This window comes from Lentzea sp. HUAS TT2, from assembly GCF_051853195.1.
In the GTDB taxonomy this organism is placed as follows: domain Bacteria; phylum Actinomycetota; class Actinomycetes; order Mycobacteriales; family Pseudonocardiaceae; genus Lentzea.
The window spans coordinates 6150156-6207826 of record NZ_CP196667.1 but is presented as its reverse complement, the minus strand read 5'-3'; the positions used below and the strand labels follow the sequence as shown (position 1 = coordinate 6207826).

The 57671-nt window shown below is 70.2% G+C and carries 47 protein-coding genes, 1 tRNA gene and 1 pseudogene (2 of these 49 cut by a window edge); 27 read left to right on the top strand and 22 right to left on the bottom strand.

Annotated elements, in window-relative coordinates; translation table 11 throughout:
- Nucleotides 1-1040: the 5' portion of an MFS transporter gene (locus ACSHWB_RS30230; protein ID WP_439656667.1), read on the bottom strand. The gene continues 151 nt to the left of window position 1, outside the view; the window shows 1040 of its 1191 coding nt (coding positions 1-1040); its start codon is at nucleotides 1038-1040; its stop codon lies beyond the left edge, outside the window.
- A gap of 74 nt (nucleotides 1041-1114) precedes the next feature.
- Here ACSHWB_RS30230 and ACSHWB_RS30225 point away from each other — a divergent pair, with 74 nt between their 5' ends.
- Entirely contained in the window at nucleotides 1115-1552 is a 438-nt protein-coding gene (locus ACSHWB_RS30225) for a helix-turn-helix domain-containing protein (protein ID WP_439656666.1), read from the top strand.
- On the opposite strand, the gene ACSHWB_RS30220 is transcribed toward ACSHWB_RS30225, so the two are convergent.
- Genes ACSHWB_RS30220 through ACSHWB_RS30210 form a run of 3 tightly spaced genes read right to left on the bottom strand, consistent with a single transcriptional unit; the run spans nucleotide 1553 to nucleotide 3171 of the window.
- The gene (locus tag ACSHWB_RS30220) at nucleotides 1553-2218 is read right to left on the bottom strand and encodes a DUF1345 domain-containing protein (protein WP_439656665.1); all 666 of its coding nucleotides are present in this window, start codon (nucleotides 2216-2218) and stop codon (nucleotides 1553-1555) included.
- Nucleotides 2211-2552: an STAS domain-containing protein gene (locus ACSHWB_RS30215; RefSeq protein ID WP_439656664.1), complete on the bottom strand. Its 342-nt coding sequence runs from the start codon at nucleotides 2550-2552 to the stop codon at nucleotides 2211-2213. Before ACSHWB_RS30215 ends, ACSHWB_RS30220 begins: the two co-directional genes overlap by 8 nt.
- A gap of 1 nt (nucleotide 2553) precedes the next feature.
- Nucleotides 2554-3171 carry a DsbA family oxidoreductase gene (locus ACSHWB_RS30210; RefSeq protein WP_439656663.1) on the bottom strand — a complete coding sequence of 206 codons (618 nt, stop codon included), beginning with the start codon at nucleotides 3169-3171 and terminating at the stop codon, nucleotides 2554-2556.
- 73 nt (nucleotides 3172-3244) lie between these two features.
- On the opposite strand from ACSHWB_RS30210, the gene ACSHWB_RS30205 reads away from it, so the two are divergent.
- Nucleotides 3245-4258 (top strand): GTP-binding protein, encoded by a 1014-nt coding sequence (locus ACSHWB_RS30205; protein ID WP_439656662.1) that lies wholly within the window; start codon nucleotides 3245-3247, stop codon nucleotides 4256-4258.
- Entirely contained in the window at nucleotides 4258-5328 is a 1071-nt protein-coding gene (locus ACSHWB_RS30200; protein WP_439656661.1) for a GTP-binding protein, read from the top strand. Before ACSHWB_RS30205 ends, ACSHWB_RS30200 begins: the two co-directional genes overlap by 1 nt.
- On the opposite strand, the gene ACSHWB_RS30195 is transcribed toward ACSHWB_RS30200, so the two are convergent.
- From ACSHWB_RS30195 to mptB, 4 genes are read right to left on the bottom strand one after another with little or no spacing between them, the layout of a single operon-like run.
- The gene (locus ACSHWB_RS30195) at nucleotides 5322-6212 is read right to left on the bottom strand and encodes a hypothetical protein (RefSeq protein ID WP_439656660.1); all 891 of its coding nucleotides are present in this window, start codon (nucleotides 6210-6212) and stop codon (nucleotides 5322-5324) included. The genes ACSHWB_RS30200 and ACSHWB_RS30195 overlap by 7 nt on opposite strands.
- A 36-nt stretch (nucleotides 6213-6248) precedes the next feature.
- Complete coding sequence (locus tag ACSHWB_RS30190) at nucleotides 6249-7529, bottom strand: glycosyltransferase 87 family protein (RefSeq protein WP_439656659.1); 1281 nt, start codon at nucleotides 7527-7529, stop codon at nucleotides 6249-6251.
- Entirely contained in the window at nucleotides 7519-8682 is a 1164-nt protein-coding gene (locus ACSHWB_RS30185; RefSeq protein ID WP_439656658.1) for a glycosyltransferase 87 family protein, read from the bottom strand. Before ACSHWB_RS30185 ends, ACSHWB_RS30190 begins: the two co-directional genes overlap by 11 nt.
- A complete protein-coding gene (mptB, locus tag ACSHWB_RS30180; RefSeq protein ID WP_439656657.1) occupies nucleotides 8675-10171 on the bottom strand; it encodes a polyprenol phosphomannose-dependent alpha 1,6 mannosyltransferase MptB in 1497 nt (498 codons plus the stop codon). The genes ACSHWB_RS30185 and mptB overlap by 8 nt, the downstream gene beginning before the upstream one ends.
- A gap of 150 nt (nucleotides 10172-10321) precedes the next feature.
- Here mptB and ACSHWB_RS30175 point away from each other — a divergent pair, with 150 nt between their 5' ends.
- The gene (locus ACSHWB_RS30175; protein ID WP_439656656.1) at nucleotides 10322-11209 is read left to right on the top strand and encodes a trypsin-like serine peptidase; all 888 of its coding nucleotides are present in this window, start codon (nucleotides 10322-10324) and stop codon (nucleotides 11207-11209) included.
- A gap of 20 nt (nucleotides 11210-11229) precedes the next feature.
- A complete protein-coding gene (locus ACSHWB_RS30170) occupies nucleotides 11230-11754 on the top strand; it encodes a DUF4232 domain-containing protein (protein ID WP_439656655.1) in 525 nt (174 codons plus the stop codon).
- Here the strand turns inward: ACSHWB_RS30170 and ACSHWB_RS30165 are convergent.
- Nucleotides 11681-12796, bottom strand: coding sequence for a glycosyltransferase 87 family protein (locus tag ACSHWB_RS30165; RefSeq protein WP_439656654.1), 1116 nt, complete (start codon nucleotides 12794-12796; stop codon nucleotides 11681-11683). The genes ACSHWB_RS30170 and ACSHWB_RS30165 overlap by 74 nt on opposite strands.
- 149 nt (nucleotides 12797-12945) lie before the next feature.
- Between ACSHWB_RS30165 and ACSHWB_RS30160 the strand changes: the two genes are divergently transcribed.
- Nucleotides 12946-15279, top strand: a complete 2334-nt coding sequence (locus tag ACSHWB_RS30160) for an ATP-binding protein (RefSeq protein WP_439656653.1) — start codon at nucleotides 12946-12948, stop codon at nucleotides 15277-15279.
- Nucleotides 15280-15319: 40 nt separating this feature from the next.
- On the opposite strand, the gene ACSHWB_RS30155 is transcribed toward ACSHWB_RS30160, so the two are convergent.
- The gene (locus ACSHWB_RS30155) at nucleotides 15320-16522 is read right to left on the bottom strand and encodes a peptidoglycan DD-metalloendopeptidase family protein (RefSeq protein WP_439656652.1); all 1203 of its coding nucleotides are present in this window, start codon (nucleotides 16520-16522) and stop codon (nucleotides 15320-15322) included.
- A 226-nt stretch (nucleotides 16523-16748) separates the two neighbouring features.
- Here ACSHWB_RS30155 and ACSHWB_RS30150 point away from each other — a divergent pair, with 226 nt between their 5' ends.
- Complete coding sequence (locus ACSHWB_RS30150) at nucleotides 16749-17690, top strand: hypothetical protein (protein ID WP_439656651.1); 942 nt, start codon at nucleotides 16749-16751, stop codon at nucleotides 17688-17690.
- On the opposite strand, the gene ACSHWB_RS30145 is transcribed toward ACSHWB_RS30150, so the two are convergent.
- The 3 genes from ACSHWB_RS30145 to ACSHWB_RS30135 all read right to left on the bottom strand — a co-directional run bounded on the left by ACSHWB_RS30145 (nucleotide 17687) and on the right by ACSHWB_RS30135 (nucleotide 20265).
- Nucleotides 17687-18313, bottom strand: a complete 627-nt coding sequence (locus tag ACSHWB_RS30145) for a DUF998 domain-containing protein (RefSeq protein ID WP_439656650.1) — start codon at nucleotides 18311-18313, stop codon at nucleotides 17687-17689. The genes ACSHWB_RS30150 and ACSHWB_RS30145 overlap by 4 nt on opposite strands.
- Nucleotides 18314-18371: 58 nt before the next feature.
- A complete protein-coding gene (locus ACSHWB_RS30140; protein ID WP_439656649.1) occupies nucleotides 18372-19262 on the bottom strand; it encodes an alpha/beta fold hydrolase in 891 nt (296 codons plus the stop codon).
- Between the two features lie 88 nt (nucleotides 19263-19350).
- Complete coding sequence (locus tag ACSHWB_RS30135) at nucleotides 19351-20265, bottom strand: RNA polymerase sigma factor (RefSeq protein WP_439656648.1); 915 nt, start codon at nucleotides 20263-20265, stop codon at nucleotides 19351-19353.
- 97 nt (nucleotides 20266-20362) lie between these two features.
- Here ACSHWB_RS30135 and ACSHWB_RS30130 point away from each other — a divergent pair, with 97 nt between their 5' ends.
- Together ACSHWB_RS30130 and ACSHWB_RS30125 are read left to right on the top strand one after the other, a co-directional pair.
- Nucleotides 20363-22372 carry an ATP-dependent Clp protease ATP-binding subunit gene (locus ACSHWB_RS30130; RefSeq protein WP_439656647.1) on the top strand — a complete coding sequence of 670 codons (2010 nt, stop codon included), beginning with the start codon at nucleotides 20363-20365 and terminating at the stop codon, nucleotides 22370-22372.
- 92 nt (nucleotides 22373-22464) lie between these two features.
- Entirely contained in the window at nucleotides 22465-23790 is a 1326-nt protein-coding gene (locus tag ACSHWB_RS30125; RefSeq protein WP_439656646.1) for a hypothetical protein, read from the top strand.
- A 9-nt stretch (nucleotides 23791-23799) separates the two neighbouring features.
- Here ACSHWB_RS30125 and ACSHWB_RS30120 read toward each other — a convergent pair whose 3' ends face one another.
- The gene (locus tag ACSHWB_RS30120) at nucleotides 23800-24300 is read right to left on the bottom strand and encodes a methylated-DNA--[protein]-cysteine S-methyltransferase (RefSeq protein ID WP_439656645.1); all 501 of its coding nucleotides are present in this window, start codon (nucleotides 24298-24300) and stop codon (nucleotides 23800-23802) included.
- A 125-nt stretch (nucleotides 24301-24425) separates the two neighbouring features.
- Between ACSHWB_RS30120 and ACSHWB_RS30115 the strand changes: the two genes are divergently transcribed.
- The 3 genes from ACSHWB_RS30115 to ACSHWB_RS30105 are packed head-to-tail and all read left to right on the top strand — an operon-like array spanning nucleotide 24426 to nucleotide 26696.
- Nucleotides 24426-24815, top strand: coding sequence for a YciI family protein (locus ACSHWB_RS30115; RefSeq protein ID WP_439656644.1), 390 nt, complete (start codon nucleotides 24426-24428; stop codon nucleotides 24813-24815).
- Nucleotides 24815-26056: an RNA polymerase sigma factor gene (locus ACSHWB_RS30110; protein WP_439656643.1), complete on the top strand. Its 1242-nt coding sequence runs from the start codon at nucleotides 24815-24817 to the stop codon at nucleotides 26054-26056. Before ACSHWB_RS30115 ends, ACSHWB_RS30110 begins: the two co-directional genes overlap by 1 nt.
- A 40-nt stretch (nucleotides 26057-26096) precedes the next feature.
- The gene (locus tag ACSHWB_RS30105) at nucleotides 26097-26696 is read left to right on the top strand and encodes a uridine kinase (RefSeq protein ID WP_439656642.1); all 600 of its coding nucleotides are present in this window, start codon (nucleotides 26097-26099) and stop codon (nucleotides 26694-26696) included.
- Here ACSHWB_RS30105 and ACSHWB_RS30100 read toward each other — a convergent pair.
- The gene (locus ACSHWB_RS30100) at nucleotides 26689-26811 is read right to left on the bottom strand and encodes a hypothetical protein (RefSeq protein ID WP_439656641.1); all 123 of its coding nucleotides are present in this window, start codon (nucleotides 26809-26811) and stop codon (nucleotides 26689-26691) included. The genes ACSHWB_RS30105 and ACSHWB_RS30100 overlap by 8 nt on opposite strands.
- A gap of 248 nt (nucleotides 26812-27059) precedes the next feature.
- Here ACSHWB_RS30100 and ACSHWB_RS30095 point away from each other — a divergent pair, with 248 nt between their 5' ends.
- The 3 genes and pseudogenes from ACSHWB_RS30095 to ACSHWB_RS30085 all read left to right on the top strand — a co-directional run.
- Entirely contained in the window at nucleotides 27060-28100 is a 1041-nt protein-coding gene (locus ACSHWB_RS30095) for a DUF1996 domain-containing protein (protein ID WP_439656640.1), read from the top strand.
- The gene (locus ACSHWB_RS30090) at nucleotides 28100-28612 is read left to right on the top strand and encodes a DUF305 domain-containing protein (RefSeq protein ID WP_439656639.1); all 513 of its coding nucleotides are present in this window, start codon (nucleotides 28100-28102) and stop codon (nucleotides 28610-28612) included. Before ACSHWB_RS30095 ends, ACSHWB_RS30090 begins: the two co-directional genes overlap by 1 nt.
- A 24-nt stretch (nucleotides 28613-28636) precedes the next feature.
- Nucleotides 28637-29088: pseudogene (locus ACSHWB_RS30085) on the top strand (DUF6596 domain-containing protein); the annotation flags it as partial.
- A 5-nt stretch (nucleotides 29089-29093) separates the two neighbouring features.
- Here ACSHWB_RS30085 and ACSHWB_RS30080 read toward each other — a convergent pair.
- Nucleotides 29094-29390, bottom strand: coding sequence for a YiaA/YiaB family inner membrane protein (locus ACSHWB_RS30080; protein WP_439656638.1), 297 nt, complete (start codon nucleotides 29388-29390; stop codon nucleotides 29094-29096).
- A gap of 452 nt (nucleotides 29391-29842) precedes the next feature.
- Between ACSHWB_RS30080 and ACSHWB_RS30075 the strand changes: the two genes are divergently transcribed.
- Together ACSHWB_RS30075 and ACSHWB_RS30070 are read left to right on the top strand one after the other, a co-directional pair.
- A complete protein-coding gene (locus ACSHWB_RS30075; RefSeq protein WP_439656637.1) occupies nucleotides 29843-31297 on the top strand; it encodes a sigma-70 family RNA polymerase sigma factor in 1455 nt (484 codons plus the stop codon).
- Between the two features lie 46 nt (nucleotides 31298-31343).
- Nucleotides 31344-31820 carry a hypothetical protein gene (locus tag ACSHWB_RS30070; protein ID WP_439656636.1) on the top strand — a complete coding sequence of 159 codons (477 nt, stop codon included), beginning with the start codon at nucleotides 31344-31346 and terminating at the stop codon, nucleotides 31818-31820.
- Here the strand turns inward: ACSHWB_RS30070 and ACSHWB_RS30065 are convergent.
- Entirely contained in the window at nucleotides 31803-34478 is a 2676-nt protein-coding gene (locus ACSHWB_RS30065) for a BTAD domain-containing putative transcriptional regulator (RefSeq protein ID WP_439656635.1), read from the bottom strand. The genes ACSHWB_RS30070 and ACSHWB_RS30065 overlap by 18 nt on opposite strands.
- Nucleotides 34479-34678: 200 nt before the next feature.
- On the opposite strand from ACSHWB_RS30065, the gene ACSHWB_RS30060 reads away from it, so the two are divergent.
- Together ACSHWB_RS30060 and ACSHWB_RS30055 are read left to right on the top strand one after the other, a co-directional pair.
- Nucleotides 34679-35695, top strand: coding sequence for a LacI family DNA-binding transcriptional regulator (locus tag ACSHWB_RS30060; RefSeq protein ID WP_439656634.1), 1017 nt, complete (start codon nucleotides 34679-34681; stop codon nucleotides 35693-35695).
- A 360-nt stretch (nucleotides 35696-36055) separates the two neighbouring features.
- A complete protein-coding gene (locus tag ACSHWB_RS30055; RefSeq protein WP_439656633.1) occupies nucleotides 36056-36934 on the top strand; it encodes a hypothetical protein in 879 nt (292 codons plus the stop codon).
- A 341-nt stretch (nucleotides 36935-37275) separates the two neighbouring features.
- Here the strand turns inward: ACSHWB_RS30055 and ACSHWB_RS30050 are convergent, their stop codons facing one another.
- Together ACSHWB_RS30050 and ACSHWB_RS30045 are read right to left on the bottom strand one after the other, a co-directional pair.
- Nucleotides 37276-38016: a DUF1684 domain-containing protein gene (locus tag ACSHWB_RS30050; RefSeq protein ID WP_439656632.1), complete on the bottom strand. Its 741-nt coding sequence runs from the start codon at nucleotides 38014-38016 to the stop codon at nucleotides 37276-37278.
- Between the two features lie 206 nt (nucleotides 38017-38222).
- A tRNA-Gln gene (locus ACSHWB_RS30045) sits at nucleotides 38223-38295 on the bottom strand.
- Nucleotides 38296-38595: 300 nt separating this feature from the next.
- Between ACSHWB_RS30045 and ACSHWB_RS30040 the strand changes: the two genes are divergently transcribed.
- The 7 genes from ACSHWB_RS30040 (at nucleotide 38596) to ACSHWB_RS30010 (ending at nucleotide 53813) form a co-directional block, all read left to right on the top strand.
- The gene (locus tag ACSHWB_RS30040; protein ID WP_439664693.1) at nucleotides 38596-40137 is read left to right on the top strand and encodes a glycoside hydrolase family 13 protein; all 1542 of its coding nucleotides are present in this window, start codon (nucleotides 38596-38598) and stop codon (nucleotides 40135-40137) included.
- A gap of 182 nt (nucleotides 40138-40319) precedes the next feature.
- Nucleotides 40320-43910, top strand: coding sequence for a WGR and DUF4132 domain-containing protein (locus ACSHWB_RS30035; protein ID WP_439656631.1), 3591 nt, complete (start codon nucleotides 40320-40322; stop codon nucleotides 43908-43910).
- Nucleotides 43911-44025: 115 nt separating this feature from the next.
- The gene (locus ACSHWB_RS30030) at nucleotides 44026-47643 is read left to right on the top strand and encodes a DUF4132 domain-containing protein (protein WP_439656630.1); all 3618 of its coding nucleotides are present in this window, start codon (nucleotides 44026-44028) and stop codon (nucleotides 47641-47643) included.
- Nucleotides 47640-48710, top strand: a complete 1071-nt coding sequence (locus tag ACSHWB_RS30025; RefSeq protein ID WP_439656629.1) for an ATP-binding protein — start codon at nucleotides 47640-47642, stop codon at nucleotides 48708-48710. The genes ACSHWB_RS30030 and ACSHWB_RS30025 overlap by 4 nt, the downstream gene beginning before the upstream one ends.
- Nucleotides 48668-50911, top strand: coding sequence for a DUF5682 family protein (locus ACSHWB_RS30020; protein ID WP_439656628.1), 2244 nt, complete (start codon nucleotides 48668-48670; stop codon nucleotides 50909-50911). Before ACSHWB_RS30025 ends, ACSHWB_RS30020 begins: the two co-directional genes overlap by 43 nt.
- Nucleotides 50908-52011: a VWA domain-containing protein gene (locus ACSHWB_RS30015; RefSeq protein ID WP_439656627.1), complete on the top strand. Its 1104-nt coding sequence runs from the start codon at nucleotides 50908-50910 to the stop codon at nucleotides 52009-52011. The genes ACSHWB_RS30020 and ACSHWB_RS30015 overlap by 4 nt, the downstream gene beginning before the upstream one ends.
- Before the next feature lie 62 nt (nucleotides 52012-52073).
- On the top strand, nucleotides 52074-53813 hold the full coding sequence (locus ACSHWB_RS30010) for an SWIM zinc finger family protein (RefSeq protein WP_439656626.1): 1740 nt from the start codon (nucleotides 52074-52076) through the stop codon (nucleotides 53811-53813).
- A gap of 150 nt (nucleotides 53814-53963) precedes the next feature.
- Here ACSHWB_RS30010 and ACSHWB_RS30005 read toward each other — a convergent pair whose 3' ends face one another.
- The 3 genes from ACSHWB_RS30005 to ACSHWB_RS29995 all read right to left on the bottom strand — a co-directional run bounded on the left by ACSHWB_RS30005 (nucleotide 53964) and on the right by ACSHWB_RS29995 (nucleotide 56849).
- The gene (locus tag ACSHWB_RS30005; protein ID WP_439656625.1) at nucleotides 53964-55199 is read right to left on the bottom strand and encodes a BTAD domain-containing putative transcriptional regulator; all 1236 of its coding nucleotides are present in this window, start codon (nucleotides 55197-55199) and stop codon (nucleotides 53964-53966) included.
- A 79-nt stretch (nucleotides 55200-55278) separates the two neighbouring features.
- A complete protein-coding gene (locus ACSHWB_RS30000; RefSeq protein ID WP_439656624.1) occupies nucleotides 55279-56199 on the bottom strand; it encodes an ArsR/SmtB family transcription factor in 921 nt (306 codons plus the stop codon).
- A 95-nt stretch (nucleotides 56200-56294) separates the two neighbouring features.
- On the bottom strand, nucleotides 56295-56849 hold the full coding sequence (locus ACSHWB_RS29995; protein ID WP_439656623.1) for a TetR/AcrR family transcriptional regulator: 555 nt from the start codon (nucleotides 56847-56849) through the stop codon (nucleotides 56295-56297).
- 82 nt (nucleotides 56850-56931) lie between these two features.
- Between ACSHWB_RS29995 and ACSHWB_RS29990 the strand changes: the two genes are divergently transcribed.
- Nucleotides 56932-57671 carry the 5' portion of an MFS transporter gene (locus ACSHWB_RS29990; RefSeq protein WP_439656622.1) on the top strand. The gene runs 631 nt beyond the window's last position, so 740 of the gene's 1371 nt are visible here — the first part of the coding sequence; the start codon lies at nucleotides 56932-56934; its stop codon lies beyond the right edge, outside the window.

The window sequence follows — 57671 nt, the reverse complement described above, 5'->3', positions numbered from 1 at the left end:
GCCAGCGCCTCCGCGGACAGGAACACCGCGCTGATCCGGCCGAGCGCCTCGTTCGGCACCGCCCGTTGCAGCGCCGTTTGCGGTGTCACGAGCGTCATCGAGCCGAACACGCCGATCGCGACGCCGGCGGGCAACGCCACCACCAGTGACGTCGAGCTGAAGAGCACGAAGAACGCCACCGCGGTCGCCAGCTGGGTCGCCGCGAGCAGGTGGCGCGGCCGCACCCGGTCGACCAGCCGACGGATCGCCACCGCACCAAGGAGAAACCCGACTCCCAGTGCGGACACCACGAGCCCGATCTGTTCGCTGCCACCGAGTTGGCGGATCCCGAACGGCACGAGCAAGGCGCTGAGCGCCGCGTTGGCCGCCAGGAACACCGCCGTCAACGGCAGCAGCGCCACCGCGATCGGCAGGCCCCGCAACACCTTCCACCCGCCTGCGAGGTCGACGGACGCCCGCTCCACCCGTCCTGCGGACCGTGCAGTCAACGCGATCGCGGCAGCCGAGACCAGGTAGCTCGCGGCGTCGATCCAGATGAGCGTCTGGAAGCCGGCGAACGTCAGGATCGCCGCGCCGAGCGGGGGCGCGACGAGCCGGACCGTGCCGTCGGTGAACGCGTTGAGCGAGTTCGCGCTGCTCAGCCCACTGCCGGTACCGACGACGAACGGGATGTGCGCCTGCGCGGCCGGTCGGAACAACACGGCGCCGGTGCTCTCGGCGATCAGCGCGGCGTAGACCAGCCACAGCGAGTGCCCGGCCGTCGCGAACACCATCAGGGTCACCGCCGCCGCCCGGAACAGGTCCGCGGCGATCATCACCCGCCTGCGGTCCCACCGGTCGGTCAGCACACCGGCGAACGGGCCGAACAGCAGTGGCGGCAGGTACTCGGCGGCGAGCGTGAGGCCGGTCGCGAGCAGGGAACCGGTCAGCGCGTAGACGTGTGCCGGGATCGCGATCACCAGCAGCCACGAGCCCAGCAGGCTCACCACGCGGCCGGCCCACAACAGCCGGAAATCGCGAATCCTCAGTGCTTCGATCACTGCCCACCCCCAGGTAGTATTCTTGAGAGAATAAGAGCGCCGCCGAGAGTGTTCTGTCAAGATAGGAGCCCCGAGTGCCGAACGAGCCCATCGGGCCGAGACTGCGCGCGCTGCGGCAGGCATCGGGCCGCACCGTCGCCTCGGTCGCCGCCGACGCCGGGCTGTCCGTTCCCTACATCGCGAACCTGGAGAACGGGCGCGGGAACCCGACGACGAACGCGCTCGCCAGGCTCGCCGCCGCGCTCGGCACCGAGCTGTCGATCGAGTTCGGATCGGTCGCGCCGACGACCGGCCCGGCGCCGCAGAGCGTGGTGAAGCTGAGCAGAAGCAGGCGTTTCCGGGCGACGGCCGCCGCGCTCGCCGAGCGGTCCGGTCAGGATCCGCAGGACGTGGCCGCGCGGCTGATCAGCGCGTGCGTCCTGCTCACGGGGGCGCTCGGGCACGAGGCGAGCGAGCACGACTGGTGGCGGGTGCTCGACGCGCTGGTGCTCATGGCGGAGCACCCGGCCTGATCACTGGCTGCTGATGCTCGCGACCAGGTTGATCGTCGTGGCGAGCACGCCGGTGCCGAACAGGTACGACAGCAGGGCGTGCTTCAGGGCAGTGCGGCGCATCTCGCGGCCGGACAGGCTCGTGTCGGACACCTGGAACGTCATGCCGATGCTGAACGCGACGTACGCGAAGTCGCCGTAGTCCGGCGGTTCGTCCTGGTTGAAGTCGATGCCGCCGTCCGCGCCGTAGTAGTAGAGGCGCGCATAGCGCAAGGTGAAGATCGTGTGCACGACTGTCCACGACAGCACCACGGACAGCACGCCGAGCCCGACGCGCAGCAGTTCGGACCCTCCGCTCGTGTGTGCCGCACGGGCCAGTACGAAGCCCACGGACACAAGGCTCGCCAAGGCCGCCACGAGCAGCAGCACCTCGGCGACTCGGCGGGTGGGGTCGTTGCGGACGGCGTGCTGCGCGGTCTCCTCGGCGCCCATCGGCCAGATGACCATCCACGCGCGCACCAGGTACACGAGGGTCGCCACGTCCCAGCCGACCAGCAGGCCGAACTCGCCGTGGCCGGTCAGCGTGATGACGAGGCCGCAGACGAGGCCCGCCGCGATCGCGACCACGACCTTGGTGCGGTCGAGCACAAAACCGTCCGGCATCGGGCGGGACGGCAGATCAGCCATGCAGCGCCGCGTCCAGGTCGAGGTACATCTCCAGCGTCTCGTTCAGCGTCGTGGCCTTCAACGCCCGCAGCACGCTTCCCCTGGGCGACACCAGGCGCAACGGCGTGCCGCGCTCCTCGCCACGCAGGTGGAACTCCACGAGGACGGACAGCCCCACGGACGCGAAGAACTCGACGGCACTGAGGTCCAGCACCACGGGCAGACCGGCCTCGAACGCCTCGGACAGCTTGGCGCGCAACAGGTCCGCGGAGTACGAGTCGACCTCGCCCTCGGCACGCAGCACGACGGCGTGGGAGAGCTTCTCCGAGTCGACCGTCAACGGCGTCTCTTCCATCTCACGCCTCCCAGGCTTGGGTCAGCGCCCGTCCGAACAACTCGGTGGGCTGTGCACCGGCGACGGCCAGACGTCCGCCGACGACCACAAACGGCACCCCCGAGACACCGATGTCCCGTGCGCGCTGCTCGTCGGCGCGCACCTCCTCGGCGTACGCGGCGGGGTCTTCCAGCACGGTCTTCACGTCGGCGGCGTCGAGCCCGGCCTCGGTGGCGATCTCCGTCAGCGACTCGGGGGTGAACAGCGAGCGCGCCTGCCCGAAGTTGGCGTGCAGCACGGCGGTGAGGACGTCCTGCCCGATGCCCTTCTCCCCCGCCAGGTGCAGCAGCCGGTGCACGTCGAACGTGTTGCCGACCTCGCGGTCGAGCCGGTACTCGAGGCCCTCGTCGCGCGCGAGCTGGGCGACCGACTCCTCCATCTCGGCGGCGCGCGGGCCGAACTTGGTGGCGAGCATGTCCTGCACGGACTGGACGCCGGCTGTCGTGGGGTCCAGCTCGAACGCGCGGTGCACCACGGTGACCTCGGAGCGGTGCTCGAACCCGGCCAGCGCCTTCTCGAAGCGCGCCTTGCCGATGTAGCACCACGGACAGATGACGTCAGCCCAGAACTCGACCTGCATCGTTCGATCATGTCATGCCAGGCTAGCGACGTCCGTTCAGAAACGATAATCGTTGTCATGTAGGCTGCCGGTCATGGCAGCACGTGTCGTATTGGTAGCCGGGTTCACCCACCACGACGTGGCCGACGAGCTCTGGCGGGCGTCACCGGAGTCGTCGCTGGTCAGGCACGACCTCAGCGGGTTGGCCGAGGGGGTCGTGCGGCGCTGGGCGGACGGCCGGCTCACGGTGCTGGAGCTCGCGCACGGGTGCGTGTCGTGCACGTTGCGGCTGGACCTCGTCCCGTTGCTGGAAGGGCTCGACGGGCGCGTGATCGTGCAGCTGGACCCGATGCTCGAACCGGAGGCCGTCTGCTTCGCGCTGAGCGGGACCGAGGTGGAGGTCGAGGCCGTCGTCACGGTGGTCGACAGCGCCACCTGGCTCGACGACGCGACCGGCGCCGACTCGCTCGCCGACCGGGGCATGCGCGCGGCGGAGGGAGACGAGCGGACCGTCGCGCAGGTCGTGGTCGGGCAGGCGGAGTTCGCGGACGCGCTGGTGCTGACCGGTCCCGCCGACCCGGTGCTCACCGCCGTGCTCGACCGGCTCACGCCCCACGCACCCCGTCAGCAGCTGTCCGAACTGGACGTCGTCGCGTTGCTCGACGCGATCCCCGTTGACGCGAGGCGCGGCGAGATCGACGACGGCTTCGGCTCGCTGCTGTTCGGGTGCCCGTCGCTGGAGCCGGCGCACGGCGTGTCCGTCGTCCACTTCACCGACCGCCGCCCGTTCCACCCGATGCGCCTGCACAACTGCATCGACGTGCTGCTCGACGGCGTGGTGCGGGTGCGCGGCCGGGTGTGGGTGGCGAGCCAGCCCGGCGCGGCGCTGTGGCTGGAGTCCGCGGGCGCCGGTCTGCGCGTGGGCAACCTCGGCCCGTGGGAGGGCGCACCCGACCAGGAGGTCGTGGTGATCACCAGGTCCGCCGACGCCGCCGAGATCGCCGCGGCGCTGCGTTCGGCCCTGGTCACCGACGAGGAACTGGGCCTGATCGCCGAGCTCGACTTCGCCGACCCGTTCGCCGACTGGCACGAGGAGATGGAACTCTGATGCGCACCCCCGTGACCGTGCTGTCCGGCTTCCTGGGCGCCGGCAAGACGACACTGCTCAACCACGTGCTCGCGAACCGCGCGGGCCGGCGGGTCGCCGTGATCGTGAACGACATGAGCGAGGTCAACATCGACGCCGCGCTCATCGACCGCTCGACGGAACGCCTCGTCGAGCTCACCAACGGCTGCATCTGCTGCACGTTGCGCGAGGACCTGCTCGACAGCGTCGGCGACCTGGCGCGCTCGGGCCGGTTCGACACGATCCTGGTCGAGTCGACGGGCATCTCCGAGCCGATGCCGGTGGCGGCGACGTTCGACTGGACCTTCGCCGACGGCACGAGCCTGTCCGACCACGCCCGGCTCGACACGATGGTCACGCTGGTCGACGCCTCGGGTTTCCTGCGCGAACTGGCTGCGGGCGACGTCTCGGACCTGCTCGTGGACCAGGTGGAGTTCGCGAACGTGCTGGTGGTGAACAAGACCGACCTCGTGGATCTTGATGAGCTCGCCAAGCTCGACGCGTTGCTGCGACGCCTGAACCCGTCGGCACGGCTGCTGCACACGCGCCGGGGAGTCGTGGACCTGGCGGACGTGCTCGACACCGGGCTCTACGACCCGGTCCTCGCCGCGCAGGCACCGGGCTGGGCCGCCGAGCTCGCGGGCGGGCACACCCCGGAGACCGAGGAGTACGGGATCCGGTCGGTCACCTACCGCGCGTCACGCCCGTTCCACCCGGCACGGCTGGCCTCGGCGTTGAGCGACTGGGAAGGGGTGTTGCGCAGCAAGGGTTTCTGCCACATCGCTTCCCGCCCGGACGTGCTGGCCGTGTGGTCGCAGGCGGGACCGAACCTGGTGATCGAGCCCGGTGAGCTGCTCGACGCGCCCCTCGGCCGGCAGGAGCTGGTGTTCATCGGGGTGGGGCTCGACGTGACCGAGCCCGCTCAGCGCCTGGATCCCGCGCTGCTCACCGACTCGGAGCTGGCGGCGGGGCCGGAGGCGTGGCTCGCTTTCGAGGACCCGTTGCCGGAGTGGGACTTCAGCGAGCTGCACGACCACGAGCACGTCTACTGATTCTTCGGAACGACGCGATGGACCGTGGAAAGCGACGCCTCGATCGACTCCCCGCCGGCTGCCGCTTCGACGACGAGCGTGAACTCGCAGTCACATCGCGAAGTCTCAAAGCCCACGTGAAATACTTCGGACTCACCTTTCAGCACTTTGTACGGGAAAGATTTGCGCGGGACTCCCGTTGTCGGCAGCTGCATTGAGACGTTGCCATCCGTCTCGACGCGTTCCGCGGAAACGGCACGTGGACGTTCGGTGTCGAGGTTGAACACCAGTTCCCGCACGGGCATGTCCGTCCAGAACCTGCACCCGCCCGGCGCAGGGGCGAGCTCACCGGCCGAGGACATCTGCCGCCGAGAGACATCGGCCCGCAGACCGGTCAGAACGATCTCGGTGTCGCTCGGGTTCTGCACCACGATCTCGTACACGAGCCCTGGCGTGTAGGCGACCGGCCCGCCCTCACGGGTCCGCTGGTCGTCCGCCTGCCTGTTCGCGCACGCGTTGACCAGCTTTTCCTTCGCCACCTGCAACTGCGGTGATCGTGGCCGCGCGGGTTGGGGTTGCGGTTTCTGTGACCACGGTGCGAGTTGCTGCGTCGTGCGGGGCTGCGAGGGCAGAGACGACGGAGCCGGTGACTCGATCACCTGGGACCGGGCCGGCGGCGACTGCTGGGACTGCGACATCAGTGGAATCGGCCCCGCACCCGGCCCGCCGAGGGCCACCTCGACCACGAACACGATCGCGAGAATGCGATACCAGAGCGCGGGCTCCGGCTCCGGTTGCGGAGAAGGAGAAGCGGCATGGAAGTTCAGGTCACCGCGAATTTCCCCGGTCTGGACCAGGTTTCCCTGGACATCCCCGTGGCTTGTATTCCGCGATTCTTCTCCCACCGGCTGGATGCTATCCGACCACCGGACGAACCCGCCTCATGACGACAATGACGTGGAATGCATTCCCGCTGGCCTCGAATTCTCATGACCATCGGAGAGTTCCCTCGCAAAGCGCACAGCGGAGTTCGGCCTCGCCACCGTGACCGCGATGACCGCCAGCGTGACCAGCGCGAACGCCGGGTAGGCCCAGCCGATCACCGACAACCACCCCGGCCGGCTGATCGTCCAGATCGTCGGCTGCCGGTCCAGCTGGAACGCGATCACGTCCAGGAACATCACCGGCACCCACAGCACCAGCAGCGTGACCCGCGCCCAGGGCACGACCTTCTCGTACACCAACCAGATCAGCAGCGGCGCCACCCAAACCCAGTGGTGGTCCCAGGAGATCGGCGACAGCAACAACCCCAGGAACTGCACGGACAACACGCCGATCAACGCATCCCCGGCCCGTACAGCCGACCGCAACGCGAACAAGGCGAGAACCGTCGAGACCAGCGCGGCCACGATCCACGGCCACGACATGCCCACGTCGTACCCGAAAGTCCGCGACAACGCCCCGCGCAACGACTGGTTGTGCGCGGTGGCGATCGGCCCCACCCTGTCCGGATCACCGAACAGCACGAACCAGTACTGCCGCGCCTGCTCGAAGTTCACCAGGAACCCGAGCCCGGCGCTGCCCAGAAACGCCGCCACCGACCACAAAGCGGCCTTCCACCGCCGCGTGGCCAGGAAGTAGAGCCCCGAGATCGCGGGCACGAGCTTCACCCCGGCGGTCAGGCCGATCCCGGCCCCCGCGACCCGCGAGTCCCGTGCCACCAACGAGGCCAGCACCACACCGGCCAGCACCAGGTTGATCTGCCCGAACTCGAAGGTGTGGAAGACGGGCATCATCCACAGCAGCACCGCGGTCCACAGGATCGCGCGCTGCCGCCACACCTTCGAGTCGCTCCACGACTCCCCCGCCACGAGCCGCAACGCCACCCGCACGACCCAGTACAGGCACAGCACCGTCAGCAGCCGGAAGCTCCACTGCGCCGCGCCCCAGAACAGCCACGTCATCGGCAGGAACACCAGCGCGCCGAACGGCGGGTAGGTGAACGGCAGCGGGAAGTCCGGCGGCGAGTGCGGCGAGAACACCCGGTACAGGTCGCCTTCCAGCACGTGCGGTGCCAGCGACCAGTACACGTGCAGGTCGATCGACTCGTTGCCGAACCCGGTGACGATGACCCACGTGCGGGCGAGCATCGAGACCACCAGCAGCCACGGGGCGAACCCGAGCAACCGCCGTTCGAGCTGGGCGAGGGGCTTAAGTCGCAACACGTTCTGCCTTCGGGATCGGGTCGAGCAGTGTCGGCGTCACCACGAGGGTGAGCAGGGCGAGCGCCGGGTACACCCAGCCGAGCGCGGCGAGCGGCCACGGTCTCGGGATCTCCCAGATGGACGGCTGCAGGTCGATCAGGATCGTGATGACGTCCGAGCAGACGGCGACCACCCACACCGCCGCCAGAAGCAGGTTCCGCCGCCCGTAGACCAGCCACAGGACCAGCGGGATCACCCACAGCCAGTGGTGGCTCCACGAGATCGGCGAGACCAGCAGCCCGAACACCTGCACGGTGATCACGGCGGACAACGTGTCGCCGGCGCGCACGGCCGCCCGCAGCGCGAACCAGGTCAGCGCGGCGGACACGGCGACGGCGAGCAGCCACGGCCAGGACATCTCGACGTCGTAACCCAGGGAACGCGACAGGGCACCGCGCAGCGACTGGTTGATCACCGAGCCCACCGGGCCGACGCGGTCCGCGGCGCCGAGCAGTTCGAACCAGTAGCGCCACGAGTCCCCCGCCGACACGAGGAAACCCAGTGCCACGGTGACCGCGAAGCCCGCGATCGACCACAGCGCTGCCTTCCACCGGCGCGTGACGAGGAAGTACAGCCCGGAGATCGCCGGCGTCAGCTTCATCCCGGCGGCGACGCCGACGCCGAGGCCCGCGACCGTCTGCCGGACCGCGACCATCGCCGCGAACACCCCGGCGACCAGCACCAGGTTGATCTGTCCGAAGTCGAGGGTCTTGCGCACCGGCTCGAACCACAGCGCGACCGCCGTCCACAACAGAGCGCGGCGCCCGTCGTACGGCTGCTCGGCCTTCGCGGCCAGCAGCTTCAGCGCCGTGCGCACCAGCCACCACAGGCAGACCAGCGACAGCACCTGCCAGACGACCTGTGCGGCGACCCACGGCAGTGCCGACAGCGGGAGGAACACCGCCGCCGCGAACGGTGGATAGGTGAACGGCAGCGGGAAGTCCGCGGTGAACGGCATGTCGATCGTGTAGAGCTGGTCGCGCAGCACGTTGGGCGCGAGGCTCCAGTAGACCTTGAGGTCGATCATCCCCCAGTTCGCCGTCGCGGCGTAGACGCCGAGCGACAGCAGCAGCACCAGCGGCGCGAACCTCAGGACACGCTGTTCAATCACCGGTTCCTCCAGCAACCTCGGCGGGCTGACGCACAGGTTGCAGCAGCGCTCGACCGACCCACACTCCCGTCAAGACTGTCGCGGCCAGGTACGGCCACCACACCCAGGGGTTCATCGAGTCGTACGTCCAGCGCGCGACGATCGTTCCGTCGGGCAGCGTGACGAGCACCATCCACACCGAAACGCCTGCCACCACGGCGATCCAGCGGTCCTTCCACGCGAAGGCCGCCGCGAGGGCCAGCGCCCAGGTGAAGTACCAGGGCAGCACCGAGGGGGCGAGCAGCGACGCCGCGAGCAACGCGATCGTGGCCCGCCGGACCGCCTCGACGCCGCCTTCCCGCGCGAGCCACCACTGCCGCACCAGCACGTACGCCAGCACGACCACGCCCGCCGTGCGGAAGACCGAGAGGAAACCGAGGTAGGTGAAGCCCGGCACGTGGTTGCCGACCGAGTGGAACAACAGCTCGGCCACCGCGCACGGCAGCGACATCCACGTCAGCAACGGCCCCTGCGACCGCAGCACGCCGATCCAGCCGAGGTCGACACCGGCGATCACCGTCGCCGCCGCGAACGTCACGGCGAACACCGCCCCGCCCGCCGCGACCGCGGTGAGGAAGCGCTGCCGGGCGGGCCCCTCCAGCCGAGCCGCCCACACCCACACGAGGAACGGCAGGACCAGCAGCGCCGTCGCCTTGACCGCCGTGGCCAGGGCGATCAGCGCGAACCCCCTGAGGTGCCTGCGGTCCAGCACCATCAGCACACCGGCCGCCATCAGCCCGACCATCAGCACGTCGTTGTGCGCGCCGCCGATGCCCAGCGCCACCACCAGCGGGTTCGCGACCGTGAGCCACAGCGCCGTCGAGCTGCGCCCGCCCAGGTGCCGGGTGAGGCCCGGGATCGCCCACGCCAGCAGCACCAGCCCCGCCAGCACGCCGACGCGCATGACGATCGCGCCGAGGATGACGTTGTCGCCGGTCAGCCACACCGTCGCCTTGCCCAGCAACAGGAACAACGGCCCGTACGGCGACGGGGTCTCCTGCCACAGCCCGGCCACGTTGCCCCGCAACGGCAGGTCGAGCACGGCGGCGCCACGCGAGTAGGGGTCGAAGCCGCGCAGCGCCACCGCACCCTGCGCCAGGTAGCTGTAGACGTCACGGCTGTAGAGCGGCGGCGCGACGATCAACGGCGCGGTCCACGCCGCCGCGGCCGCGGCCACGACCCGGCCGCCTGCCTGCCCGCCGAGCACCAGCCGTCCCAGCCGCACCCAGGACAGGACCATCAGCGCTAGTCCCGCGAACAACACCAGGAACGCCAGGTCGTGACCGTGGCCGTACCTGACGGCGTTGAGGGGCGTGCCGCTCAGCAGCGGGTCCCTGCGGACGATCGCGCCCGCTCCCAGCCCGCCCACGGCGAGCATGACGGCGCCGAACACACCGGGCCACAGGACGTTGCGCGGAACTCGGCGGAACAGCTGCACGGCCGAATCCACGGGATGAGGCAATCGCACCGGCGGCGCAGGGACCAGGAGGAAGCACCGGAACCCCTGCTTTCGCCGGTGTTCCTCCGGCGGAATCTCATACCAAATGCTGGTTTGACGGGTTCCGCGCAACTCCCGTCCTCTGTGGAACGTCCCCCGATCATGACCTGGAAAGCGCTCGGCACGACCGGAGTGATCCTCGCCGCGGCCCTGGTGGCGGCTCCGGCACAGGCGGAAACCGGTCAGGTGGTGACGAAGGTGCCGCAACCGGACCGCGCCGCCGCACTGGCCCACTGGACGCCGGAACGGATGAAGGCGGTCGGCGACGGTGATCTCCCGCCCGCCGAGCAGATCTCGAAGCCGTACGAGGGCGTTGCACCGGGCGTCGGCAGGGTGTTCCTGTCGAACTCGAAGGGCGAGGACCACTCCTGCACGGCGACGGTGGTGCCGAGCGCGACCAAGGACGTGGTGCTGACGGCCGGGCACTGCGTCAACGGTGGCCTGGACCGCTGGGACAACCCGATCAAGATCGTCAACGTGGTGTTCGTCCCCGGCTACGACCGCGGCGCGCGCCCGCACGGGGTGTTCGCGGCACGTGCCTTCGCCTGGTCCGACACGTACAGCGGGCCCAGCAGCGGACTGGACGACGACGCGGTGATCGCGCTCGACCCCGTGGACGGCGGGCACGTCGAGGACGTGGCCGGCTCGCAGGCCGTGTCGTTCGACACAGTTGTATCGCCGGTTGATACAACCGCGCTGGGGTATCCGGTCTCGCAGCTGGCCCGCGGTGAGGCGCTGCTGTCGTGCGAGCGACCGGCGACGTTGAAGGTCAACTCGGTCCTGTCGGCGTGGGAGACGGACTGCGATCTCGCCGGTGGTTCCAGCGGCGGGCCGTGGCTGCGCGGGTTCGACCCGGCCACGGGCAAGGGCACGATCTTCTCGGTCACGAGCCGGGGAACCATGAACGCCGACCTGGTCACGACAGACCTGAGCGGTGCGGCGTTCTCCGAGGCCGTGCGGGCGCTCTACGTGAGCGCGAACGACCTCTGATCAACAGGGAGGGTGTCGAAGTGAACAGCAAGCACAGGACGGTCGCGGGGCTGGGTGCCGCCGCTTTGTTCGCCGCCACCGCGCTGCCGCTGGTGGCCGGTACCGCGTCCGCCAACCCGTCCGACCAGCCGTGCGACGTCTCGGACCTCACCGTCTCGGTGACGCAGGACCCGTACTCGTCGGCGGGCCAGCAGGCGTTCGTCCTGCACTACACGGCGGCCGGGGACCACACGAACTGCAAGCTGCAGGGCGCGCCGACGGCCGTCACGTTCACCAAGGGCAGTGGGCACAGCGAGGGTGACGACAGCGGGATCACCGTCGTGCTGGACGACCCCAACGGCTCCCCCGCGCCGGTGAACGTCCAGCCCGGCAAGGGCGCCGAGTCGCGGATTCTCATGTCCTCGCAGGCCCCGGTGTCGTTCCAGCCCGACGTCGTGAACCTGAACCTGCCGGTCGACGGCGGCCACACGGTCACCGTGCCGTGGCCCGCGGGAGAGGCACTGCGGGGATCGTCGGTGGAGCTGACGTCCGTGTCGCCTGCCTGAAGGCCAGCAGCCCCAACGCCATGACGGCCAGCCACACGTAGGTGTCGAACTCGTGCAGCCGCGTGACGAACACCAGGAACACGGCGGCGAAGGGGACCCAGTGGCCCCGCACGGCGAGGAACACCAGCACCGGCACGCACCACACCCAGTGGTGCACCCAGGAGACCGGTGAGGCCAGCAGCCCGGCACCCGCGATGACGAACAGTGCGACGAGGTCGTCGCGGGTGCGCCGGGCCACCACGGCCGCGGTGGCGACCACGGCGGCGGCGAGCACGACCCACAGCAGCGTTTCCACTCCGGGTGCGAGGCCGAAGCCGCGCAGCAGGCCGCGGATCGACTGGTTCGTGGACAACGACATGTCGCCGATGCGGTCGGGGTTGAGCAGCGAGTGCGTCCAGTACTGCAGCGAGTCCTTCGGTGCGAGCAGGAATCCCGTGACCGCCAGTCCGGCGAACGTGGCCATCGACGTGATCGCCGCCCGCCAGTCGCGCCGAACGAGGAAGTACAGCACGAAGATCGCGGGCGTGAGCTTGATCGCCGCGGCGACGCCGATCAGCACGCCACGCCAGCGCTTGTCCTTCACCACCAGCACGTCCGTCACGACCAGCGCCATCAGGTACAGGTTGATCTGGCCGTAGCCGTAGGTCATCCACACCGGGTCGAGCGCCAGCGCGCCGATCGCGGCCAGCGGCCCGACCGTCCACTTGAGACGTGGCTGCACCTTCCCCGCCACGGCGACGCACACCGCGGTGAGCGCGACGAAGCCGGACGCGACCACCAGCAGGGTGTGCGACCCGTCCGGCAGGAGGTTCAGCCCGCTGAACAGCACCGCCGCGATCGGCGGGTACGTGAAGGGCAGCTGCGGGTCGAGCGGCGGCCCGGTGAACCCGACGTAGAGGGGGCTGCCCTCGAGCCAGGCGAGCCCGCCGAGCCGGTACACGTCGAGGTCGATCGGGTAGTGACCGGACCAGGTGATCAGCAGCCACACCAGGACGGCCAGCCAGAGGGCAGCCGTGAGCCGCACTGGAGAAGCGATGGACACGTTCTCGAAGCTAGTTATGGGCGGATCCGTTCACCTTGCTGAACAACCAGCAGAAACACCGGAAGAAGTGAGGTTCGCAAGCAGCGTCACCCCGGTGTCAGGCGTCTACCGATCAGCAAGACGCACTGAACACATCTGGGGGTAGCGCAGTGAGCACTACTGCGTTCGGGGATTTTCTTCGCTTTTACCGATCGCGCGTTCCGCTGACGCAGGAGGAGCTGGCGGAACGCACGGGCCTGAGCACCCGCGCGATCAGCGACATGGAACGCGGCCGCACGCTCAGTCCGCAGTTCCGCACCGTCCAGCTGCTGGTGGGGGGCCTGGGGCTGGCGCGAGAGGAGGCGGCGGAGTTCGCCGCGCTCGCGCGTGCCAGCCGGGTCGCCGGGGTGGAGGAACGGCCGGACGCGCAGGTCGTCGCGCCGTCCTGCTCGCTGCCGCCGGTGCTGATCGAGCTCACCGGCCGGGAGGACGAGCGGGACCTGCTGGAGGGTTTCGCCGCGGACGCCACGTCGTCGTTCCGGCTGCAGATCGCGGTGGTCCACGGCACACCCGGTGCCGGCAAGACCGCGTTGGCCGTCGACGCGGGTCATCGCCTGGGCGCCCGGTTCCCCGACGGCTGCGTCTTCCTCGACCTGCGCGGCACCGACCCCGAGCCGCTGACCCCGGACAAGGCCGCGCACCGGCTGCTGCGCTCGTTCGGGGTGGACGAACGCCAGATCCCCGCCGACCCGGACGACAAGCTCTCGCTCTACCGCTCGCAGCTGCGGGACCGGACGGTGTTGCTGGTGCTCGACAACGCGGCGAACGAGGCGCAGGTCCGCCCGCTGCTCGGGTCAAGCCCCGGCACGCTCGTGCTGCTGACCAGCCGCCGCACCCTGACCGGCCTGGACGCCCGGCACCGCCTCGCGCTGGAGCTGCTGCCGCTCGACCGGTCCGTCGAACTGCTCAGGGCCGTGACGGGCTCCTCCCGGCTGGACGTCGAGCCAGAAGCAGCGCAGCGGGTGGCGGAGCTGTGCGGGGGCCTGCCGCTCGCGTTGCTCATCGCGGGCAACCGCCTGACCAGCAGACCGCAGTGGACGATCAGCCACCTCGCCGAGCAGCTGGAGGACGAGGAACGCCGCCTCTCCGTGCTGCGCGCGGGCGACCTGCAGGTGCGCGCGGCGTTCGAGATCTCCTACCACCAGCTCAGTCCGGGCGCCGCCACCCTGTTCCGCAGACTGGCCCTGCTCCCGACCCGCGACACCAGCACCGCGCTGGCCGCCGTGCTCACCGACGACGCCGAGGAGGCGCTGGAGGAACTGGCCGACGCGAGCCTGCTCGGCATCAGCGAGACCCCCGGCCGCTACACCCGGCACGACCTCCTGCACGTCTTCGCCGCCGAACGCCTCGAGCTCGACGACGACCCGGCCGCGGTCGAGCAGGCCCGCACGCGCCTGCGCCACTGGCTGCTCGACACCGCCACCAGGGCCGCCCTGTTCTTCGACCACGACGTGCCGGCCGGGCGCGTGGGGCCGGTGCACGACAAGGACTCCGCGTCCCGCTGGCTCGACCTCGAACTGGAGAACTGGCGCACCGCACTGAGATCCGCCGCCGAACGGGCCGAGCACGAACGCGTTCTCTCGCTGGCACAGGCGATGCACTGGTACTCGGACATGCACGGCGTGGGCGAGCTGTGGCACGAGGTCTTCTCGGCGGGAGCCCACTCTGCCCGCGAACTGGGCAACGCCCGCGACGCCGTCGAACAGCTGAACTACCTCTCCTGGGCCCTCTACGCGCTGTGCGGCCGGCCGCACGACGCACTGGCCGTCCACGAACAGGCCGCCGCGGTCCCGCTCGACGACACCGTCACCGAGGCGTGGACCTGCTACTACGGCTCGGCTATCCGGCGGCGGGTCGGCGAACCGGAGGAGGCGGTGCGGCTGGGCCGCCGCGCCGTGGAGCTGTTCCGGCAGGCCGGTTACCTCATCGGGGAGAACCTCGCGCTCTCGCTGCTCGGCCTCGTCCTGCACACCGCCGGCGACCTCACCGAGGCGGCCGAGGTGCAGCAACGCAGTGTGGACCAGCACCGCAAGGCCGACGGCGACGACGAACTGCTGTCGATGCTGCTGATCCGCCTGGCGTCGACCCTGGCGGCCGCGGGCATGGTGATCGCGGCGATGGACCTGCTCGACGAGGCGGAGTCGTTGTTCCGCAGGCACTCCAACACCGCGGGAACGGCTCGGGTGCAGCACAACCGCGGCGTGGTGCTGATGGACGCGGGACGGTTCGGCGAGGCCCGCGAACAGCTGCTGGCGGCACTCGGTGAGGAGCGTCTGTCCGACCACCGCGTCGAGATCCTGGCCCGGCTCGCCGAACTCGCCGACACCGCAGGGGATTCGGCGCAGGCCCGCGAACTGCGGGTGCGGGCGCTGGCCGAGTGCGACCGCTACGACACGCCGGCGGTGCGCGTCACGGCGGCGGAACTGGTGGCCGCACTGAGATGACGACCGGTGCCGATCCCCGGGCGGGATCGGCACCGTCAGGTCAGCAGGCCCCGGCCACCGGTTCGTTCGAGCCGGTGTCGACGAAACCGTCGCTGATCCACTTGCCGTCCTCGAGCCGGTTCCACAGGTCCGTGCGGCCCCAGACCCCGTCGACTGCCTCGCCGCGGCTGGTGCACGCGATGGACACCACCGCACCGTCCGCGACCGTGCCCGCCACCGAGTAGCTCAGGCCGGGGCCGGAACGCAGGTTCACCGTGGTGTTCGGGCCCGCGTCGACCGTGCCGGTGGGCAGGGTCGTGCTGCCACCGCCGTAGTTCGTGACCTTGCCGCCGACGTTCACGCGCGTGCTGCCGCGCTGCGCGTAGCCGCCGTACGCCTGCGAGCCCTCGTAGAAGGTCCAGCCGCCGATCGTCATGCCGTTGACGCTGACGTGGGTGTTGCCGCGCAGCAACGAGAAGTGCACGTGCGCCCCGGTGCTCGAACCGCCGCACGGCAGCTCGTTGCCGATGTTGCCGAGGTACGTGCCGGTGCGCACGGCGCTGCCGTCGGCGAGTGTCGTCAGGTTGTACATGTGGTAGTAGGTGGTGCTGTAACCGTTGTCGTGCACGACTTTCACCACCGCGCTGCGGCCCACGACGCAGCTCTTGTAGACGCGGCCGTTGCCCGCGGACAGGACGCGGCCGTCACCGCCGTTGAAGTCGATGGAGCTGAACGGGCGGCTGTTGCCGCTGTTGCCGTGCGGACCACCGCCCATCCACCACGCCACGTTCACCGGCCACGGCAGGCCGAGACCCGTGGGCGCGAGCGCTTGGTTGCTCTGGTTGGCCGCGAACGTCCGCTTCTCGCCGTCGCTGAGCACAGCGGACGGCGCCTGTGCGGCCAGAGCGGCGAACCCGGCGGTGCCGTCGAGCTCGACCCGCCACGCGGAGCGTTCCTTGCGGGCCAGGAACAACGCCATGTGTGGCGCACCGTGCTCCTGACCGCGAGCCAAGGGAATCGTGGTGCTGCCGAACACCCACGCACCAGACGTGCGAGTCGGCTCGAACAGCGGTTCACGCAACGTCTGCGTGTCCCACTGACGTTTCAACGCGTCGCCGTGCTGCTGGAGCATGGTGGCGCGAACGGTCGTGGCGAGATCGGGCTCGGGTGCGGCCGTCGCGGACGACGTGGCCAGCACCGCGGCACCGGCCACGAGTGCGGAGAACAACGCGGCGAGTCGCCGCGCGGACAACGGACGGGACATGTGCCCTCCAGGGGGAAATCGGCACAGGGCAGGGATTCGGCGGCTTCTGCAGGGGCCGCCGCGCCGATGACATACCGGTGCTCCGATGCGGTCAAGGTCGCCTCAGGCAGACGACCCACCACTGTGGAACGCCGTTCAAAACTGTGGAGGGATACCTACGTTTGTAGGTCATATCGGGCGTGATCGGGCTTCTAAACTGTTTTCTCCACAGTCGAGGGGGTGTGCGGTGGCCGTTCCTCCCGACGTCGGCGACGAGGTCGACGTGTTGCTGCGCGCCGGTCCGTTCCACGCCGCGTTGCAGGCCGCCGTCGCGCGCAGCGGCCTCACCCTGGAACGCCTGCGCGACCGTCTCGACCGCCGGGGCATCCACGTCAGCCTGTCCACGCTGAGCTACTGGAGACTGGGCCGCAGCCGTCCCGAACGCGCCGACTCGTTGCGCGCGGTCCAGGCCATCGAGGCCATCCTCGGCCTGCCCAGGCACTCCCTCGAAGCCCTGCTCGGGCCGCCGCGCCCGCGTGGCCGCTGGGCGTCGAAGCAGCAGCAGACCCGCGACTACGGACGGATGCTGGAGCCCGCGCAGTCGCTCGCGGAGACCGTGCAGGCCTTGGTCGGACCGTCCGACGCCGACCTGCGCCTGTGGTCGCAAGACGATTCGGCCACAGTGGACGAACGCGGCGCGCTCCGCACGATCCACACCAGACAGGTGCTGCGCGCGATCGCCGGAAACCCCGACCGTTATGTAGCCGTGTACTGCGCGGACGTCGGCACGCCACCAGAGGCGTTGGACGTGGAGGCCGTGCGGGACTGCCGGCTGGGACGCGTGCGACGGCATCCCGGTGCACCGGTGATCGCCGTGGAGCTGCTGTTCGACCAAAGCCTGCGCGCGGGCCAGACGCACCTGCTGGAGTACCGCTTCACCATCGCGGAGACGGGCGCGCGGTCACACGACTACCGGCGCGCGTTCCGTTACCCCGTGGGCACCTACGTGGCGAGCGTGCAGTTCACCGAACCGTGCCTGCCGGTCCGTTGCTACGCCCTCGCACAGCCCGGCGTGGACGCGACGCAGGTGCACGGCGACGAACTCGCGCTCACGCCGGGGCGAGTGCTGCACGTGACGGCGAAGGACGTGCGACCGGGCGTGCTGGGCATGGGCTGGGACTGGTCCTAGTTCCGGGCCGGCAGCGCCACACCGCAGGCCACGGCCCACAGCAGCACAGGGAACGCCGCGATGCGTTCCCACAGACCGAACAGCGCCGGACCGCCGACCTGGGCCACCATCAGCGCAAGCGCCACCGCCGCCACGACCGCGGCGCTGGCACCGATCCGGCCCAGAAGGCGCCACCGGTCGGTGCGCGCCAGGGCGAGCCCGGTCAGCAGCATCGCGACCTCTCCCACCGGGATGGCGACGACCGCACCGGCGATGTGCAGCGACCGGCTGGTGTCCTCGGGGTTCAGGCCGACGACGGTCAGGGCCAGGCCGGTGACGACGAGGAGCACCAGACCGACGCGGGCCGTCCGCACGTCCGGGAACAGCGGCCGGACCAGCACGGCTCCCGCGGCCAGGCACAGCCCCGCGAGCGTCCAGGACACCCCGGAGACGACGTGCCACGGCGAACACACCCAGCGCTCGACCTGCTCGGACTGGAAGCAGGTGGCCGCGCCCAGGTCGCTGATCGCGTTGCTCAGCCAGCTGTACGGGACCTCCCAGCGCCACTCCACCACGAACAACAGCACGAAGTACTGCGCGACCAGCACCCACAACACCGCGCCCAGCCGCGTTCGCCCGTCCACGCGGCAGAGTGGAACATAGATCATTTGGCCGCGCTGGACGGGCGTCCGCGGTGCGGGGCTACCGCTCGCCGACGAAGGCGAGGACCGCCTGCGCGAAGGCGTCGGGTTCCTCGACGTGGCCGAGGTGCCCGCTGTTCTCCAGGACGACGAGCCTGGAGTCCGGGATCAGCTTGTCGAGCTCCTCCGCCCAGCGGACACCGCACACGACGTCGTGCCGGCCGACGATCACCAGGGCCGGCACCGCGATGGAGCCCAGCACCTGCCGGTCGTCGATGACGTCGGGCACGAGGTGCTCGTCGAGGCTGGAGATGTGCGAACCGCTGATGGCCGCCCGGAGTGGGGCGAACTCCGTTTCCCTGCCCCAGTAATCAGCGAGGTAGGCAGGCAGCAGTCCACGGAGGACCTCGGTCATCTCCTCGTCGCCGGAGATGCCGCCGGTCGCCTGCAGCGCCGCGAGCACCGCGGGCAGTTCGGGGTTGTCCGCGTTCCTGTGCGCGAAGATCTCCACCTGGGCCATCGCCTCGGCGACGTGTTCGGGGCCGGTCAGTGGAGCGCTCTCGTAGAGGACGACGCCGGTGAAGCGGTCGGGGTGCCGCAGGGCGCTGCGTTGCGCGACGAACCCTCCGTGGGAGTGGCCGAGCAGGTACGCCGCCGGCAGTCCGAGGTGGTCGAGCAGCCCGATGACGGCCTCGGTGTAGCGGTCGCGGGTGTAGCCGTGGGGATGCGAGCCGAGGCGGCCGGATCCACCGGTGCCGAGCGGCTCCAGGTAGACCATCGTGAGGTGGTCTTCCAGGGCGGGCGTGCGCAGGTACTCCCAGAACACTCCCGGGCCGCCGGGGTGCGCGAGGCAGACCGGGCCCTCGCCGTGCACGTGGTAGCGCTGGAGCACCCCGCCGATCTCGGCGGTGTGGGTGCCGGTGGCCAGCGGGTCGCGTGCTTGGGGATTCACGGTGTTTCTCCGATCAGGTGGTGTCAACGACACCGGCAAGACCAGGAGAGCGGGCGAAAGTTCGATCCGTCGGGTGTGACAGCCGCCACTACTGGGAGGCGGCGGGGTGGAACAGGCGCAACTGGCTCACCCGTCCGTCCTCCAGGGACATCACCCAGGTCACGGCGGGCGGGCAGTGCCGGGGGTTGTCGGCGGGGTTGAGGATGTCCATCTCCCAGATCGTGATGTCGCGGCCGACGACCGTGTCGACGAAGCGCTGGCGGACCCCTGCCTCCAGGTCACCGGCCGCACCGCGCACCAGGAAGTCACGCCCTCCCACGGGGTCGCGGCCGTCGAACAACATCGCCTCGGGTGCCCACCGTTCGGACATCAGCCTGCCGAGCTCTCCCCTGTGCATCGCGTCCAGGGTCTCCAGCCCCTCCGCGCGGCTCGCCACGGCCAGTGCCGTGACGTCGTCGTGCGCATTCGCCGCGGTCGCCGCCAGCGCCGCCCCGAGCTTGGTCCTGGCCTGGCTCAGACGGCTGCGCACGGTGCCCACGGGCACGCCGCAGACGGCCGCGATCTGCTCGTAGGTGCTCGCCCTGCTGAAGTGCCGCAACAGCACGGTCATGCGCAACGCCGGCGCGAGGTCGCCGATCGCGTGCCAGAGCCAGTCCCGCATGGCGTGCTGCTCGACGATCCGCTCGGGGCTCTCGTCGCTGACCAGCTCCAGGTCGGCCACGGGGCGCGCGAGACCGGCCGACCGCAGCCTCGTGCGGCACGCGTTGCGCACGATCATCCGCAGCCACGCACCGACCGCCGCCGGTTCCCTGACGTCGCCGATGCGGCTGAGCGCGACCAGCATCGCGTCCTGGACGGCGTCCTCGGCGTCCGGACCGTGCCCGGCGACGCTCAGCGCCACCGCCCGCATCCCGGCCTCGTGCCGCGCGAGCAGCACACCCAGCGCGGCGACGTCACCGGCCTGAGCTGCGCGGGTGAGCTCTTCGTCCGAAGTCGGCCGCACCGCCAACCTGCTCCTCCTGACATCACTTCTGTGTTCTGGGGCCACGAGGCGCAGGATTGTAGGCGCAGGCCCCTCGAACGAGCGGAGTTGGCGGCCGATGGCAGACGACTGGGTGTTCGGATTCGGGTCCTACTCCTGGGAGGACCTGGTCGGAAAGCTGTTCGGCGGGCCGGAGGAACCGCGGTCCGCGACGCGGCGCACCGACCGGTTCGGACGCGACCTCACCGCCGCGGCACGGGACGGCCTGCTCGACCCGGTGATCGGCCGGGAGGACGTGATCGACGAGGTGCTCGAGGTGCTGTCGCGGCGCACCAAGAACAACCCCGTCCTGATCGGCGACCCCGGCGTGGGCAAGACCGCCGTCGTCGAGGGCATCGCGGCCCGGATCGCGAGCGGCGACGTGCCCGCCACGCTGAGCGGCAGGCGGCTGATCTCCCTGGACATGGCGGGCATGGTCGCCGGGGCGAAGTACCGCGGCGAGTTCGAGGAACGGCTGCAGGGCGTCATCGACGAGGTGTCCGCGACGGACAGGACGGTGGTCCTGTTCATCGACGAGCTGCACGTCGTGGTGGGCGCGGGCAGCGCGGAAGGCGCCCCGATGGACGCCGCGACCATGCTCAAACCCGTCCTCACGACCGGACGGGTGCAGGTCATCGGCGCCACCACGGCCGAGGACTACCAGCGCTACATCGCGAGGGACGCCGCGCTGGAACGCCGCTTCCAGCCGATCCAGGTGGCCGAACCGTCGGCTGCCGAGGCGATCGCGATCCTGCGCGGCCTGCGCAGCCGTTACGAGATGCACCACGGCGTACGCATCACCGACGAGGCGCTCGTGTCCGCCGTGGAACTGTCGGCCCGCTACGTCACCGACCGATTCCTGCCGGACAAGGCCGTGGACCTGGTCGACCGCGCGGGCGCGCGCGTCCGGTTACGCGAGAAGTCCCCGATGCCACCAGACCCAGTACGGCTGGAACAACGGGTGCGCCAACTGGAACGGGAGAGGGACGCCGCCCAGGGCGAGGACACGGCGTTCCTCACCGACGAGCTCGACCGCGCCGTAGCCGACCTGGAGGCCGCTCACGCCGCGCTGGCCGACGCCCCCGAGGTGGTGGCGAACGACGTGGCCGAGGTCGTGTCCCGCAGCACGGGCATCCCGGTGGCTCAGCTCACCGAGGCCGAACGGCACCGGTTGCTGCACCTCGAAGACCACCTGCACCAACGGATCGTCGGCCAGGACGAGGCCGTGGAGGCGGTGGCGGACGCGGTCCGCCAGGGCCGAGCGGGCCTCAAACACCCGAACCGCCCCGTCGGCTCGTTCCTTTTCCTGGGCCCGACCGGCGTGGGCAAGACCGAGGTGGCCCGAGCGCTGGCCGAAGCGCTGTTCGGCTCGGAGGACCGGCTGATCCGGTTCGACATGAGCGAGTTCTCCCAACCGCACGCGGTCACGCGCCTGATCGGCGTGCCACCGGGCTACGCGGGCCACGAGGACGCCGGCCAGCTCACCGGCGCGGTCCGCCGCGCCCCGTACTCGGTACTGCTGCTGGACGAGATCGAGAAGGCACACGGCGACGTCTTCAACACCCTGCTGCAGGTGCTCGACGCGGGCAGACTCACCGACGCAGGCGGACGCACCGCCGACTTCACCAACACCGTCATCATCATGACCAGCAACATCGGCGCCGACCAGCTCCTCGCCGCGGCCACCTCAGGCGTACCGGCCGAGCAGCTCCGGGAACCGTTGACGGCGGCGGTGCGCCGCAGTTTCCGCCCGGAGTTCCTCAACCGCCTCGACGAGATCATCCTGTTCCGCGGCCTGAACGCCGCCCAGCTGCGGCAGATCACCGCCCTGCTGCTCGAACGCACCCGCGAACGGCTGCGCGAGCAGAACATCACGCTGGACGTGGACGAGCAGGCCGTCGACTGGCTCGCCGCCCGCGGTTACGTACCCGAGTACGGCGCACGGCCGTTGCGCCGCACCATCGGCAGGGAGCTCGACCGGCGGCTGTCCCGTGCGCTGCTGGCGGGGGAACTGCGGGGTGGGCAGCACGTCGTCGTGACGGTCACCGATTCCGACCTGACGCTGAGCATCAGCGACGCCCCGGACTGAGCGCGCCCGAACATCCACGAACACCCCTCTGACCAGCACACCCCTCTGGCAAAATCCGCCGCACCAAGCGAAACACCAGGGGGAGTTGCGCCATGCACAGTCGAACCCGAAGAACGAGAACCGCCGCCCTCGGCGTCCTGTTGACCGCAGGCCTGATCGCATCGGTGACCACCTCCGCGGCCGCCGCCGCACTGCCGACCAGCATCAGCGTCGGCAGCAACCCGATCTCGGTCGAGATCAGCCCCAACGGGGCTCTCGCGTACGTGACGAACGCGGCCGACCGCACGGTGTCCGCCATCGACACCGCGACCAGGACGGTCACCGGCACGATCGGCGTCGGCACGCAGCCGGAGGGCATCGGCTTCAGCCCGGACAGCCGCACCGCCTACATCGCGAACGGCGACCTCACCGCCGAGAGCGGCACGGTCTCGGTGATCGACACCGCGACCCGCACCGTGGTCAGGACCGTTTCGGTCGCCCCGATGAGGGCTCCGGAGGCGGTCGTCGTGTCCCCGGACGGCAAGAAGGCGTACGTCTCCGGGTACAACTACCTCGCGGTGATCGACACGGCCACCGGTGTGCCCCACGTGATCAGCGTCGGTAACAACTACGGGGCGGACATCGCGATCTCCCCGGACGGCTCCCGCGTCTACATCGCGGACTTCTACACCTCGAAGATCTGGGTGGTCAGCACCGAGAACGAGCGCCCGATCGGCGCGGTGCAGCTGCCCACCGCGCCCAGCAGACTCGCCATCACCCCCGACGGCCTGCGCCTGTACGTCACCAGCTACCAGGCGAACAAGGTCTACATGATCTCCACGGCCGCCAACGCCGTGCACGCCACGTTGAACGTGCCCGGCGGACCTTCGGGGGTTGCCGCCGCACCGAACGGACGCCGGATCTTCGTCACCGGCCGTGAGGGGCACACCCTCGTGACGGTGAACGTGGAGAACAACGCGATCGTCCAGACGAGGCCGATCGGTCGTTACCCGAACTCGGTGGCCGTCACGCCGAACGGCTTGGAGGCCTGGGCGCTCCAGGACTCCTACGTCACGGTCTTCGACGCCACCACCGGGGGCGAGCCCGGTCCCGACCGGTTGACGCGCAACGAGACCCTCAACGCCGGCCAGTCCAGGATCTCGGCGGACGGCCGGTACAAGCTGCTCATGCAGGCCGACGGCAACCTGGTGCTGTACGTCGTGGCGACCAACCAGGCGTTGTGGGCCAGCAACACCTACAACTCCGGCGCCATCCGCGCGACGCTGCAGCTCGACGGCAACTTCGTCGTCTACGCCCCCAACAACGTGCCGAAGTGGAGCACCCACACCTGGGGCACCGCGGCCGACCGGCTGATCGTGCAGAACGACGGCAACCTCGTGCTCGACGGCCCCGGCTCCACCCGCTTCTGGGCCCGCTGACGGCCGGACTCAGAACAGGCGGCCGTCCTCTTCGGGGGACGGCCCCTCGAGCTCCAGCAGGAACCGCTTGCGTTCGAGACCGCCCGCGTAGCCGGTGAGACGCCCCTGCGAACCCACGACCCGGTGGCACGGAACGATGATGCTGATCGGGTTCCACCCGTTGGCGTTGCCGACCGCCTGGGCGGCCCCGGGGTCGCCGAGTTCCGCGGCCAGCTGCCCGTACGTGCGGGTCTCGCCGTAGGGAATCGACATCAGCAGCGCCCACACGCTCTTCTCGAACGCCGAACCGCGCGGCGCCAGTTCGACCTCGAAAGCGCGCCGCTTCCCGGCGAAGTACTCGTCGAGCTGGTGACGCACCTCGTCGAAGCCCTCGCTGGTGCGCGGGCCGAGGTCGCTCAGGCGCGGGGTGCGCAGGTGGCCGTCGAAGTAGAGGCCGAGCAACGCCGTGCCCTCGCCGACCAGGGTCAGCTCGCCGAGCGGTGAGTCGACGACGGTGTGGTGAACGTGCATGCGGAGAAGTTCACACCAGGCGCGCCGGACTGATCCGCCGGGGCATGTAGACCTGGCGGGCGCGGCTCCGACGTCTCGGGTGAGGATGGGTCATCGGGACGCGTCCGCGACACCAGGAGCCGATCGTGAAGTACGTGATCATGATTCACTCGAACCCGCAGCCGTGGGGGCACCCGACCCCGGAGTACCTGCCCGACTACCAGGACATGCCGCGGGAGCAGCGGGATCGGATCAACTCCGAGTTCGAGCAGCTGCTCGGCGAGCTGCACGCGAGCGGCGAGCTGCTCTCGGGTGAGGCGCTGGGGGCGCCCGAGTCGTCGCGGCTCTACCGGTGGAGCGACGGCAAGCCGCTGGTGACGGACGGCCCCTACTCGGAGGCCAAGGAGCACCTCGCCGGGTTCTTCCTGATCGACGTGGACAGCCAGGCCCGCGCCGAGGAGATCACCGCGCGCTTCGCCGGTCCCGGCGAGACCGTCGAGCTGCGGCCGGCCATGTGGCCCGGCGGTGAGGACTGATGGACTCGCGGGTGGTGGAGGACGTGTGGCGGCGCGAGTCGTCGCACGTCCTCGCCGCCCTGCTGCGCCGTTACGGCGATCTGGGTGACTGCGAGGACGCGGCGCAGGAGGCGGCCGAGGCGGCGGCGACGCAGTGGGAACGCGATGGTGTGCCGGACAATCCCCGCGGCTGGCTCATCCGGGTCGCCTCGCGGCGGATGATCGACCGGGTGCGTGCCGACAGCGCTCGGGCGGGGCGGGAACAGGCCGTGGCCGCGGCACGGCCCGGTGACGCCGACCTCGCGCCGCCGGCCGACCACGCGCAGCACGGTGATGACACGTTGCAGTTGTTCCTCCTGTGCTGCCACCCCGAACTCAGCCGTTCGTCGCAGGTCGCCCTGACGCTGCACGCCGTCGCCGGCCTGAGCACGGCTCAGATCGCCGCCGCCTACCTGGTGCCGGAGCGCACGATGACGCAGCGCCTGACCAGGGCGCGGGCCACGTTGCGGGCGGCGGGTGCGGTGTTCGGGCTGCCGGCCGAGGCGGAGCTGCCCGCGCGGATCGCCGCGGTGCTCGACGTCTGCCACCTCATGTTCACCGAGGGGCACACCCGTTCCACCGGGGACGCGCTGGTGGACTCGACGCTGGCGGAGGAGGCCATCCGCCTCACCCGGCACCTGCACGCGGCGATCCCCGAGCACGACGAGGTCGCGGGCGCCTTGGCACTGATGCTGCTCACCCACGCCCGCGCGACCGCACGGACCTCCGGCGGTGACCTGGTGCCGCTGGCCGAGCAGGACCGTGCGCGGTGGGACCAGCCGCTCATCAAGGAAGGGGTGAGCATCCTGGAACGCGTGCTGCCGCGCGGGCACGTCGGCAGGTTCCAGCTGCAGGCCGCGGTCGCCGCCGTGCACGCGGAGGCCACCGCCTGGGAGAGCACCGACTGGCGGCAGATCAGCGTGCTCTACGGGATGCTCACCAGGGTGGCCCCCAGCCCGATCGTGACGCTCAACCAGGCGGTCGCGGTCGGGATGGCGTTCGGCCCCGAGGACGGCCTTGCCCTCGTCGACCCGCTGCTCGGCGATGCGGCGATGCGACGGCACCACCGCACCCACGCCGTGCGCGCTCATCTGCTGGAATTGACCGGTGATCTCGAGGGAGCGCTCGACAGCTACCGGCAGGCCGCCCGGCTCACCACGAGCCTGCCCGAGCAGCGGTACCTCAACACCCGCATCCGCCGCCTCTCACCACCAGTCGCCTGACCGGGTCCGCCTGCTCGGCCAGGTCGCCGACGCCATCCCGGTGCCCACCCCGCCCACGACGCTGCGGGTGGCCGTCGACGGGGTGGACGGGTCCGGCAAGACGGTGTTCGCCGACGAGCTCGCGCACGTGCTCAGCGGGCGCGGGCACGAGGTCGTCCGCGCGTCGGTGGACGACTTCCACCAGGTGCGCGCGCTGCGGTACGTGCGGGGCAGCACGTCGGCGGAGGGTTTCTGGCTCGACTCCTACGACTACGACCGGTTCCGGGCGGAGCTGCTCGAACCGTTCGGCAAAGGCCCGGGTCATCGCTTCCGCCGCGGGATCCATGTAGTCGAAACCGACGAACTGGTCGATGCGCCGCTCGAGAACGTGACCTCGGGCTCGATCCTGCTCGTCGACGGGATCTTCCTGCACCGCGACGAGATCGCGCACCACTGGGACTTCTCGATCTTCCTGTCCGTCGGCTTCGAGGTCTCCGTGGCGCGCATGGCGGTCAGGGACGGCGCGTCGCCGGACGTGGAGGACGAACGCAACCGGCGCTACGTCGGCGGGCAGCGCATCTACCTGGAGACCTGCGATCCGGCCGCGCGGGCGGACCTCGTCGTCGACAACAACGACGTCAGCGCGCCCGTGCTCAGGTGACGTGCCGGGTGCGGATCAGCGCGGCACCGCAGGCGACCAGCTCGCGGCGATGGCGGCCTACGACCGGCGCCTCTTCGAACGAGCGGGCGACGTCATCACGCTCATCCGCGCGCACAGAACCCGAGCCGGCCACCGCCTACCTCGAACGCCGTCGGCGCGGCGACGAGACCCGCCTGAGGATGTTCGGCTCCTGGCGTGCGGACGCCCTCCGGCCAGGCGTGGACGTGCGCTCCGCGGTCGACATCTACGCGGCGCTGTGCAACATCGAGCTCCTCAGAACTCCGTGACTTTTTTCTGTTATCGGCGGGTGGGCAGGACATCTCCTGGTCAAGAGACCCCTGAACCCTGCCGAAAGGTTTTTCGATGCCCCACGTCCTCACCTCGCGGTTGCGGCGGCGCGTGTGGATCGCCGCCCTCGCCGTGGCAGGCGTCGCGGCGTCCGCGGTGACCGCGAACGCGATGTTCTTCACCCCGCCCGCACCGCCCGTGGCGAGCCCGACGTCCTCGGCCGCAGTCGTGACCACGACGTCCCCGGCCCAGACCCAGGACACCACGACGCCGCCCGGCACGCCCGCACCGCCGGCCGAGACGACGAAGGCCGCCGTGGTCGCGCCGCCGAAGCCGCAGGAGCCGATCCCGCCGAACGCGGTGCGCGTCGCGGAGTTCGTCGCCGAGTGCCCGTTCACACACCGGCTGCCGGACGACCCGATCGTGCTGCCGAACCTGCCCGGTGCCTCGCACATGCACAGCTTCTTCGGCAACGACTCCACCAACGCCCGCTCGGACGTCACGAGCCTGGGCAAGGGCTCCAGCACGTGCAACCCGAAGGTCGACCTCTCGTCGTACTGGGTGCCGACGCTGCTGGTCGACGGCCAGCCCGTCGAGCCGACCGGCACGACGTTCTACTACCTCGGCGAGGGCGTGCGCGACGACGTGACCGCGCGCATCCAGCCGCTGCCGCACGGACTGCGGATCGTCGCGGGCAACGCCAAGGCCACCGCGCCGGACAACACCACGATGTCGCGCTGGTCGTGCCTGCACGCCGGGCACGTGGGTGCGTCCAAGGACTTCGTGAACTGCCCGGCGGGCACGATGATCGAGTCCTATCTGGACTTCCCGCAGTGCTGGAACGGCAAGGACCTCGACTCCGCCGACCACAAGAGCCACATGTCCTACCCGGTCGCCGGTGACTGCCCGGCCACGCACCCCGTGCCCGTGCCGAAGCTGCGCCAGGTGCTGCGGTACCCGGTCAGCGGCGACCCCGCGCGGTTCAAGCTCTCGTCCGGTCCCGGCTTCACGATGCACGGCGACTTCTTCAACGTCTGGCCGGAAGCCGAGATGGCGCAACGTGTGCGCGACTGCATCAACCGGATCGTCAAGTGCGGACCGGACGGCCGTCCGTAGTGAGGGCCCTCCTCGTCGCGGTACTCCTCGTGGCGACGGGCTGTGGTGCACCGGCCGGCGACCCCACGCCGGCCGGTGCGCCCGACCTGACCGCCACCGACCTGGCGTTCGTGGACCTGGTGATCCCCCAGAACGAGTCCGCGCTCGCCGCACTCGCCCTGACGGCGACCAGGCCCGGTTCCGCGCTGCGGCCGGTGGCCGCGCAGGTCGAGGCCCGCTACCGGGCCGAGCTCGCGCAGGTCCGGGACCTGCTGGCGCGGACAGGCCGGCAGGAGAGCGACCAGCACGACGGCCACGACATGCCCGGCATGATCACCGCCGCCGAACTGGCCGCCGTCGGGTTCGCCGAGGGGCCCGACTTCGACCAGCAGCTGAAAGCGTTGCTGCGCACGCACTTCGAGGAAGCACGCACCGTCGCCCGCGCGGAACTGTCCGGGGGCACGAGCAAGCAGGTGCTGGAACTGGGTGCGGGCATCGACAGCTCGCGCGCGGAGTTCCTGGCGCTCATCTAGAGCCAGCCGCTGTCCTCCGCCACCTTGACCGCCGAGGCGATCCGGCTCGCCCGCGTCTCAGGCAGCGGCGAGCTGGTCGCCCTCACCGAACAGGACCGCGGCGCCTGGGACACCGAGCTGATCGCCGAGGGCCACCGGCTCGTGCGCGAACGCCTGGCGTCCGGGGTGGCGCCGGGTCGCTACCAGGTCCTCGCCGCGATCAACGCCGTGCACACGTCCGCCCGCGACATGCGCGACACCGACTGGTCGCAGGTCCTGGCCCTGTACGACCGGCTCGTCCGCCTCGACCCCTCCCCGGTCGTCGCGCTCAACAGAGCCATCGCGGTGGCCGAGCTCGACGGACCGGAGGTGGCGCTGGCGGCCGTCGACCGGCTGGAGGACCGGCTCGCCGGCTACCACGCGACAAGGCCATCGAACTGGCGGGCAACTCGGCCGAGATCGCCTACCTGACCCGGCGCCGCGACCAGCTGGGGTGACCGGGTCAGGGTGCGTCGATCTTGAACGGGTCGTGCTCGGTCAGCAGCTTGTCCAGCCGGGCTCTGTCCACCCTGCTGGTGATGTAGGTGTCCTCCTGCCGGTCCCTGAGCACCTTGGCGAGGGTGAAGGCGGAGGTGACCGTGTAGAGCATCGCGATCCCCAGGAACGCGCGCACCCATCCGTCGACGGGCAGGAACACGACTCCGATGCCGACGGCGGTCAGCGAGAGTCCGAACGAGAGGACCGCCTGCACGTAGAAGGCAGCGGTCGTCGGGGTGTGCGAAGGCGCGGCAGACGTCATGATCCGAGATTCCTGTGTCACACTCCGGCTGTCATGAGTACAGCTACTCATGTCCTGTTCGCCCACCTGGACACGGACGGCCGACGGGTGCTTTTGCCCTAGCGCCGATTGCTCCTTTTGCGAATTCGCAGAAAAAATGACCTTCGTCATCGATTAGTTTTGTTAACGAAGCGATCATTCCGCGGCCTGCGCCGTTCGATCTGCACCGACGTGCGCACCAGGCGGATCAACACTCACCCGGAAGGCCGCCGCCAGGGCCTTCTGACCCGTGTTCGCCCGCTCTTGCGCCAGGCTCTGACATCATTTATTGCATCAGGTTCGGATGCGTGGATTGTTCGTGTTGGGTCATCTCGATAGGGTCCGCGTATCAGTACAGGGCATCACCTCAAAGGCGGCTTTCTTTGATCGGGCAGCGTGGACGACCGCCGTCGGATGCCGACCTCATCGATGCCGTGAGAGATGGCAAGGTCGAGGACTACGGCAAGCTCTACGAACGTCACGTGCGCTCGGCGACCATCCTCGCGATGCAGCTCTCCTCGTCGACCTCGGACGCCGACGACCTGGTGGCGGAGGCGTTCGCGAAGGTCCTCGCGGCTTTGCGCGGGGGTGGCGGACCCGGAGCCTCGTTCCGGCCGTACCTGCTGACGGCCGTGCGGCACGCCGCCTACGACCGCACCCGCAAGGAGAAGCGGGTCGAGCTGGCCGGTGACGTCGAAGAGGTCGCCGGCGCCACCAAGGTGACCAGCGTGCCGTTCCGCGACAAGGCGGTCGAGGACCTCGACCAGACCCTGGCCGCGACGGCGTTCGCGACGCTGCCCGAACGGTGGCAGACCGTCCTGTGGCACACCGCGATCGAGGGCCAGTCCCCCGGCGAGATCGCACCGCTGCTCGGCCTGACCGCGAACGGCGTCTCCGCGATGGCGTTCCGTGCGCGCGAGGGCCTGCGCAAGGCGTTCCTGCAGGCGCACGTCAACCAGGAGCCGTCGGAGCAATGCCGTCCCACCGTGACGAAGCTCGGTGCCTGGACGCGCGGTGGTCTCAAGGGACGCGACGCCGTCCACATCGACGAGCACATGGACAGCTGCGCCGAGTGCCGCAAGCTCGCCAGTGAGCTGTCCGACGTCAACGGCGCGTTGCGCGGTCTCGTCGCGCCGATCGTGCTCGGCACGGGCACCGCCGGATACCTCGCCGCCGCCGCGACCGCGACCAAGGGCGCCGCGGTGACCATCAGCGCCGTCTCGTGGATCGGTGTCGCCGCCTCGGCGGCGGCGGTCGTCGTGGTGGCCGCCTCCGGTGTCGTCAGCTCGGACGGCGGCTCGTCCTCCAGCACGATCCAGGGTGCCGCCCCGGCGCTCACCACGAGCACCTCGGCGGGTGCCGCGCAGACGGGTCAGCCGGGCACTCCCCAGAGCGCGGGCAGCGCGCCGCCGGGCAGCAACGCCGGGTCCAGCGCTCCGGGCAACGGCAATGGCAACGGCAACGGGACGAGCGGGGCCAACGCGCCGGCGACGACGACGTCCGCACAGGGGCCGCTCGCGCAGTCGCCGAAGCTGTCCGGATCGGGGCCCGGCACCATCGCGATGACGACCGACGGCCCTCCGAACGAGATGAACATCGTCATCACCAACAACGGACCGGGCGACACCACCGTGCCATCGTTGACACTGACGTTCCCCGACAAGATCAAGACGGTCGGGCCGGGCAAGATGTCCGTCGGCATGGTCGCCTGCCCCGCGGGCAAGGGCAGCGTCACGTGCGAGGGCGGGCAGCCGCTCGCCGCCGGTCAGTCGGTCACCTTCCGGGCGCGGCTGCAGGCGGGCAACAAGGCGGGCGACGGGGTCATCACGGCGGTGGCGGGCGCGGTGCAGGTGACCGTCGCCATCACGATCGCCCAGGCGCAGGCGTAGTCCACTTCGGACAGCGCGATCGGCGTGAGCACCGCACCATGAACGGGTGGAGGAGCTCACGGCCGCGCTGACGGAGCTGGAGGCGCCGTTCCGCACGCTCGTCGACGACTCGCAGTGGGCGCACGCGAGCGTCGAGGGGCTGGTGCTCGACCTCGGCGGCTGGTGGTCCGCCGACACCCACACCCGTCTGCAGCCACAGGTGACGTTCAGCGACGCCTTCAGCGAGGCGGCCCGCCACGACGGCGGGGTGTACGTCGAGGGATACCTCTGGGTGGACGGTCAGGCCGTCGCGGCCGCGTGGTGCGGGCTCGGCGGCGCGGTCGTCTACGGGCCGCGCGCGCAGGCGTACCTCGGCGTGGGGCTCTCGTCCCACTTCTGCCGCAGGATCCAGCAGCGCAACGGCACAGCCGCGGTGCTCATGAGCAAGCACCCCAGGCTGTTGCCGTTGCTGCGGGACGGGTTGCCGCGTGGTGCGGTGGTGCCCGGCGGGAGGCCGGGCCCCCGCTCAGTCCTCCGCGACTAGCGCCGCGAACCTCTCATCGGCTTCTTGCCGGTGCCGGGCGGCTTCCTCCGGATCCGTGACGGCCTGCGCGAGGTGCTTGTGCGCGTTCGCCGCCTCACGCCGGTCGTCGATCCGCTCGGCCAGCTCCAGCGCCTCCCGCAACCGCACCACGGCCTCGGCGGGGCGTCCGGCGGCGGTGAGCACCTCGCCGAGGTAGTTGAGCACCACCGTCTCCGTCGTGACGTCGCCGATCGCGCGCACGGCCGCGAGCGCCGATTCCAGTGCCTCCAACGCTTCCGCGTGCCGGCCCATGGCGTGCAGGATCATGCCGAGCGCGCTCTGGGTGTCCGCCTCGTCGCGGCGGCTGCCCATCTCACGCATCAACGCGAGCGCCGACGTGCACGCCTGCAACGCCTCGTCGTACCGGCCGAGCGCGCTGTAGATGTTGCTGACGTTGCTCATCGCCTGCGACTCGAGGTGCCGGTCGCCGAGCTGACGCGCCACGGTGATGGCCTGCTCGAGCAACTCCGCGGCCTCGGCGTGGCGGCCGAGGGTCCGGTAGACCAGCGAGAGGTTGTTCAGCGTGCCCGCCACGCCCTGCAGGTCGCCCAGTTCGCGGAGCATCTCGATCGCGCGCTCGTTGTAGTGGATCGCCCTCGGGTACTGCGCGGTCTGCCAGAACACCATCGCGTAGTTCTTGGTGGTGATCGCGAGCGCGACCGGCTCGTCCTTCGCGGCCTCCAGCGCCAGCTCGTTGATCGTGGCCCAGTCACGCGTGTGGCCGCGCACCATGCAGAAGAACGTCATCGCGCGCGCCAGTTGCCACGTGTGTGTGCGCCAGTCACCGTCGAGCGACAACGCCACGGCGGCCACGAGCGTCTGGCGTTCTGTCTCCAGCCACTCGACCGCGTGGTCGTAGTCGCGCAGCACCAGCCGTGACTCCGGCCGGTAGGTGATGTCGACCTCGTACTTGCGCGCGGCGGGCGACATCAGCCGTGTCGCCTGGTTCGCCGTGTCCAGGAAGTGGTCGAGCAGCCTCGTGAGCGGTTCACGGGTGGCGTGCACTTTGGACTGCGCGTACTGCCGGAGCAGGTCGTGCATCCGGTACCGGCCGAGTGTCGTCGCCTCCAGCAGATGCACGTCGACCAGGTCTTCGAGCATGCCGTCGCACTCGAGCAACTCGAGCTCGGCCAGCGCCGCGGCCTGGTGGACGTCGAAGTCCGTGCCGTGGTGCAGGCCCAGCAGGCCGAAGAGCCGCTGGTGGGCGTCGGGGAGCTGGCCGAACGACAACGCGAAGACCGCGTCCAGCTCGGATAATCGTCCCTCGCGCAGCCGCGTCGCGAGGTGGGCGGTGTTCCACGTAGGACGGCTGCGGAGCCGTCCCGCGGCCAGGCGCACGGCCAGCGGCAGCCGGCCGCACAGCTCGACGACCTCGTGTGCCGCGGGATCGTTGCCGCGTTCGTCGCCGACGATCGTGGCGAACAGTTGCAGCGCCTCGGCCTCGGACAGCACGTCCAGCGTGAGCGTCGACGTGCCTTCCAGCTCGACCAGCCGCGCCCGTGACGTGACCAGCACCAGCGAGCCCGGCACACCCGGCAGCAGCGGACGCACCTGGTCGGCGCTCACCGCGTTGTCGAGCACGACCAGCAACCTGCGCCGGGACAGCTCCCCGCGCCACATCGCGGCCCGCTCGTCCAGGCCGACCGGGATCTCCTCCAGGCCGAGCGCGCGCAACAGCACGTCGAGCGCATCTGTCGGTTCCACGGGCGCACGGCCCGCAGTGTGCGCGTGCAGGTCGACGAACAGCTGACCGTCCGGATACTCCAGGCGGTGCGCCAAGTGCACGGCGAGCGTTGTCTTGCCGACGCCCGGCATGCCGTCGATCGCGGAGATCACGACGGCGGACTTCCCGGTGACGGCCCTGGTCAGCCTGTCGATCTCGGCCGTGCGGCCGGTGAAGTCGGCGACGTCGCGGGGCAGCGTGTTCAGAGCAGGACGCGGCTGGTCGCCGCGCAGCAGCCGGGCGTGCAGCTCGCGCAGTTCGCCGCCGGGGTCGGTGCCCAGTTCCTCGGCGAGCAGCACCCGCACGTTCTCGAACTCCTGCAACGCCTCGGCGGGCCGGTTGGCCCGTTGCAACGCGTGCATGAGCTGCAGCCACAGCTGTTCGCGCAACGGGAACTGCTTGGTCAGCCGCCTCAGCTCACCGATCAGCCGTTCGCCCTGACCGAGCTCGATCGACAGCCGCGCGTGCTGCTCGGCGACGGTGAGCCGCCGTTCCTGCAGCAGCGTGAGCTCGGCCTCTAGGCGCGGCCCCACGGTGAGGCCGTCCAGCGGCTGCCCCCGCCACAACCGCAGGGCTTCCTCGTACTCGGTGACCGCGGTCCCGTGCTCACCTTGTTTCAGGGCCTCGTCGCCCGCCGTGCACCGCTGCTCGAAGACGCCGACGTCGGTCTCGCCGTCCGGCACCTTGAGCCGGTATCCACCGGGGACGGTGACGAGGTCGTCCAGCACGAGCTTGCGCAAGGCCGCGACATAGGTTCGGATGTTCGATTCAGGAGCCGCGGGTGGAGACTCCCACACCGCTTCGCTCAGATGTTCAAAACTGACCGTCTCGTTGGCGTGCAGCGCCAACGCAGCGAGCAGTGCCCGTTGCCGGGGCCCGCCCAGCCGCAGTTCCACGCCCCCACGCCAGATCTGCAGCGGCCCAAGAAGCCGATACCGCACTGACCCTCCTCGGGGGGCATGGTGCCAGAACTCGCCGGTGCTGTGCGGAATTTGTGCGGACGATCTTGGAAACTTGGCGTCCGCCGCCGTGAAGAGGGGGAACGAAGATGGACCTGAGCAGATCATGGTCGGGCCAGGCAGCCTAGGATGGCCGCATGACCGAGACGGCGAAGCGACGTCCCGGCCCCCGGATCGAAGAGGTCGCGCGGGTCGCGGGAGTGTCCAAGTCGACCGTCTCGCGCGTGATCAACGACGAGCAGTACGTCAGCGCCAAGGCCCGTGAGGCCGTGCACGCCGCCATCGCGAAGCTGGGGTACTCCCCCAACCAGGCCGCGCGCTCCCTCGCGGGCAACCGCGCCAACGCCATCGCCCTGGTGGTCTCGGAGCCGACCGGCCGGGTGCTGTCCGACCCGTTCTTCGCCGGGGTGCTGCGCGGTGTGCACGCCGAACTGGCCGGCCGCCACATGCAGTTGCTGCTGATGATGAGCCAGCCTGCCGACACCAGTGACCTCGTGACCTACCTGAGCAGCGGCCACGTCGACGGGGCGTTGCTGGTCAGCCTGCACGGCGAGGACCCGCTGGTGCCGATGCTCGCCGAGATCGGCCTGCCGGTCGTCTCCGGTGGACGTCCACTCGGCACGCCCGTCCCGTTCGTGGACGCCGACAACTTCACCGGCGCGCTGGAAGCCGCGCGGTACCTGGCGTCGTTGGGGCGCAAGCGGATCGGCACCGTCGCGGGCCCGAAGGACATGGCCGTGGGCGCGGACCGGCTCAGCGGGTTCAAGCGCGGGCTGAGCGAGGCCCGGCTCTCCAGCGGTCTCGTCGCGCACGGCGACTTCACGCCGGAGAGCGGGGCACGGGCCATGGAAGTGTTGCTGCGCAAGGCCCCCGACCTCGACGCGGTGTTCGTCGCCGCGGACATCATGGCGCTCGGCGCGTTGCAGGTGCTGCACGCGCAGGGAAAGCGCGTTCCGGAGGACGTGGCGGTCGTCGGGTTCGACGACTCGGTGTTCGCCGCGACCGCCACGCCACCGCTGACGACGATCCGGCAGGACGTCGAGGAGCTCGGCCGCACGATGACGTGGCGGCTGCTCGCGGAGCTGGCCGGGGAGGACGGGCTGCCGCCGTCACTGCTGCTGCCCACCTCGCTGGTGCTGCGGTCAAGCGCCTGATCTTCTCGCCTGCTGTGCGGCCTCGACGGAGGCCGTCACGGGTCTTCGTCTACGCCTTGCGCTCGCGGTATTTCGCCGTGCTGTCCGCACTACGCCCGCCACGGCGTGTCCAGCGCCATTGGTTCTCCTGTGGGTGAAGGTGTTGCGCCCTTTGGCTCAACGTAGCGTGGAAACGCTCTCCCGGAAGTCCCGCGTCTCAGCCGGGGACTGCGGAAAGGGTTACATCGGTGATCATCGACCGTCCGTGACGCATCGTGCCGATTTTCACTCGTTCGGCATAACTTCGAGACACCCTCAGTAACACCCGGAGTGGGTCCCCGATGGTGAGGCCGTACCCACCCACCCGAGGGAGTTGCGACAGTGATCGAGAACTCGGCCGCCGGTCTGGTGATGGTCCCCGGCGAGGTGACGGTGACCGTCACCGGTGAGCAGCACCACCAGGACGTGCTGTCCCGGTACGCCGTTCCGGACGGCGTGACGCGGCACGTCGCCGTGAACCTGACGTGGTGCAGGATCGCCGCCGGCAAGTACCGGGGTCATCGCGGCGTCGAGGTGCGGCTCGACGGGTACCGCGTGGGTGAGCTGACTTTCCTGATGTCGCAACGGTATGCGCCCGTGCTGATGCACGTGGAGTCCAGCGGTGGGTCGACCGGGTGCGCCGCGTTCGTGCAGCGCGGTGGCAACGGGTTGCTGCAGATCTCGTTGCGCATGCCGCGCGAGATTCCCCGTGGCGCGGTCGTGCCGGTCGCCCCGCGCAAGTCGTGGGTGGCTCCCGTGGCCATCGGTGCGGCCAGTGTGCTCGCGTTCTTCTTCGCGATCGGCATCGTGGGGGCCGTGGTCGGTGGTTCGCGTGACTTGAGCAGCGCGTCCAGCCTGACTACGACCGCCTCGCCCACCACCACCACCACCACGACTACGACGACCACCACTGTGGCGCCGACGACCACCACGACAACGACCACTGTTCCTGCGGCGGTCGCGCAGCCGAAGCCGCAACCCCAGCCACAGCCACAGCCCCAACCTCAGCCCAATCCGCAGCCCCAGCCCAACCCGCAGCCCCAGCCCGCGCCGAAGCCGTCGTGCGACCCGAACTACAGCGGCTGCGTGCCGATCGCGTCCGATGTGGACTGTGCGGGCGGCAAGGGGAACGGACCCGCGTACGCGGCCGGCCCGATCCGAGTCATCGGCACGGACATCTACGACCTGGACAACGACAAGGACGGCATCGCTTGCGAGTGAGGCCGTCCTGCGCGCGCTCAATTCGGAAGCCGAGTGATCCGACGACCACAACCGGTTGCCGTGACTGGGCAAGCACTTCGATGCACCGCGGATCCAGGCGTTCGCCGAGAACTGGCTGGTGCCGGCCGACGTCGGCGCACCGTCGCTCAACGCCTCCGAACGTGCTGCTGCGCCTCACCTGCATCACCGTGCTGATCGACGTGGCGTGTCCACCGGCACCGCGACATCGCGCTGGCGCCGGGAACTGAGCGAGGAGGCCGTAGACGCGTTCGACCGCGCCTACGGCCTCACCCCCCCGCCCCGAGATGGTCGCCTGGCATTAACCCGCTCGGCGAGTTCTTCTAGCCCCGCTCGTACGGCGTCTTCTCCCCCGCCTCGACGCCGAACGACAGGTGGTTGCCCGCGGGTGGCAGCGGGCAGGTGGCGAAGTCGGTGAACGCGCACGGCAGGTTCGTCGCGCGGTTGAAGTCGAGCACGACCTTGCCGTCGCGCGGGGTGGCGGCGATCTGCCGGTTCGCCGCGTAGGTGGTGACACCGCTGGTCTCGTCGGTGAACAGGATGCTCAGTCCGCCGTTGCGGCCGTTGAACGCCGTCAGCGTGTGCTCGCTGCCGTTGAAGTTGAACCGCACACGGCCCGGTGCCTCGTACACGTGACTAAGACCCTCGACCACCGCGCCGACGGTCGTGGGAACGGGCGCGTCGAACGGCTCGTACTCGCCCTCCAGCACCCACTTCTCCTGCGGGTCGTACGACGGCACGCCCTTGAACGCGCCGAGCACCTCCGCCTTGGGGTCGTGCACGCGGATCAGGTAGCCACCACGCCGTGCGATCTCGATCTCGACATCGCCCGCCACGACACGTTCGCCGCCGCCGCTCTGCACGAGTTCGAACCGCTTGGTCTCGCCGTTGGCGCGCCAGTAGGCCGCGTCGTCGTCTTGCCACCACTCGCCCGGTAGCCCGTCATAGGCGCGTGGCGTGGTCTCGAGCCAATCGAGCGAAACCAGCGCCAGCCACCCGTACGGGTCGGCCAAGGTGGTCTCGCGCTCCGTCTTCCAGGTCTGCCAGTCCTCAGCGAAGCTCATGTCCTGGAGAACGACGGATTCGGGGCGTCGCTTCCCTGTTCCACTGAGTGGGAAAAGTCGCGCGTCCTGGTGTCGAACCAGGCACCCCAGGCTTATGAGGCCTGGGTGATCGCCGGATCCCGCGCGTTGGAGTGACCGACCGGACTCGCACCGGCTTCGACCAGGACCACAACCTGGTGCCTCGACTGCTTCGGCTTCGGTCACGGCTGCCCGTCGAGGACTCGAACCTCGATCTCCGCGTTCAGAGCGCGGTGTCCGTGCCAATTGGACCAACGGGCATCAAAAAAGCCGCCTCGTCGCTGTGTGCGACGGGACGGCTCCCCGGAGAACATGAGTCAGCTCATGCCGAGGAGCACCAGACGTGCTGATGGCGCATGTGTTGCATCACGGCTGGCTCCTTCCCCCGGTTCGTCGAGATCCACTCTGACGGATGACTCCGCAGCGTCGCAACGCATTATTCGTGGTCGCAAAAGTTTGCAGGATCAGGTGGACTTCTCCAGCAATCCTCAAGCCGACTTGCGGAAAACTTTTGCAACGTCTTTCCTGGACCGCTGACACACCCCATCGGAAGGCATGGACATGTCCCAGGACTGGTGGCGCCACGCCGTCATCTACCAGGTCTACGTGCGCAGCTTCGCCGACTCGGACGGCGACGGCGTCGGCGACCTGCCCGGCATCCGCTCACGCCTGCCCTACCTGCGCGACCTGGGTGTCGACGCGGTCTGGATCACGCCGTTCTACGCGTCGCCGATGGCCGACGGCGGCTACGACGTGGCGGACTACCGCGCGGTCGACCCGCAGTTCGGCGGACTCGACGACGTGCGCGCGTTGGTGGACGACGCGCACACGATGGGCATCCGCGTGATCGTCGACATCGTGCCGAACCACAGTTCCGACCAGCACGCGTGGTTCCAGGAGGCGCTGGCCGGACGTGGCCGTGAGCGCTACATGTTCCGCGAGGGGGTCGGCGACCAGCCGCCGAACGACTGGGAGTCGGTCTTCGGCGGGCCGGCGTGGACGCGGGTGGCCGACGGGTCCTGGTACCTGCACCTGTTCGCGCCGGAGCAGCCGGACCTGAACTGGGAGCTGCCCGAGGTGCGCGCGGAGTTCCGCGACGTGCTGCGGTTCTGGCTGGACCTGGGCGTCGACGGGTTCCGGGTGGACGTCGCGCACGGGATGATCAAGGCGCCGGGGCTGCCCGACATCGGCCACGCCGACCAGCTCAAGCTGCTGGGCACGGAGTCGCTGCCGTTCTTCGACCAGGACGGTGTGCACGAGATCCACCGCGAGTGGCGTGAGGTCATCGACTCGTACGAGGGCGAGCGTGTGCTCGTGGCGGAGGCATGGACGCCTTCTGCCGAGCGCACGGCGATGTACCTGCGTCCCGACGAGATGCATCAGGCGTTCAACTTCCACTACCTGACCGCCGAGTGGACCTCCGAGGCGTTGCGGTCGGTCATCGACTCGTCGCTGGCCGCTGTCGAACCCGTTGGGGCGCCTACGACCTGGGTGCTGTCGAACCACGACGTGCAACGGCACGTGACGCGGTACGGCGGCGGCGAGACCGGTGTGCGCCGTGCGCGCGCCGCACTGGCGTTGATGCTGGCACTGCCAGGATCGGTGTACCTGTACCAGGGCGAGGAGCTCGGGCTGCCCGAGGTGCTGGACCTGCCCGACGAGGTGCTGCAGGACCCGATGTGGGAGCGCTCGGGACACACTGAACGCGGCCGCGACGGATGCCGCGTGCCGTTGCCGTGGGCGGCTTCCGGTCCGTCGCTCGGGTTCGGCACCGGCGGGTCGTGGCTGCCGCAGCCGGCGGAGTGGGCGAAGCTGTCCGTGGAGGCCCAGGCGGGCGACCAGGACTCGATGTTGTCCTTCTACCGCACCGCTTTGCGCGTGCGCCGCGAGAACCCGGCGCGCGGTGCCGGCCTCACGTGGGTCGACGGCCCGGACGGCGTCCTGTGGTTCGAACGCGACGGAGTCGCCTGCGCGGTGAACCTGTCAGGAGCCGTCGTGGAACTGCCGGATCCCGGCTCGGTGCTGCTCGCCTCTTCCTACTACGGGGTGCGCGACGGGCTACTGCTCCTGCCTCCGGACACCGCCCTGTGGTGGAGGCTCTGACCAGCGGTTCCGCTTGATCGACAAAATTGTCAGACCCCCTGAGTACGTTCCGTGGACACAGGTTCCGGATCGGACTCAGGGGGTTTTTCGATGCACGGGAACGGTTGATCGACGTCCAACGTCAGAGCGGCTCGGCGCGGTCGGCGCCACCAACAACGGATTCGGAAAGCAGGGAGCGGTCAGTGCGCAGGTGGGAGCTCGTCTCGGGGAGCGCGGCGAAGTTCTGGGAGATCGGCCAGGAAGGTGTCGTGGTCACCGTCCGGTTCGGACGGCTGGACACGCACGGCCAGACCCAGACCAAGGAGCTGGCGTCCGCGGAGGCGGCGCAGGCGCACGTCGCGAAGCTGGTGGCGGAGAAGGAGAAGAAGGGCTACCGCGCGGTGACGTCCACCGAAGCGGCGACGTCCGGACTCGAGTCCGTCAACACCGTCGCAGCCGACACCGTTGCCGCCGATGCCGTTGCCGCCACACCGCTGCCCGCCACCACCGCACCGCCTGCCGCCGCCGACCAGCCGGCCCCCACCTCCCCCACCGTGGCCACCCCTCCCCCCGCCCAGAAACCCGCCACCGTCGACGAGGACACCTGGGTCATGCCCAAGGCGTGGCTGCGCGACGTGGTGCGGCAACGAGGTTTCCACCCCGCCCCGGAGTTCTCCGTCAACGCCGAACTGGCCGAAGAGGCCAGGCGCCGCCTCGACACCCAGCGGGACACGACGATCGAACGCGTCCTGTCCGAACCGGCCTCCGACCCCGACCTGGTGCGAGCGGCACGCGAACACCTGGCCGGTCGGCCGAATCCCGTCGGCGCGGCAGCGATCGCGGCTGTCATCGCCAGCGGCGAGCAGTCCGTGCACGCCTGGATCGCCAACCACGGCCTCACCTTCGCCACCGAGGCCACCGTCGAGTTCATGAGGCTGATCTCCGCTGCGGAATGGCTCTCCCAGCAGCGCAGCTACGGCAACGAACGCCTGGCATCACGCGGCGGCTACTTCCACATCACCATCGGCAGCGTCGACGTCAAGATGCTGATGGCGGTCCGGTACGCGATCGCACTCGCGTCCGACGAGGAGCGCGAGGCCGCGGAGGCCGTGCTGGGCAGGCTGGGCGACATCGACGAGCCCAACGCGAAGCTGGTGCGGTCGTTCGTGCTGCCGGGGCGGCCCGACTGGTTCCGGGAAGCCTGCCAGACGCCGCACACGGGCACGCGCTGGTGGATCCTCCATTGCAGCGCCAGCACCTACGAGGAGTTCGAGAGCGCGCCGTCCTCCGTGGCCGGCAACTCGACCGTTCTGTACACCTCGCTCTACGTGCTGGGCCCGGCGATCGCGCCGTTGCTCGCGGCCGCGCTCGACCACCAGTACCAGCGCGCGGACACCCGCAAGCAGGTCCTGAAGGTCCTCTCGGTGCTGCCCACCGACGAGGCGTTCGGGCTGCTGCTCGACCGGATCGACACCAAGTACGTGCGCCCGGCGGTCCTGTCCATGATGGCGGCGTTCCCGGCCCGCGCGGCCCGGCTGCTCGGCGAACGCGCCGCGCGCAACACGGAACTGCACCAACTGCTCGGCGTGCACCTGAAGACGTACCCGCACCTGGAGGTGCCCGCCGGTTTCGTCGAGGTCGAGACGGCCACCGCGCCGGAAGCGCCCGCGGAGGCGTTGCCGCCGGTGCTGGCCTCGCCGCCGTGGCTGAACCGCAAGCCGCCGGTGAAGCCGGTGGTGGTGCCGGATCTCCCGGTGCCCGGCGCGTCGCTCACGTGGCTGCCGGGTGAGCGGGAGGAGTGGTTGAAGGACGGCCACTGGGACACCAACCCGTACAAGACCTGGCAGCACTGGCTGGCGGAGTACAAGGCGGGCCGGATCGGATACCGCATGGCCGACCTGCTCATCGGCGCGCCCGAGGAGGAGGTGCGGCACCTGCTGGCGGACTGGAAGCCCAACCTGGGCTGGAGCGCCGAGTCGGCGGGCAGGCGGCTGGCCGCGAAGTTCGGCTTCGACGCGTTGCCCGCACTGCTGCACGTCGTGGAGAAGAACTCGGGCGTCGGGGTGATCGTCCTGCCGTTCGCCTCGGCCGAGGTGGCCGCGCTGATGGCGGACTGGCTGGTGCGGCTCAAGCAGGTCCGCAAGGTCGCGCTGAGCTGGCTCGCCCGGCACCGCGAGACGGCCGCGCGTCTCCTCGTTCCCGCAGCCCTCGGCAAGCCCGGTACCGAGCGGCGCAACGCCGAGACCGCGATCCGTCACCTGCACGGCATGGGCGTCGACGTGGTGGCGCTCGCGCCCAGCCCGGCCGCGGCCGCCGCGCTCGAGTCCTTCCTGGCCGTCGACCCCGTCGACGTGCTGCCCGCGAAGCTGCCGGTGATCAGCGAGTGGGCGGACACCCGCCTGCTGCCCCAGATCCTGCTGGCAGACCGCAAACAGGCCCTGTCCGCCGAAGCCGCACGCCATCTGCTGATGACGGCCGCGCTGTCCAAGCCCGGTGACATCTACGCGGGCCTGCCGCTCGCCCGCGAGGCCCTCGACCCCGGTTCGCTGGCGGAGTTCGCGTGGGCGGTCTTCCAGCGCTGGCAGGAGGTCGGCGCGCCGTCGAAGGAGGGCTGGGCGCTCACCGCTCTAGGCTGGTTCGGCGACGACTCGACGGTCCGCGCGCTGTCGCCGTTGATCCGCGTGTGGCCCGGCGAGAGCCAGCACACCAGGGCGGTGACGGGCCTCGACGTGCTCGCCGACATCGGCACCGAGGTCGCCCTGTCCCACCTCAACAGCATCGCGGAGAAGGTGAAGTTCAAGGGCCTCAAGACCAAGGCCCAGGAGAAGGTCGCCCAGATCGCCGACGAGCTGGGCCTGTCCCGCGACCAGCTGGCGGACCGCCTGGTGCCGCGCCTGGGCCTCGACGACGCCGCGAGCCTCGTGATCGACTACGGCCCCCGCCGGTTCACCGTGGGCTTCGACGAACAGCTCAAGCCCTACGTCCTCGACCCGGACGGCAAGCGCCGCAAGGACCTCCCGAAGCCCGGCGCGAAGGACGACCAGGACCAGGCCCCGTTGGAGCACAAGCGTTTCGCGGCCCTGAAGAAGGACGTGCGAGCCGTGGCGTCCGACCAGATCCACCGCCTGGAACGCGCGATGGTCGACCAGCGCACGTGGACCGCGGAGGAGTTCCACACCGTCCTGGCAGGCCACCCGCTGCTCTGGCACATCGTCCGCCGCCTGGTGTGGATCACCGCGGAAGGCGACTCCTTCCGCCTGGCGGAGGACCGCACGCTGGCCGACTCCAGCGACGACGAGTTCACCCTCCCCGAAGCCGCCACCGTCCGCGTGGCGCACCCGGTCGACCTCCAGGAACAGCTGGAAGCCTGGGGCGAGGTCTTCGCCGACTACGAGATCCTCCAGCCCTTCCCGCAGCTGGGCCGCCCGCTGCACCTGGTGCCGCGCGAGGACCTCCTGCCTCACCTGACGAAGTACTGCGACGTCGACCACCCGGTCGGCAAGATCCTCAGCCTCACCAAGAAGGGCTGGGAACGCGGCGAACCCCAGGACGGCGGCGTGGAGTGCTGGATCACCCGCCCGCTGCCGTCCGGCGGCGCCCTGGTCGCCTCGATGGACCCCGGCATCGCCGTGGGCGCGATCGACGTCTTCCCGGAGGTCAAGTTCACCGAGATCTGGTTCTCCGCCAACGGTCACGGCTACTGGTCCTCCCAGCGCAACGCGACGACCACCTTCACCGCCGACGCCATCACGGTGTCCGAAGTGCTGTCCGAACTGGAGTCACTGCACTCGTAACACCGTCAGTCAGGGGGTCTGATCAGCTCTTTGAGATCACCGAAAGGAATTGTCAGACCCCCTGAGTAACGTTCGTGGACATCAACTCCCTTGTGTGGCCCCAGGAGGTAATGCAGTGCGCAGGTGGGAACTCGTCGCGGACGGCTCCGCGAAGTTCTGGGAGATCGGCCAGGACGGCGCCGCGGTGACCGTCCGGTTCGGACGGCTGGGCACCACCGGCCAGACCCAGACGAAGGAGCTGGCCTCCGCCGAGGCAGCCGGCGCGCACGTCGCGAAACTGGTGGCGGAGAAGGAGAAGAAGGGCTACAGACCAGAAGGCACCGCCGCTGAGCAGCAGCCCGCCACCACCACGCCTGCCGCACCGCGGCCCACCGCTGCCGCTCCCTCCACGGTCGAGCCCGCCACCCAACAGCCGGCCACCACTCCACAGCCCACCGCTGCCGCCCCCGCCGCCGCGCAGCAGCCCACCACCACGCCGGCAGCCACCACCCCTGCCGCCCCTCCTCCCACCCTCGACGAGGACACCTGGGTGATCCCCAAGGCCTGGCTGCGCGACGCGGTCCGGCAGCGGGGCTTCGCCCCCGCCCCGGAGTTCGCACCCGACGCCACCAAGGCCGACCAGGCCCGCACCCTGCTCACCGAGCAGGCCGAGAAGATCGAACAGGGCCTGACCGCCAAGGGCTCCGAACCAGAACTCGTCAAGGCGGCCCGCGACCACCTGGCCGGCAAGCCGACCCCTCTCGGCGCGGCAGCGCTGGCGGCCATCACCAAGCCGGGCTCCCAAGCCATGCACGCCTGGGTCGCCGACCACGGCCTCACCTTCGCCACCCAGGCGACCGTCGACCTCATGGGCCTGACCTTCTCCGACGAGTGGGACCAGAAGCGCGGCAAGTGGACCGGCATCTGCCTGCAGTACGACAAGGGCGGCTTCCGGACGTCGATCGGCGAGCCGGAAGGCCAGATCCTCACGGCACTGCGATACGCGATCGCCACCGCGAGCGACGAGGACCGCGCCGCCGCCGAAGCCGTGCTGGACGAGCGCGGCAAGTCGGCGACCGACAAGGAACTCCGGGCCTACCTGGTGCCCGAACGTGCGGACTGGTACGCCCAGGTCCGCAAGCAGAACTACACGCCGAGCCGCTGGTGGATGCTGCCGTGCAGCGCCCGCAGCCTCGAAGACTTCAAGAAGGCCGACGAGTCGATCACGGCGTCGGCGTTCCTGCTCTACACGGCGCTGTACGTGCTGGGTCCGGCCATCGCGCCGCTGCTCGCGGAAGAGCTCGACTCCGACAGCTACCACCAGCGCACGGGCGGTCGTAAGCAGGCGTTGACCGTGCTCGCGGCATTACCGACCGACGAGGCCTTCACGGTCCTGCTCGACCGCGTGGACGAGAAGCACGTGCGCCCCGCCATGGTGGCCGCGATGAGGGCGTTCCCCATGAGGGCGGCACGGCTCCTGGCCGAGCGCGCGTCGGCGAGCGATCACGTGCGCCGGCTGCTGCAAATCCACCTGCGGAGCAACCCGCACCTGACCGTGCCCGACGAGGTGGCCACGCTGCTCGCCGAGTCCGCCGAGGCGATCATGCCGGAGGCGAGCGCGGACCAGCTGCCGCCTCTGCTGGCCTCGCCGCCGTGGCTCGACCGCCGCAAGCCGGTGAAGCCCGTGGTGCTGCAGGATCTCCCGCTGCCGGAACCGGTGGTGAGCTGGCAGCCCGGCGAGCAGGAGGAGTGGCTCGAGTCCGGCACGCAGTGGCGGCAGGACCACCACGACTGGCGCAAGCTGCTCAAGGAGTACGAGGCCGGCACCGTCGGCTACTACGACAACGACCTGTTCCTCCTCGCCCCCGACGACGCGGTGCGGCACCTGCTCGCGGACTGGAAGCCGAACTACAGCTACGGCGTCGAGGAGTGGGGCAAGAACATCGCGGCGCGGTTCGGCGTCGATGCCGCGCCGGCGCTCATCCGGCACGTGCAGTCGGCACCGGCGGGCACCGGGATGGTGTTGCTGCCGTTCGCCACGGCCGAGGTCGCCACGCAGATGGCCGACTGGTTCGCGCGGACCAAGGCGGCGCGGCGCTGGGGACTCGACTGGCTGGCCCGGCACCGCGAGCAGGCCGTGCGTCTCCTCGTGCCGGCCGCGGCGGGGAAGGCCGGCGTGGCCCGCCGCAACGCCGAGGCCGCCCTGCGGCACCTGAACAACAACGTCGGTGTCGACGTGGCTGCCGTCGCGAGGGAATGCGGTGCCGAAGCAGCGATCGACGTCGTTCTGGCGGTCGACCCGATCGACGTGCTGCCCGCGAAGCTGCCGGCGATCGGCGAGTGGGCCGACACCCGGCTGCTGCCCCAGGTCCTGCTGCGCGACCGCAAGCACGCCCTGTCCGCCGAGGCCGCGGCTCATCTGCAGATGACGGCCGCGCTGTCCAAGCCGGGCGAGGTCTACGCGGGACTGCCGATCGCCCGTGAGGCGCTCGACCCCGTGTCGCTGGCGGAGTTCGCGTGGGCCACGTTCCAGGCGTGGGAGCAGGCGGGCGCGCCGTCGAAGGAGGGCTGGGCGCTGACGGCGCTCGGCTGGTTCGGCGACGACGAGGTCGTGCGCAAGCTGTCCCCGCTGATCCGCAACTGGCCGGGCGAGAGCCAGCACGCCAGGGCGGTCACCGGTCTCGACGTGCTGGCCGACATCGGCACCGAGGTGGCGCTGTCGCACCTCAACGGCATCGCCGAGAAGGTGTCGTTCAAGGGCCTCAAGACGAAGGCGCAGGAGAAGGTCAGCCAGATCGCGGCCGAGCTCGGCCTGTCCCGCGACCAGCTGTCGGACCGGCTCGTTCCGCGTCTGGGCCTGGACGACGCGGCGACCCTGGTGATCGACTACGGCCCCCGCCGGTTCACCGTGGGCTTCGACGAGCAGCTCAAGCCGTTCGTGCTCGACCCGGACGGCAAGCGCCGCAAGGACCTCCCGAAGCCTGGCGCGAAGGACGACCAGGAGGTCGCCCCGCTGGAGCACAAGCGGTTCATGGCGTTGAAGAAGGACGTCCGCACCATCGCGTCCGACCAGATCCAGCGCCTCGAACGCGCCATGGTCGACCAGCGCACGTGGTCCGCCGAGGAGTTCCTGACGGTGCTCGCCGCGCATCCGCTGCTGTGGCACCTGGTCCGCCGCCTGGTCTGGATCACCGACGAGGGCATGTCCTTCCGCCTGGCCGAGGACCGCACGCTGGCCGACGACCAGGACGACGAGTTCACGCTGCCCGAGACCGCCACGGTCCGCGTGGCGCACGCGGTCGATCTGAGGGATGCGTCGGCGGCGTGGGGCGAGGTGTTCGCCGACTACGAGATCCTCCAGCCGTTCCCGCAGCTGGGCCGCCCCGTCTACCTGATCGCGTCACCGGCGGACGTCCTCCCCCGGCTCAAGAAGTACTGCGACACCCCGTACCCGATCGGCAAGATCCTCGGCCTGACCAAGAAGGGCTGGGTGCGCGGCACACCGCAGGACGCGGGCGTCGAGTGCTGGATCACCCGGCCGTTCCCGGACGGCGGCGCGCTCGTCGCGTCACTCGAACCCGGTATCGCGGTGGGCGCCATGGACGTCTTCCCCGAGGTCGGTTTCAGCGACGTGTGGTTCTCGCCCAACGGCCACGGCACGTGGTCCGCACCGCGGGACGCGCCCGCCACCTACGAGATCGACCCGATCACCCTCTCCGAGCTCCTCTCCGAACTGGAGTCCCTGCAGTCATGACCAGCACCCAGACGATGCAGCGTCCTCCCGCCGAGGTCCGCTACGCCGACGAGCTCGCGCGCCTGCGGGACGCCGACACCGCGCCCAAGCCGCCGGGCTGGGCGCTGAGCCTCGAGTCCGCGCGCCGGTTCGTGGTCGGCGACGAGGGCCGGGGCATCAGCAAGAAGTTCGTCGGCGACCCGTCCCTGGTGGACCGGGCGCTGGTCACGCTCGCGACGAGCCGCGGCCTGATGCTCGTCGGTGAGCCGGGCACGGCGAAGTCGTTGCTGTCCGAGCTGATCGCGGCGGCGGTGTGCGGCGAGTCGACGCTGACGATCCAGGGCGGCGCGGCCACGACCGAGGACCAGATCAAGTACTCGTGGAACTACGCGCTGCTGGTCGCGGAGGGGCCGTCGCCGCGCTCGCTCGTGCCGGCGCCGATGCTGCGGGGCATGGCCGAGGGCAAGATCGTGCGGTTCGAGGAGATCACGCGCTGCCCGCTGGAGGTCCAGGACTGCATGCTGTCGATGCTGTCCGACCGCGTGATGGCGATCGGTGAGCTGAACGGCCCGGACGGCATGGTGTTCGCGCAGGACGGGTTCAACGTGATCGCCACGGCGAACACGCGGGACAGGGGCGTCAACGAGATGAGTGCCGCGCTCAAGCGGCGGTTCAACTTCGAGACGGTGTTCCCGATCGCGGACTTCGACACCGAGCTCGCGCTGGTCGAGCAGGAGGCGGCGAAGCTGCTGGAACGCTCCGGCGTCGAGCTCGCGCCGCGGCGGGACGTGCTGGAGGTGCTGGTCCGCACGTTCCGCGACCTGCGCGAGGGCGGCGACCGGCTCACCACGGTGATGAGCACGGCCGAGGCGGTGTCGGTGGCGCACGCCGTGGGGCTGCGGGGCTGGTTCCTGCGCGGCGAGGTCGGCACGGCCGCGGACGTCGTGGAGTGCCTGGCGGGCACGGCAGCGAAGGACAACGCGGAGGACCTGGCGCGGCTGCGGCGTTATCTGGAGCAGCACGCGTCGCGGCGCAAGGGCAAGCAGTGGCAGGAGCTGCACCGCGCCCGTCACCTGCTGCCCGGCTGATGGGCGCCGTCTTCGTCGGCGTCCGGCACCACAGTCCCGCCTGTGCCCGGCTGGTCGCCGCCACGATCTCCGAGCAGCAGCCCGCCTACGTGCTCATCGAGGGTCCCGCCGACTTCAACGAGCGCATCGACGAGCTGCTGCTCGGGCACGAGCTGCCCGTCGCGTTGTTCAGCTACTCCGACCAGCACGCGTCGTGGTCGCCGTTCTGCGACTACTCGCCGGAGTGGGTGGCGATCACCGAGGCACGCCGATGCGGAGCCGAGGTCAGGTTCATCGACCTGCCCGCGTGGCACGAGGCGTTCCGCGACGTCAGCAACAGGTACGCCGACGCGGAGCTGCGGTACACCGAGGTCGTCGAGCGGCTGTGCCGGGAGTTCAACGTCGACAACGTGGACGTGCTGTGGGACCACCTCTTCGAGTGCGAGACCGAGCCGGAGGGCATGGCCGAGTACTTCGACCTGCTGCGCGGCACGGCCACCGCGGACGAGGGTGACTCGGCACGCGAGGAGTACATGGCGCGGTGGGTGCGCGCGGCGGTGCACGACGCGGGTGACAGGCCCGTCGTCGTGATCACCGGCGGCTTCCACACGGCCGCGCTCAAGGCCCAGCTCGACGGTGGCACCGAGTGGCCGGAGGTCCCGGAACGCGAGAGGGGCGCGAGTTATCTCGTGCCGTACTCGCACGCGCGACTGGACGCGTTCACCGGCTACCAGTCGGGCATGCCTTCGCCCGGCTACTACCAGCAGGTCTGGGAGAACGGATCGCGGCGCGCGGCGGACTGGCTGGTCGAGTCGGTGGCGACGCGGTTGCGCAAGCGACAGCAGCCGGTGTCGACGGCCGACCTGATCGCGGCGCACACCCAGGCCGGTGCGCTGGCGCGCTTGCGCGGACACGAGAACCTGGCGCGCACGGACGTGCTCGACGGGCTGACCAGCGCGTTGATCTCCGAGGACCTGACGCAGCCGCCGCCGTGGACGCGGCGCGGCACGCTGCAGCCCGGCGCGCACCCGGCGTTGATCGAGATGATCGGGGCGCTGCGGGGCGACAAGGTCGGCAGGCTGCACCCGAGCACACCGGCACCTCCGCTGGTCAACGCCGTGCAGGAGCTGTTGCGCACGTACGGTCTCGACCGGGAGGGCAAGGTCTCCCTCGACCTCACGGACGCGGAGGCGTTGGAGCGCAGCAGGATCCTGCACCGTCTGCGGGTGCTGCGGATCCCCGGCTTCGAGCGCACGAGCGGTCCGTCCGAGGGCGCGCAGCCCAAGCTGGACGAGCAGTGGACGCTCCGGCCGGCCGAGGAACGGCTGGCGGCGTTGATCGAGGCCGCCGAGAACGGTGCCACGCTGGAGGAGGCGGCCGGGGTGGTGCTGGAGCGCCGGTCCCGGCACGCGCAGCTCGAAGACCTGGCCGGGATCCTGTTCGACGCGGTGCTGTGCGGGATCTCCGCGTTGTCCGGCAAGGTCAAGGAGACGCTCAACGAGGGTGTCCGGGAGACGGGTGACCTGGCGGCGCTGGGCAACGTGCTGAGCGGGGTGCTGGGGCTGTGGCGGCACGACAGGTTGTTCGGCACCAGGAAGGACCCGCTGCTGGGCTCGGTGATCGACGTGGGCACGGCGCGGGTGCTGTGGCTGATCGAGGGCCTGCACGGCGGCCCGGCTCCGGCCGATCCGCACCGGCTCAAGGCGATGGCGGCGACCAGGGACGCGGTGCTGCACGCCAGATCCGCGCTGTCGCTGGACGTCGTCGACGTCACGGGCGTGGCGACCAGGGTGAGCGACGACGTGGAGGCACCTCCGGACCTGCGTGGCGCGGCACTGGGACTCGCCTGGACGCTGGGCGCCAAACCTGATGTGCACAAGGTCCGCACCATCGCGGCGCTGGGCGACTGGCTCGCCGGGTTGTTCGCGGTGGCACGGGAAGAGGTCCTGGTGAGCCCGGACCTGGTGGGGGTGCTCGACGAGTTGGTCAGCGCGATGGACTCCGACGAGTTCCTGGTGGCGTTGCCCGCGTTGCGGCTCGCGTTCAGCTACTTCCCGCCCAGGGAGAGGGACACGATCGCGGCCACCGTCCTCGCGCACCGCGGGGTCGAGGGCACGGCGAAGGGCGTCACCCGCCTCACCGTCGACCCGATGGTCGCGGCGGAGGCGATGGCGATCGAGGAGCGCGTGGACGCGTTGCTGGTGAAGGGCGGGCTGGCATGACGGACCTGGAACGCTGGCGGCTGATCCTCGGCGAACCCGCGTCGCGCTGCACCGGAGGCCTGCAGGGCGACGCGGCCCGGCAGGACGCGGCGCTGGAGTGGCTCTACGGTCGTGATCCCGAGCTGGCCGAACGCGGTGTGCGCAAGGGCGGCAGCGAGGACTCGGTGCTGCAGACCGTCGACTGGCTGGACGAGGTGCACACCCTGTTCCCGCGCGAGACGATCGAACGGCTGGAACGAGACGCCGTGGAGCGGTACGAGATCACCGACATCGTCACCGATCCCGAAGTGCTGCAACGGATCGAGCCCAACCCGGCGCTGCTGCGGGCGGTGCTGCGGACCAAGCACCTGATGAACCCCGCCGTGCTCGCGATGGCGCGCAAGATCGTCGAAGCGGTCGTGAAGCAGTTGATGGAGAAGCTGAAGACGGAGGTGCGCACGGCGTTCAGCGGCACGAGGTCGCGCAGGCCGAGCATCCACAAGAACTCGCGCAACTTCGACTTCCGCTCCACGATCAAGGCGAACCTCCAGCGCTACCAACCGGAAGAGCGCAAGCTCGCGATCGAGCACCCGAAGTTCGTCTCGCGCACCAAGCGGAACCTGGAGCAGTGGCAGGTGATCCTGCTGGTGGACCAGTCGGGCTCGATGACCAGCTCCGTGATCCACTCGGCCGTCACCGCGGCCTGCCTGTGGGGACTGCCGGGCCTGAGAACGCACCTGGTCGCCTTCGACACCAACGTCGTCGACCTGACCTCGGACGTGACGGACCCGGTCGAGCTGCTGATGAAGGTGCAGCTCGGCGGCGGCACGGACATCGCCAAGGCAGTGGCGTACGGCGCCGGCCTCGTGGACAGCCCGCGCCGGTCGATCGTGGCGCTCATCAGCGACTTCTATGAAGGCGGCAGCGAGGAGCGCCTGGTCCGCACGGTGAAGGAGCTGTGCGAGCAGGGCACCCACGTGCTGTGCCTCGCGGCGCTCGACGACGAGGCGAACCCGGACTACGACCGGGCGCTGGGCCAGCGCCTCGCGAACGTCGGCGCCCACGTCGGCGCGATGACCCCAGGACAGCTAGCGGAATTCGTTGCGGAGAAGCTCAGGTGACCAGACCAGACCTGATGGCACTGACCCCGGACGCGCTGGCGTCGCTGGCCAACCGCGGTCTGGTGAAACGCGCCGTCAAGGAACTCGACGCGGGCATCGTCCCAGTGCTCGACACCGATCCCACCGGCACCGTCCAGGGCAAGTTCCCGGACGGCACAACAACAACTCTCCCCCCGGCCACCACGCTGGACGCCGCGCACTGCAGCTGCGGCGCATCAGGCGTCTGCCGCCACCGCATCGCGGTGGTCCTCGCCTACCAACGCACCCAAGAGACGAGCGCGCCCGCCGAACTGTGGTCACCGGGCGCGGTGACGGACACCGAGCTGGTGGCGTTGATGGGCGAACGCACCCTGCGCCGAGCCCGCAGGGCCCACCAGGCCGGCTACCGAGCCAAACTCCGCCGCCCGACAGCGGAAGACCAGACAGCACAGGCAGAACTCCCCACCTGCACAGTCACGTTCCTGGTGCCCGGCGACCTGTCCTACGTCCACACGGACGCGGTGACCAAGGACGAGGCGACAGCCCTGGCGATCTGGGCGTTCCGGGAGGCCGACGCACAGGGCACCGACACGGTCGACGTAGGCGGATCCCCCACCACGGCAACAGACCTGAGCGCCATCACCGACCTGCTGGACCAACTGCTGCTCGACGGCGCCACGAACGCGAGCGAAGTCCTGGACGTGGCGTGGCAACGCCTGCACCGCGACCTCACCGCACAACGCCTGCACTGGCCGGCCGCCGTGATCACCGACCTGCTCGCGCAACTCACCGCCTACCGCAAACGCAGCGCAGACTACGAGGCAGAACAGTTCGCCGCCCTGCTGACAGAACTACACGCCCGCACAACGGCGAACGGCCCGCGAGCAGAAATCCTGGGCCCAGACGAACCAGCGGAAACCCCGCTGAAGCGAGTCCGCCTCACCGCACTGGGCGCTCGCCGACGAGCGGAGAACGCGGTGGACGTCTACTTCGCATCGGGCGACGTGGTCCTGGTCCAACGCGACACTCCTCTACGCACCGGCCAACGACTGGCAGCCTCAAACGTGGTCTCCGAGTCGGCCACCCGCAGCGCAAGCCGAGCCGTAACCCTGAAAACCAGCCGCGTGGCCAAAACCTCGCTGACCCCAGTGGGAACAGCCTGGGACCACCTGCCACAAGCGCTGGTGATCGACGACTACGAAGCAACCGCCAAACACCTGGCCGCCCTACCACCACGCCAAGTCCGCGCAAGGGTGGAAGCGGAACTGGTCCGCGCAATCCGCGTGACGGAGGTGTCCGACCTGGCCTACGACCCAGCCGCACAACGCCTGACCGCCACACTCCACGGCCCCACCGGCACAACGTGCCTGCTGGAAGCCACACACCGAGCAGTAGCGCCACAAGCACTGGACGCACTGACAACAGCACTACGAGCAGGCCCGACAACCATCACCGGCAGCGTCCGCCGCCACCGCGGCACGCTGATGGTCGACCCCCTGGCGGTCCACACCCCGGCAGGGGTAGTGGTCCTGGACCTGGCAACGGACACAACCCCCCAGCCCCTCTCCCCAGGAGCCACAGCCTCCGATCCGCTGAGCACGGCAGTGGACAGCGCCCTGACGGTGCTGGCCGAGGCCTCCCACCGAGGCCTGGACCACCTGACGGACAGCCTGCTGGCCCGCACGCGCGAGGTAAGCACCCACCTCCACAACACGGGCCTCCGCACAGCGGCAGCCACCGTAAAAGCGTTCGCCGACGCCCCATCCCCAACCACCTGGCTAGCGGCACACCTGCGATTACTGGTGACGGCCGACGCCCGCTGACCCGCACCACGAGTCACGGCCCGGCCGCGAAACGCCCTCGTCGACCGACGCCTGTGGACAACTCACAAGCCTGTGGACAGAGCGGGAACCAAATCCGGGGTTCGCGCGTTGCGTCATGAGGAATCGCGCGGAGGAGCGGTGGGCACCGCCTCAGCCCACTGCATAGGTGGCGCCGGGCACGGGCCGCTCGACCTGCCCCGCCACCACCGACGAGGTCGGGTCGATCCGCTGCGACAGCACGTAGTCCTCCGCGGCCTCGGCCACCCGCCCCAGCCGTTCCAGCACGAACCCGCGAAGGTAGGCAGCCCGAGCCGCACCCCAGCCACCAAGGGCGATGCCACGCCCATAGGCGTCCAAGGCAGCGTCCAGCTGACCGCACGCCGCCAGCGCGTCACCCCGCAGCGCCCACGTCCTGTCATCACCCGGACTGAGCTCGACGAGCTCGGCGGCGTACCCGGCGGCACGACTCCCGAGGCCGATGGCGAGGTGGGTCCGCACGAGGAACGAGTACAGGGCGTAGGCCTCGTCCGCCCACGCCAGCCGATCCATCCCGGCGGCCGGCGTGATCGAGGTCAGCGACTCCAACGCCCTCCCCAGCAGCCGGTGCGCCTCGGCGATGTCGCGGCGCACGTACGGCACCGCGGCGATCGCCCGGTGCAGCCGCGCGCGGTGCAGTGCGCCCGCGAAGCCTTGCTGTGGCAGCTCGGACGAGGCCTTGGTCGCCAGCGCGGCACCGGCCTGCAGCGAGGTGGAGTCGACGCCGCGGGCGGCGTTGCGGAACACCACGAACAACGCCAGGTCGCGCCGCATCTCAGGCGGCAGCCCGGACCGTGCGCCCCGCAACGCCATCGCCTCCACGGCGGACGTCGGGAGGTGGCAGCGGAGCACGGCCAGCTGCTCCATCGCCAGGTCGGGTGAGAGCACGTGCTTGCGCGGGTCGATCACGCTCAGCCCGATCACCTCGGCCGCGCGCTGCGGATATCCCAGGCGCAGCAACAGGTCGCAGGCCACGCGGCGTTCGGCCGCGCGCAGCGAGCCGAGGGCGCGTTCGTGCACGCGCCACCAGAGTTCGGAGGCCAGGTCGACCGGGAACGTCGTCATGTCCGGGCCGCCGCCGTCGAGGCGGCCCCAGCTCACCGCGGTCAGCAGCCGCAGCTGGGTCGATGGCGGTGGTTCGAAGCGCGGCACGCCCGCGGACTCGCCCGCCACGAACGCCTTGGCCATCGTGTGGGTGATGCGGGCGTGCAGTGCGGAACTCGGGACAGGCGCGGCAAGTCCGGCGTAGACGCGGCAGGCGACGGGGACCGCGGCTTTGCGCAGTGCGCGCAGGCGGGTCGCCAGTGCGCTGGGGCTCGGGTCGGTGCGGTACCGCGGCATCGCGGTCATGCTGGCCTCCCAGTGGTCAGTTCAGCAGTTCCCAGCCGCGCCCGCGCCGGGTCGGTTCAGCAGTTCCCGGCCGCCACGGTCAGTTCAGCAGTTCCCAGCCTCGCCGGGTCAGGCGGTGGCGGACCGACCTGCCGTTGCGGTGGGTGGACACGAAACCCGCGGTGCGCAGGGCGGTGGCGTGTTGCGATGCCGTGGGCAGGCTGATGCCCACGTGCTGGGCGAGTTCGGTGGTGGTGCGTTCGGAGGTGAGGGCGCGCAGCACCAGGGTGCGGGTGCGGCCCAGGGCGAGCTCGAGGCTGGCGCCGCTCGGCTGGGGTGCGATGACCGGGTAGAAGAGCAGCGGCTGCGGTTCGGCGAACATCGACACCGCCGGGCGGGTGAGGCCGTTGAGCACCGGCACGATCAGCATTCCCGTGCCGCGCAACGAGATCTCGGTGTCCCAGCCCAGCTCGACGTGCAGGGCTGGCGAGGTCCACGAGATCGACGGGTGCAGGTGGCCGAGCAGGTCTCCCAGCCCTCGCGTCGCCGCCTGCGACGAGCGCAGGCGCACCTCGGCCTCGAACGACTGACGTGTCTGCGACCAGTTCGGGCCGAGCAGGTCGCGGAAGCCGGCGGCGAAGGCGGACCTCAGGTCCTGGCGCGAGGTCGGGGTGCCGGCGGCGAACGAGCGCAGCCACGGTGACGTGGTGCCGAGCATGCTCGCGATCTGGTCGCGCACCCGTGTGGAGGGCACCTCGAGCACCTGCCGCACGGCATCGTCGAAGTCGGGCCGTGCGGAGTTGAAGAAGTCGGGGATGAACCGGCCGGGCCTGATGAGCTCGGCGAGTGGGCGGATGTGCGGCAGCAGCAGGCGGTCCCAGTTACCGCTGTGGACGCTGAACACCAGTTCGTACATCGGCAGCGGAGCGGTGGCGAACCGCGTGCGCGCCAGGTCTTCCAACTCGAACAGAATCGTCAGCCCGCGCCCCTTGGGCACGGATTCGGACATCACGATTGGCATTTGCTTCCCCCCGGAGTGCAACCACTTCCGAAGGTACGCAGAAACCGTTGTCCGGTGTCAGCGTTGTTCCACTTGACAACGTTCGGTGGACAACGTCAGACGAGCGGCCCGGTCTGCTCGGTGAGCTTCAGCAGCAGGTCACGGGTGTGTTCACGCTCCTCGTCGGACTCCTGGCCGCGCCAGAGCAGGTCCGCCAGCGTCACTCCGTCGAGTGCACGGGAAATGAGGTCCGCCCGTTGCGGGTGCAGGCCGTCCGAATCGGTTTGCTGCCTCCAGCGGGTCGCGGCGACGTCCATCCGCTGTTGCAGTTCCGGGACGCCGAGCAGCGCCGTTACGACGGACGGGTGAGACCACAGGTCGTCCGGCACGAAGGTCGCCCTGATGTGCGCGCGGGTCCAGCGGCCCGGCGTGTCCTCGGGTTCGAGCAGGCCCTCGACGGTCGCGTCGTAGTGGTCGAACCACTCCTCGATCAGCCCGACGATCAGCGCCTGCTTGGTGCGGAAGTGGTGCAGCAGGCCGCCTTTCGAGACACCCGCCTCCTTGGCCACGGCGTCGAGGCTGACGTTCGGACCTTGTTCGATCAACGCGCGCGCGGCCGCTGCGAGCACCTCACGGCGGGTGCGGGGCGCGTTGCGCTGCTCTCCGGGCATGTGATCAACCTATCGGTTGCCTAACCGACCGTCTAGTCGGTACGTTAGTTTACAGACCAGATGGTCGGCTAAGGAGGAAGTGATGCGGAAGTGGGCGGCACTGGGCGTGCTCGCGCTCGCACTGTTGCTGATCGCCGTGGACGGGACGGTGCTGGCTCTCGCGATCCCGGCGCTGCGGCAGGACCTGGGGCCCTCGACCGCGGAGGTGCTGTGGATCGGCGACATCTACTCGTTCGTGCTGGGCGGCCTGCTCGTCACCATGGGCACGCTCGGTGACCGGATCGGCCGCAAGAAACTGCTGCTCATCGGCGCCTCGGGATTCGGCGCCGCCTCGCTGCTGGCCGCGTTCGCGCCGTCCGCGGGCTGGCTGATCGTGGCCCGCGCGCTGCTCGGCGTGGCGGGCGCGACGATCATGCCGTCGACGCTGTCGATCATCCGCAACCTGTTCACCGACCCCGCCGAGCGCACGCGGGCGGTGGCGGTCTGGGCCGCGACCGCGACGGCCGGTGCCGCCCTCGGCCCGCTGATCGGCGGGGTGTTGCTGGAGCACTTCTGGTGGGGCTCGGTGTTCATCATCAACCTGCCGGTGATGGCGGCGTTGCTCGTGTTCGGCGCGTGGTGGCTGCCGGAGTCCCGCGACCCGAACCCCGGGCCGTTCGACCTGGTGTCGGCCGCGCTGTCGGCCGTCGGTGTCGTCCCGCTGGTCTACGCGATCAAGGAGGTCGCGCTGGTCGGCCCGAACTGGACGGCCCTGCTGGCCGGACTGGTCGGCGTCGCCAGCCTGTGGGCGTTCGTGCGGCGGCAGCGCCAGGCCGCGCACCC

What these genes read in the sequence shown, in the direction of transcription:
- ACSHWB_RS30220 (WP_439656665.1), bottom strand. Translation starts at nt 2,218, where the DNA reads ATGGCTGATCTGCCGTCCCGCCCGATGCCGGACGGTTTTGTGCTCGAC.
- ACSHWB_RS30215 (WP_439656664.1), bottom strand. Translation starts at nt 2,552, where the DNA reads ATGGAAGAGACGCCGTTGACGGTCGACTCGGAGAAGCTCTCCCACGCC.
- ACSHWB_RS30210 (WP_439656663.1), bottom strand. Translation starts at nt 3,171, where the DNA reads ATGCAGGTCGAGTTCTGGGCTGACGTCATCTGTCCGTGGTGCTACATC.
- ACSHWB_RS30205 (WP_439656662.1), top strand. Translation starts at nt 3,245, where the DNA reads ATGGCAGCACGTGTCGTATTGGTAGCCGGGTTCACCCACCACGACGTG.
- ACSHWB_RS30200 (WP_439656661.1), top strand. Translation starts at nt 4,258, where the DNA reads ATGCGCACCCCCGTGACCGTGCTGTCCGGCTTCCTGGGCGCCGGCAAG.
- ACSHWB_RS30175 (WP_439656656.1), top strand. Translation starts at nt 10,322, where the DNA reads ATGACCTGGAAAGCGCTCGGCACGACCGGAGTGATCCTCGCCGCGGCC.
- ACSHWB_RS30155 (WP_439656652.1), bottom strand. Translation starts at nt 16,522, where the DNA reads ATGTCCCGTCCGTTGTCCGCGCGGCGACTCGCCGCGTTGTTCTCCGCA.
- ACSHWB_RS30130 (WP_439656647.1), top strand. Translation starts at nt 20,363, where the DNA reads ATGGCAGACGACTGGGTGTTCGGATTCGGGTCCTACTCCTGGGAGGAC.
- ACSHWB_RS30125 (WP_439656646.1), top strand. Translation starts at nt 22,465, where the DNA reads ATGCACAGTCGAACCCGAAGAACGAGAACCGCCGCCCTCGGCGTCCTG.
- ACSHWB_RS30120 (WP_439656645.1), bottom strand. Translation starts at nt 24,300, where the DNA reads ATGCACGTTCACCACACCGTCGTCGACTCACCGCTCGGCGAGCTGACC.
- ACSHWB_RS30110 (WP_439656643.1), top strand. Translation starts at nt 24,815, where the DNA reads ATGGACTCGCGGGTGGTGGAGGACGTGTGGCGGCGCGAGTCGTCGCAC.
- ACSHWB_RS30095 (WP_439656640.1), top strand. Translation starts at nt 27,060, where the DNA reads ATGCCCCACGTCCTCACCTCGCGGTTGCGGCGGCGCGTGTGGATCGCC.
- ACSHWB_RS30080 (WP_439656638.1), bottom strand. Translation starts at nt 29,390, where the DNA reads ATGACGTCTGCCGCGCCTTCGCACACCCCGACGACCGCTGCCTTCTAC.
- ACSHWB_RS30060 (WP_439656634.1), top strand. Translation starts at nt 34,679, where the DNA reads ATGACCGAGACGGCGAAGCGACGTCCCGGCCCCCGGATCGAAGAGGTC.
- ACSHWB_RS30050 (WP_439656632.1), bottom strand. Translation starts at nt 38,016, where the DNA reads ATGAGCTTCGCTGAGGACTGGCAGACCTGGAAGACGGAGCGCGAGACC.
- ACSHWB_RS30040 (WP_439664693.1), top strand. Translation starts at nt 38,596, where the DNA reads ATGTCCCAGGACTGGTGGCGCCACGCCGTCATCTACCAGGTCTACGTG.
- ACSHWB_RS30025 (WP_439656629.1), top strand. Translation starts at nt 47,640, where the DNA reads ATGACCAGCACCCAGACGATGCAGCGTCCTCCCGCCGAGGTCCGCTAC.
- ACSHWB_RS30015 (WP_439656627.1), top strand. Translation starts at nt 50,908, where the DNA reads ATGACGGACCTGGAACGCTGGCGGCTGATCCTCGGCGAACCCGCGTCG.
- ACSHWB_RS30005 (WP_439656625.1), bottom strand. Translation starts at nt 55,199, where the DNA reads ATGACCGCGATGCCGCGGTACCGCACCGACCCGAGCCCCAGCGCACTG.
- ACSHWB_RS30000 (WP_439656624.1), bottom strand. Translation starts at nt 56,199, where the DNA reads ATGCCAATCGTGATGTCCGAATCCGTGCCCAAGGGGCGCGGGCTGACG.
- ACSHWB_RS29995 (WP_439656623.1), bottom strand. Translation starts at nt 56,849, where the DNA reads ATGCCCGGAGAGCAGCGCAACGCGCCCCGCACCCGCCGTGAGGTGCTC.